This is a genomic window from Aliidongia sp. (assembly GCF_035943795.1).
Classification (GTDB): Bacteria; Pseudomonadota; Alphaproteobacteria; order ATCC43930; family CGMCC-115725; genus Aliidongia.
Genome location: NZ_DASZBY010000153.1, coordinates 1 through 56,525, shown reverse-complemented (window position 1 = coordinate 56,525; position 56,525 = coordinate 1). Strand labels below are relative to the sequence as shown.

General features: G+C 66.3%; 54 protein-coding genes (1 of these 54 running past the window's edge). 20 read left to right on the top strand and 34 right to left on the bottom strand.

Annotated features, from left to right (window positions below; genetic code table 11):
• Positions 1-332, top strand: partial view of a GNAT family N-acetyltransferase gene (locus VGV37_RS29385; protein ID WP_326883423.1) — the 3' portion only. The gene continues 196 nt to the left of window position 1, outside the view; the window shows 332 of its 528 coding nt (coding positions 197-528); its start codon lies off the left edge, out of view; its stop codon occupies positions 330-332.
• Positions 333-338: 6 nt separating this feature from the next.
• On the opposite strand, the gene VGV37_RS29380 is transcribed toward VGV37_RS29385, so the two are convergent.
• On the bottom strand, positions 339-1,280 hold the full coding sequence (locus VGV37_RS29380) for an AraC family transcriptional regulator (RefSeq protein ID WP_326883422.1): 942 nt from the start codon (positions 1,278-1,280) through the stop codon (positions 339-341).
• An 86-nt stretch (positions 1,281-1,366) separates the two neighbouring features.
• On the opposite strand from VGV37_RS29380, the gene VGV37_RS29375 reads away from it, so the two are divergent.
• Positions 1,367-2,218 carry an NAD(P)H-binding protein gene (locus VGV37_RS29375; RefSeq protein WP_326883421.1) on the top strand — a complete coding sequence of 284 codons (852 nt, stop codon included), beginning with the start codon at positions 1,367-1,369 and terminating at the stop codon, positions 2,216-2,218.
• 33 nt (positions 2,219-2,251) lie between these two features.
• Here the strand turns inward: VGV37_RS29375 and VGV37_RS29370 are convergent, their stop codons facing one another.
• Positions 2,252-4,300, bottom strand: a complete 2,049-nt coding sequence (locus tag VGV37_RS29370) for a mechanosensitive ion channel family protein (RefSeq protein ID WP_326883420.1) — start codon at positions 4,298-4,300, stop codon at positions 2,252-2,254.
• A 128-nt stretch (positions 4,301-4,428) separates the two neighbouring features.
• Here VGV37_RS29370 and VGV37_RS29365 point away from each other — a divergent pair, with 128 nt between their 5' ends.
• On the top strand, positions 4,429-5,064 hold the full coding sequence (locus VGV37_RS29365; protein WP_326883419.1) for a 2'-5' RNA ligase family protein: 636 nt from the start codon (positions 4,429-4,431) through the stop codon (positions 5,062-5,064).
• Here the strand turns inward: VGV37_RS29365 and VGV37_RS29360 are convergent.
• Complete coding sequence (locus VGV37_RS29360; protein WP_326883418.1) at positions 5,061-5,945, bottom strand: LysR family transcriptional regulator; 885 nt, start codon at positions 5,943-5,945, stop codon at positions 5,061-5,063. The two genes, VGV37_RS29365 and VGV37_RS29360, sit on opposite strands and share 4 nt — an antisense overlap.
• 97 nt (positions 5,946-6,042) lie before the next feature.
• On the opposite strand from VGV37_RS29360, the gene VGV37_RS29355 reads away from it, so the two are divergent.
• Both VGV37_RS29355 and VGV37_RS29350 read left to right on the top strand, forming a co-directional pair.
• Positions 6,043-7,041: an aldo/keto reductase gene (locus VGV37_RS29355; RefSeq protein WP_326883417.1), complete on the top strand. Its 999-nt coding sequence runs from the start codon at positions 6,043-6,045 to the stop codon at positions 7,039-7,041.
• Positions 7,042-7,180: 139 nt separating this feature from the next.
• Positions 7,181-7,537, top strand: coding sequence for an ArsC family reductase (locus VGV37_RS29350; RefSeq protein ID WP_326883416.1), 357 nt, complete (start codon positions 7,181-7,183; stop codon positions 7,535-7,537).
• Here VGV37_RS29350 and VGV37_RS29345 read toward each other — a convergent pair.
• Together VGV37_RS29345 and VGV37_RS29340 are read right to left on the bottom strand one after the other, a co-directional pair.
• Positions 7,534-8,385, bottom strand: a complete 852-nt coding sequence (locus VGV37_RS29345) for an alpha/beta hydrolase (protein ID WP_326883415.1) — start codon at positions 8,383-8,385, stop codon at positions 7,534-7,536. The two genes, VGV37_RS29350 and VGV37_RS29345, sit on opposite strands and share 4 nt — an antisense overlap.
• Positions 8,386-8,413: 28 nt before the next feature.
• Positions 8,414-8,917, bottom strand: coding sequence for a GFA family protein (locus VGV37_RS29340; RefSeq protein ID WP_326883414.1), 504 nt, complete (start codon positions 8,915-8,917; stop codon positions 8,414-8,416).
• A gap of 244 nt (positions 8,918-9,161) precedes the next feature.
• On the opposite strand from VGV37_RS29340, the gene VGV37_RS29335 reads away from it, so the two are divergent.
• The gene (locus VGV37_RS29335) at positions 9,162-10,421 is read left to right on the top strand and encodes a dicarboxylate/amino acid:cation symporter (protein WP_326883413.1); all 1,260 of its coding nucleotides are present in this window, start codon (positions 9,162-9,164) and stop codon (positions 10,419-10,421) included.
• A gap of 46 nt (positions 10,422-10,467) precedes the next feature.
• Here the strand turns inward: VGV37_RS29335 and VGV37_RS29330 are convergent, their stop codons facing one another.
• The 8 genes from VGV37_RS29330 to VGV37_RS29295 form a co-directional block, all read right to left on the bottom strand.
• On the bottom strand, positions 10,468-11,442 hold the full coding sequence (locus VGV37_RS29330) for an SDR family oxidoreductase (protein ID WP_326883412.1): 975 nt from the start codon (positions 11,440-11,442) through the stop codon (positions 10,468-10,470).
• A gap of 65 nt (positions 11,443-11,507) precedes the next feature.
• Positions 11,508-12,239 carry an amino acid ABC transporter ATP-binding protein gene (locus VGV37_RS29325; protein WP_326883483.1) on the bottom strand — a complete coding sequence of 244 codons (732 nt, stop codon included), beginning with the start codon at positions 12,237-12,239 and terminating at the stop codon, positions 11,508-11,510.
• 35 nt (positions 12,240-12,274) lie between these two features.
• On the bottom strand, positions 12,275-12,934 hold the full coding sequence (locus VGV37_RS29320) for an amino acid ABC transporter permease (protein ID WP_326883411.1): 660 nt from the start codon (positions 12,932-12,934) through the stop codon (positions 12,275-12,277).
• The gene (locus VGV37_RS29315; RefSeq protein ID WP_326883410.1) at positions 12,931-13,596 is read right to left on the bottom strand and encodes an amino acid ABC transporter permease; all 666 of its coding nucleotides are present in this window, start codon (positions 13,594-13,596) and stop codon (positions 12,931-12,933) included. Before VGV37_RS29315 ends, VGV37_RS29320 begins: the two co-directional genes overlap by 4 nt.
• Before the next feature lie 56 nt (positions 13,597-13,652).
• Positions 13,653-14,483 carry a substrate-binding periplasmic protein gene (locus tag VGV37_RS29310; protein WP_326883409.1) on the bottom strand — a complete coding sequence of 277 codons (831 nt, stop codon included), beginning with the start codon at positions 14,481-14,483 and terminating at the stop codon, positions 13,653-13,655.
• Positions 14,484-14,636: 153 nt separating this feature from the next.
• Positions 14,637-15,626, bottom strand: a complete 990-nt coding sequence (locus VGV37_RS29305; RefSeq protein ID WP_326883408.1) for a phosphoribosylaminoimidazolesuccinocarboxamide synthase — start codon at positions 15,624-15,626, stop codon at positions 14,637-14,639.
• A gap of 105 nt (positions 15,627-15,731) precedes the next feature.
• Complete coding sequence (locus tag VGV37_RS29300; RefSeq protein ID WP_326883407.1) at positions 15,732-16,190, bottom strand: response regulator; 459 nt, start codon at positions 16,188-16,190, stop codon at positions 15,732-15,734.
• Between the two features lie 105 nt (positions 16,191-16,295).
• Positions 16,296-18,623 (bottom strand): N-6 DNA methylase, encoded by a 2,328-nt coding sequence (locus VGV37_RS29295; protein ID WP_326883406.1) that lies wholly within the window; start codon positions 18,621-18,623, stop codon positions 16,296-16,298.
• Positions 18,624-19,049: 426 nt separating this feature from the next.
• Between VGV37_RS29295 and VGV37_RS29290 the strand changes: the two genes are divergently transcribed.
• The 4 genes from VGV37_RS29290 to VGV37_RS29275 all read left to right on the top strand — a co-directional run bounded on the left by VGV37_RS29290 (position 19,050) and on the right by VGV37_RS29275 (position 24,722).
• Positions 19,050-19,688 (top strand): tetratricopeptide repeat protein, encoded by a 639-nt coding sequence (locus VGV37_RS29290; protein WP_326883405.1) that lies wholly within the window; start codon positions 19,050-19,052, stop codon positions 19,686-19,688.
• A 12-nt stretch (positions 19,689-19,700) separates the two neighbouring features.
• Entirely contained in the window at positions 19,701-21,020 is a 1,320-nt protein-coding gene (locus tag VGV37_RS29285; protein ID WP_326883404.1) for a PQQ-like beta-propeller repeat protein, read from the top strand.
• Between the two features lie 58 nt (positions 21,021-21,078).
• Entirely contained in the window at positions 21,079-22,473 is a 1,395-nt protein-coding gene (der, locus tag VGV37_RS29280; RefSeq protein ID WP_326883402.1) for a ribosome biogenesis GTPase Der, read from the top strand.
• A 128-nt stretch (positions 22,474-22,601) separates the two neighbouring features.
• Positions 22,602-24,722 (top strand): sensor histidine kinase, encoded by a 2,121-nt coding sequence (locus VGV37_RS29275; RefSeq protein ID WP_326883401.1) that lies wholly within the window; start codon positions 22,602-22,604, stop codon positions 24,720-24,722.
• Here VGV37_RS29275 and VGV37_RS29270 read toward each other — a convergent pair.
• The 13 genes from VGV37_RS29270 to rpsF form a co-directional block, all read right to left on the bottom strand.
• Complete coding sequence (locus VGV37_RS29270; protein WP_326883400.1) at positions 24,719-25,405, bottom strand: SDR family NAD(P)-dependent oxidoreductase; 687 nt, start codon at positions 25,403-25,405, stop codon at positions 24,719-24,721. The two genes, VGV37_RS29275 and VGV37_RS29270, sit on opposite strands and share 4 nt — an antisense overlap.
• A 2-nt stretch (positions 25,406-25,407) precedes the next feature.
• Positions 25,408-26,865 carry an amidophosphoribosyltransferase gene (gene purF, locus VGV37_RS29265; protein WP_326883399.1) on the bottom strand — a complete coding sequence of 486 codons (1,458 nt, stop codon included), beginning with the start codon at positions 26,863-26,865 and terminating at the stop codon, positions 25,408-25,410.
• Positions 26,862-27,545 (bottom strand): CvpA family protein, encoded by a 684-nt coding sequence (locus tag VGV37_RS29260; RefSeq protein WP_326883398.1) that lies wholly within the window; start codon positions 27,543-27,545, stop codon positions 26,862-26,864. Before VGV37_RS29260 ends, purF begins: the two co-directional genes overlap by 4 nt.
• A gap of 8 nt (positions 27,546-27,553) precedes the next feature.
• On the bottom strand, positions 27,554-28,957 hold the full coding sequence (gene radA / locus VGV37_RS29255; protein ID WP_326883397.1) for a DNA repair protein RadA: 1,404 nt from the start codon (positions 28,955-28,957) through the stop codon (positions 27,554-27,556).
• Positions 28,958-28,995: 38 nt separating this feature from the next.
• The gene (locus tag VGV37_RS29250) at positions 28,996-29,766 is read right to left on the bottom strand and encodes an ABC transporter ATP-binding protein (RefSeq protein ID WP_326883396.1); all 771 of its coding nucleotides are present in this window, start codon (positions 29,764-29,766) and stop codon (positions 28,996-28,998) included.
• Positions 29,763-30,536: an ABC transporter permease gene (locus VGV37_RS29245; RefSeq protein ID WP_326883395.1), complete on the bottom strand. Its 774-nt coding sequence runs from the start codon at positions 30,534-30,536 to the stop codon at positions 29,763-29,765. The genes VGV37_RS29250 and VGV37_RS29245 overlap by 4 nt, the downstream gene beginning before the upstream one ends.
• Positions 30,537-30,812 (bottom strand): alanine racemase C-terminal domain-containing protein, encoded by a 276-nt coding sequence (locus VGV37_RS29240; RefSeq protein WP_326883394.1) that lies wholly within the window; start codon positions 30,810-30,812, stop codon positions 30,537-30,539.
• 113 nt (positions 30,813-30,925) lie between these two features.
• Positions 30,926-32,455 carry a replicative DNA helicase gene (locus tag VGV37_RS29235; protein WP_326883393.1) on the bottom strand — a complete coding sequence of 510 codons (1,530 nt, stop codon included), beginning with the start codon at positions 32,453-32,455 and terminating at the stop codon, positions 30,926-30,928.
• A 74-nt stretch (positions 32,456-32,529) separates the two neighbouring features.
• A complete protein-coding gene (locus VGV37_RS29230; protein ID WP_326883392.1) occupies positions 32,530-33,780 on the bottom strand; it encodes a cyclopropane-fatty-acyl-phospholipid synthase family protein in 1,251 nt (416 codons plus the stop codon).
• 250 nt (positions 33,781-34,030) lie between these two features.
• Positions 34,031-34,594, bottom strand: coding sequence for a 50S ribosomal protein L9 (rplI, locus tag VGV37_RS29225; RefSeq protein ID WP_326883391.1), 564 nt, complete (start codon positions 34,592-34,594; stop codon positions 34,031-34,033).
• Positions 34,587-35,528 (bottom strand): DUF2232 domain-containing protein, encoded by a 942-nt coding sequence (locus VGV37_RS29220; RefSeq protein WP_326883390.1) that lies wholly within the window; start codon positions 35,526-35,528, stop codon positions 34,587-34,589. Before VGV37_RS29220 ends, rplI begins: the two co-directional genes overlap by 8 nt.
• Before the next feature lie 29 nt (positions 35,529-35,557).
• Positions 35,558-35,845: a 30S ribosomal protein S18 gene (gene rpsR / locus VGV37_RS29215; RefSeq protein ID WP_326883389.1), complete on the bottom strand. Its 288-nt coding sequence runs from the start codon at positions 35,843-35,845 to the stop codon at positions 35,558-35,560.
• The gene (gene rpsF, locus VGV37_RS29210) at positions 35,845-36,321 is read right to left on the bottom strand and encodes a 30S ribosomal protein S6 (RefSeq protein ID WP_326883388.1); all 477 of its coding nucleotides are present in this window, start codon (positions 36,319-36,321) and stop codon (positions 35,845-35,847) included. Before rpsF ends, rpsR begins: the two co-directional genes overlap by 1 nt.
• 202 nt (positions 36,322-36,523) lie before the next feature.
• Here rpsF and fabD point away from each other — a divergent pair, with 202 nt between their 5' ends.
• The 5 genes from fabD (at position 36,524) to mltG (ending at position 41,121) form a co-directional block, all read left to right on the top strand.
• The gene (gene fabD, locus VGV37_RS29205) at positions 36,524-37,477 is read left to right on the top strand and encodes an ACP S-malonyltransferase (protein ID WP_326883387.1); all 954 of its coding nucleotides are present in this window, start codon (positions 36,524-36,526) and stop codon (positions 37,475-37,477) included.
• A gap of 16 nt (positions 37,478-37,493) precedes the next feature.
• Positions 37,494-38,231, top strand: coding sequence for a 3-oxoacyl-[acyl-carrier-protein] reductase (fabG, locus tag VGV37_RS29200; RefSeq protein ID WP_326883386.1), 738 nt, complete (start codon positions 37,494-37,496; stop codon positions 38,229-38,231).
• Positions 38,232-38,524: 293 nt separating this feature from the next.
• Positions 38,525-38,758: an acyl carrier protein gene (locus tag VGV37_RS29195; protein WP_326883385.1), complete on the top strand. Its 234-nt coding sequence runs from the start codon at positions 38,525-38,527 to the stop codon at positions 38,756-38,758.
• Between the two features lie 100 nt (positions 38,759-38,858).
• Positions 38,859-40,121 (top strand): beta-ketoacyl-ACP synthase II, encoded by a 1,263-nt coding sequence (fabF, locus tag VGV37_RS29190; protein WP_326883384.1) that lies wholly within the window; start codon positions 38,859-38,861, stop codon positions 40,119-40,121.
• A gap of 16 nt (positions 40,122-40,137) precedes the next feature.
• Positions 40,138-41,121: an endolytic transglycosylase MltG gene (mltG, locus tag VGV37_RS29185; RefSeq protein WP_326883383.1), complete on the top strand. Its 984-nt coding sequence runs from the start codon at positions 40,138-40,140 to the stop codon at positions 41,119-41,121.
• On the opposite strand, the gene VGV37_RS29180 is transcribed toward mltG, so the two are convergent.
• Positions 41,118-41,882, bottom strand: coding sequence for an SDR family NAD(P)-dependent oxidoreductase (locus VGV37_RS29180; protein WP_326883482.1), 765 nt, complete (start codon positions 41,880-41,882; stop codon positions 41,118-41,120). The two genes, mltG and VGV37_RS29180, sit on opposite strands and share 4 nt — an antisense overlap.
• A gap of 127 nt (positions 41,883-42,009) precedes the next feature.
• Here VGV37_RS29180 and VGV37_RS29175 point away from each other — a divergent pair, with 127 nt between their 5' ends.
• Entirely contained in the window at positions 42,010-42,897 is an 888-nt protein-coding gene (locus VGV37_RS29175) for a YicC/YloC family endoribonuclease (RefSeq protein ID WP_326883382.1), read from the top strand.
• 8 nt (positions 42,898-42,905) lie between these two features.
• On the top strand, positions 42,906-43,538 hold the full coding sequence (gene gmk / locus VGV37_RS29170) for a guanylate kinase (RefSeq protein ID WP_326883381.1): 633 nt from the start codon (positions 42,906-42,908) through the stop codon (positions 43,536-43,538).
• A gap of 137 nt (positions 43,539-43,675) precedes the next feature.
• Here the strand turns inward: gmk and VGV37_RS29165 are convergent, their stop codons facing one another.
• A complete protein-coding gene (locus tag VGV37_RS29165) occupies positions 43,676-44,065 on the bottom strand; it encodes a GFA family protein (protein WP_326883380.1) in 390 nt (129 codons plus the stop codon).
• Between the two features lie 389 nt (positions 44,066-44,454).
• On the opposite strand from VGV37_RS29165, the gene VGV37_RS29160 reads away from it, so the two are divergent.
• Positions 44,455-45,717: an MFS transporter gene (locus VGV37_RS29160; protein WP_326883481.1), complete on the top strand. Its 1,263-nt coding sequence runs from the start codon at positions 44,455-44,457 to the stop codon at positions 45,715-45,717.
• Between the two features lie 73 nt (positions 45,718-45,790).
• Here the strand turns inward: VGV37_RS29160 and VGV37_RS29155 are convergent, their stop codons facing one another.
• The 3 genes from VGV37_RS29155 to VGV37_RS29145 all read right to left on the bottom strand — a co-directional run bounded on the left by VGV37_RS29155 (position 45,791) and on the right by VGV37_RS29145 (position 48,684).
• The gene (locus VGV37_RS29155) at positions 45,791-46,204 is read right to left on the bottom strand and encodes a VOC family protein (RefSeq protein WP_326883379.1); all 414 of its coding nucleotides are present in this window, start codon (positions 46,202-46,204) and stop codon (positions 45,791-45,793) included.
• 28 nt (positions 46,205-46,232) lie between these two features.
• Positions 46,233-46,901, bottom strand: coding sequence for a glutathione S-transferase family protein (locus VGV37_RS29150; protein WP_326883378.1), 669 nt, complete (start codon positions 46,899-46,901; stop codon positions 46,233-46,235).
• A gap of 94 nt (positions 46,902-46,995) precedes the next feature.
• Positions 46,996-48,684 (bottom strand): methyl-accepting chemotaxis protein, encoded by a 1,689-nt coding sequence (locus VGV37_RS29145; RefSeq protein ID WP_326883480.1) that lies wholly within the window; start codon positions 48,682-48,684, stop codon positions 46,996-46,998.
• Positions 48,685-49,067: 383 nt separating this feature from the next.
• On the opposite strand from VGV37_RS29145, the gene VGV37_RS29140 reads away from it, so the two are divergent.
• Positions 49,068-49,619 (top strand): PAS domain-containing protein, encoded by a 552-nt coding sequence (locus VGV37_RS29140; RefSeq protein WP_326883377.1) that lies wholly within the window; start codon positions 49,068-49,070, stop codon positions 49,617-49,619.
• A 3-nt stretch (positions 49,620-49,622) separates the two neighbouring features.
• Positions 49,623-49,937 (top strand): hypothetical protein, encoded by a 315-nt coding sequence (locus tag VGV37_RS29135; protein WP_326883376.1) that lies wholly within the window; start codon positions 49,623-49,625, stop codon positions 49,935-49,937.
• A 48-nt stretch (positions 49,938-49,985) separates the two neighbouring features.
• Here VGV37_RS29135 and VGV37_RS29130 read toward each other — a convergent pair whose 3' ends face one another.
• The 3 genes from VGV37_RS29130 to VGV37_RS29120 all read right to left on the bottom strand — a co-directional run bounded on the left by VGV37_RS29130 (position 49,986) and on the right by VGV37_RS29120 (position 56,431).
• Positions 49,986-50,354: a hypothetical protein gene (locus VGV37_RS29130; protein WP_326883375.1), complete on the bottom strand. Its 369-nt coding sequence runs from the start codon at positions 50,352-50,354 to the stop codon at positions 49,986-49,988.
• Between the two features lie 81 nt (positions 50,355-50,435).
• Entirely contained in the window at positions 50,436-54,986 is a 4,551-nt protein-coding gene (gltB, locus tag VGV37_RS29125) for a glutamate synthase large subunit (protein WP_326883374.1), read from the bottom strand.
• 14 nt (positions 54,987-55,000) lie between these two features.
• A complete protein-coding gene (locus VGV37_RS29120) occupies positions 55,001-56,431 on the bottom strand; it encodes an NAD(P)-dependent oxidoreductase (protein ID WP_326883373.1) in 1,431 nt (476 codons plus the stop codon).
• Positions 56,432-56,525: the final 94 nt, after the last annotated feature.

Below are 56,525 nucleotides of genomic sequence, written 5' to 3'. Positions count from 1 at the left end.
TCGACGACGGACAGGTCGTCGGGACCGTCACCCTGCTGCTCGATTGCCCGCCCAACCAGCCGCATCGGGCCGAAATCGCCAAGATGATGACCCGTGTGAGCCATCGTGGGCGCGGCGTGGCGACGGCGCTGATGCAGGAGGCCGAACGGCTGGCCGTCGAGCGGACGCGCAGCCTGCTGGTACTCGACACTGCGTCCGAAGGCGGGGCCTCCACACTCTATGAGCGGCTGGGCTTCACCCTGGCCGGCGTGATTCCGGACTATGCGCTGAAGCCGCACGGTGGCTTGACCGGAACCATGGTCTATTGGAAGCGTCCAGCCGAAGCCTGCTGAACGACCTCATCCGACCTGGCGCAGGCGGTGCTGGCCAGGGGCGATGCCGCGTACACGCTTGAACGCCTTGGCGAAGGCGAACTCGTTGTCGTAGCCAACCCGAGGAGCGACGGCGGCGATGCGCTCGCCCTGTTCCAGAAGACCGGCCGCCACCGTCATGCGCCAGCGCGTCACATAGGCGAGCGGGGGCTCGCCGACGGCATGGTTGAACCGGCGGGCGAAAGCCGCGCGCGATACGCCGGCATGCCGCGCCAGGGATTCGACCGTCCAGGGGCAGGCCGGATCGTCATGGATGGCCCGAACCGCCGGGCCGACGACGGCGTCTTGCAATCCGCCGAACCAACTTCGGGCACTGCCGTCGTCCTGCCGGATGAGCCAAGTCCGCAGCGCATAGACGAACAGCAGGTCGACCAGCCGGTCCACCACCAGGGCCGAGCCGGACTGGATGCCCGCGGCTTCGGCGGCCAGCAATAGCACGGCCGCGCTCAGCGCCCCGTCGCCTGTCGGGATATGCAACAGGTCGGGCAGTCCGCGCAGCAGCGGATTGGTCCCGTCCGGCCCGAAAGAATAGGACCCGCAGAACAAGGTCGTCGGATCGCCGTCGCCCGAGGGCAGCATGACCCGCTGTCCGGGCGCCAGGTCGGCGACCCGTTCCGCAAGTTCGATGGCCGGCGTGTCCGGTCGGTCGCCCAACGTGTGTCCCGTGCCATGGGGCAGGACGATGACATCGCCGGGGCCGAGCATGATCGGCGCGTCCGTGCCGTCCAGCCTGACCCAGCACCACCCGCCGGTCACGACGTGGAAGCCGGCGCGATGACCGGTTTCCGGGCCGAAATGCAGGGCCCAGGGCGCGCGCAGTTCGGTCCGGGCCGACATGGCGCTGCCCAGATGGACGGCTTCGAGCACCTGAGTCAGGACATCGAAGCGGGAATCGAGACGTTCGAACATGGATTGTAGCTTCTCACGCATTCATCCGATCGCCAACCCGCCCTACGGTGTGGCGACATCGTCACTGCTTCAGGATGAACAACACCATGACCGAGACCGTTCTCGTACTCGGCGCCACCGGCAAGACTGGTCGCCGCCTGGTTCCCCGTTTGATCGCCGCGGGGGCTATGGTCCGCAGCGCCAGCCGTCGCCCCGGCGAGGGGCGCACGTTGTTCGACTGGGATCGGCCCGACACCCATGACGCATCGCTCACGGGTGCGGACGCCGTCTATCTGATCGGTCCCGAGCTGGTCGAGGATCCGTCTGCCGTGGTCGGCCCGTTCCTGGAGCGTGCCAGGCGGGCGGGGGTGAGGAAGCTCGTCGCGCTCTCGTCGATGGGCGTCGAGTTTCCGCGCGAGCCGTCCGGCTCCGGACGGCGCACGGTCGAGCAGCTGGTCATGGCGTCCGGACTGGCCTGGACCCTGCTGCGGCCGACCGGCTTCGCCCAGAATTTCTCCGAGGGATTCCTGCTGCCCGGCATCCTGCAGGCCGGCGCGGTGGCGACGGCGACCGGCGACGGCTCTGTCGCCTTCGTCGATGCCGACGATATCGCGGCGGTCGCGGCGGCGGTGCTGACCGAGCCCGGCCATGCCGAGGCCATCTACGCGATCACCGGGCCCGAGGCGTTGAGCTTCGCGCAGGCGACTGCGATCATCGGCGGTGCTGCTGGCCGGCCGATCGCCCACCGCAGGATTTCTTCGGACGAACTGACCCACCTCCTGCTGGGTTTTGGCCTTCCGCCCGCCTACGCGGCGATGGTGGTCGGCGACCAGGAAGCGATCCGCGACGGCGAGGGCGCGCGCGTGACGGATGTGGTCGCCCGGGTCACCGGCCGGCCGGCGACGCCGTTCGCCGAGTATGCCGCCCGGGCGGCAAATGCCTGGGTCCGTCCGCAATGACCTGAAGCCGACTGCGGCATCCGCTCGCCCGGTTCACAGTGGATTGGATGCCGTGGCCGGTGGCGTGGCAAAGGCGATGCCAGCCCCTGCGAACCGCAGGATGATCTGCCGCAGCGCCTGACGACGCAGGTAGGACGGGCGGATCGGGCGGGCGGTGAATTTGCAGCGGATCATGATCGCGCCCTGGGTCACGTCGGCCACGCCCTGCATCTTCAGCGGCTCGATGAAATCGCCACCGATCTCGGGGTCTTCGAGAAACGACAGGCCGAGCTGCTTGATGGTCTTGCGGACCAGTTCCAGATCGCTGTCCGGTGCGACATGAAGGTTGAACTTCACGATCGCCCAGTCGCGGCTGCTGTTGGTCACCGCCTGGATCTGACCGAACGGGATGGTATGGACCAGCCCGCTCTGGTGGCGCAGGCGGACCGAACGGATCGAGATCGCCTCGACTGTTCCTTTGAGGCGGCCGGTGTCGATGTATTCGCCCAGCCGGAACGCGTCGTCGATCAGGAAGAACAGGCCGGCGATGACGTCGCGTACCAGTGCCTGCGCGCCGAAGCCCAGCGCGATGCCGACGACGCCGGCGCCGGCGAGCAGCGGGCCGATGTCGACGCCCAGGTCGCCCAGCGCGATCACCGTGCCCAGGAAGAAGATGGCGATGGCGAGCGTGTTGCGGATCAGCGGCAGCAGGGTCGCGAGCCGCGTCATGCTCGTCTCGACCGCGACATCCTCGTCGCCGGCGCCACCGCTGCCATGGGGGGCGTGTGCCTTGAGAAAGCCGCCGATCGCGCTCCAGACCAGCCAGGCGATGGCCAGGGTGACGCTCGCCCGAAAGGCGGGCCGCAACACCGCGGCGGTGATGCCGCCGGTATTGGGGTCGAACACGTCGAAGCCCCACAGACGGGTCAACCAGGCGAGCCCGCCGATCAGGACGGCCAGATCGACGGCGCGATTGACGACGGGACGCCACCAGTGCGACCGGGCGTGGCGGCCATATTCATGGATGAAGCGCTGCTTCGCGGCCCAGGACAAGGACATGCCGACGATGACGACCTGGAGCGCCGACGCGGCGCCGCTCGTGTTCGCGCTGTTGCCCAGGGCATATTGCTCGAGTGCCAGCAGGAACAGCACGACCGACAGCACGATGAACAACCAGTGCCAGAGGGCGGCTGCCAGCCGGCGCCCGGCGCTCGGATGCTCGCCGCCGGCCAAGATGATCGCGGCCGAGACGGGGGCGGCGATGTGCAGGAACATCGCGGTCTTGTACAGCGTGACCACGATGCCGAGCGCCAGTGCCGCATCCAGTACCAGATCGCGATCGTTGCCGATCCGCCCGACGAGCCAGACGGCCGGAACCAACACCATGGCGTAAGCCAGGTAGACGCTGAGCCAGCGAGACACGCGGCGTGCGCCCGGGTCGTCCAGGTAGAGCGGTCGCGCCCAGCCGAGGCCGGGGGCGACGACCAGCGCCAGAAAGGCGGTGGCGATCCGCCAATTGATCGCACTGGCAACGATCTGGGCAGCCATGGCGGTCAGCAGCGCGGACCCCTGGCCCAGCAGGCCGCCGCCGAGCCGAATAGCGACGACGAATGCGGCCAAGCCGCCGGCGATGCTCACGAAATGCCGTCCGAAGGCGGCGTGGAGCGGCGTCCCGGCCGGGATGCGCAGCCGGCCGACGAGCGCGGGCAAGACGGCTCGAACCGCAAGTTCGAGGGTCAGCGCACCGATTACGGCCAGGATGATCTTCGGCCAGAAACCATGATCGTCGACCCCTTCCGCGGCGAGCTCTGCGCGCCACATCCGCGGCAGATCGAGCAGGGCCGGTGCCTTGGGTACCGCGCGTCGCAGGCTGAGCCGGATCTGCTGAACGATCGGTTCTTCCGCCGGGACGGCCTTCGCGTCGGGAACGATCGCGGCCCCTTTGTCCTGCAGGCTGCCGACGAGTTCGCGTACCTGCCCGGCGGTCATGCCGGGCGGCAGCTGCAGCACGATCGCCGGTTCGCTCGCGCTCGCGGCGACTGCCGCGGACAGGGGAAAGAACAGGAGCAGGATCGAAAAGGAAAGCCTCAGCCAACCCAGCACCGTATCGCCCCTCCTGTGCATCGCCGGTTGAGCCCGGCGCGAATTCAAAATGCCACAAGTCATCGTCGCCGCAGCATCTTGCTTTGCAGCCCTGGAGCTACATCTCTTGTGAAAGCGAGGAAACGCCGATGGCACGGAGTCGCGCGAACGATCCCAACCAGCAGCAGCTGGATCTCGGTGATCAATATCTGAACAGACCCCTGGCCGCGGAGGGGGACAATGTCTACTTCGCGATGCTGCCGGATCCCATGACGGCGGCACGGATCGGGAGGTACTTGGACGGCCTGAAGACCGAGCGGGGGTTCGTCGAATCGCCCCGTCCCGCCCGCGTGCTGCATATTTCGCTTTGCCCGCTCGGCCTTTATCAGAATCTCTCTCTCAAGCGCCTCGACGATGCGATGCAGGCAGCCTCGCTCGTCCGGCACCATCGTTTCGATATCGCGTTGGATCGCCTCATTAGCTTCGGCAGCAAGCAGAATCCGTCGCTGGTTTTCGCGGGTGACGACGGGACGGTCGGGGTCTCCGATCTTTACGAGGCTCTGCGAAAGGCACTCGCACGCCTTCGTCCGAGGCTGAGTATTCCGAAGGCGATCAAGCCGCACCTGACAGGTTTTTATCGCGGGGCAATACCCAAGGAAATCTTGCTGGAATCGCCGTTCAAATGGACGGCCCATGAATTCGTGCTCGTCCGCAGTTGCCGGGGGCAATCGCGCCTGGAGCCGCTCGGAAGCTGGCCGCTGATCGATCCGAGCCGTTCCATTTAGCGACCCTGCAGCATATCGATGAGCGCCCGCAATGCCGGCGGCATCTGGCGTCGACTGGGGTAGTACAGGAAAAGCCGTGCCGTCGATTGGCACCAATCGTCCAGCACGGTCACGAGGCGTCCTGCTGCGATCGCGTCGCGGGCATGCCCCTCGGACAGGTAGGCGAGGCCCGCCCCGTCGAGCGCCGCCCGCAACATGACCTCATCGTCGTCGAGGACGAGCGGCCCATCGACCGTCACGGTCAAAGCCTGTCCGTCCCGTTCGAATTCCCAGGCGTAGCGGCTACCGCTCGGAAAGCGCCGGCAGATGCAGGCATGTGCCATCAGGTCGCGCGGTTCGGCGGGAATGCCGCGCGCGGCGATATGGCCCGGCGCGGCGACCACGACGAAGCGTTGCGGCCGGCCGATCGGGACCGCGATCATATCGCGGGCGAGGCTTTCGCCGAAGCGCACGCCGGCGTCGAACCCTTGGCCGACGACGTCGACCAGCAGGTCATCCGTGACGATTTCCAACTGGACCCGGGGATAGGCCGCGGTGAAATCCGCAAGGATCGGGGCCAGCAGGAAACGGGCGGCGAGGCGCGGCACGTTCAGGCGCAACGTCCCGGCCGGCACATCCTGAAAGCTGTTCAGCGCCGCAAGCGCGTCGGCGATCTCGGCCAGCGCCGGATCAAGCCGGGCCAGCAACTGCCGGCCTGCCTCAGTCGGCGTGACGCTGCGCGTCGTCCGGTTGAGCAGGCGGACTCCCAGCCTGTCTTCCAGGCTGCGCAATGCGTGGCTGAGCGCCGAGGCGGAAACGCCGCGCTCGACCGCAGCCTTGCGGAAGCTGCGGTGACGGGCGACAGCCGCGAAGGCATCCAGCTCGGAGAGATCAGACGTCAACTGATGAGGCTCATTCAGTAGTTCGTTCGGAATAGCGGTGCTTATAGCATCGTATGATCATCCCGATCTTCTCCTTGGATCAACGAGGAGAAGCGATATGAAAACGCGTCGATTGGGAAACTCGGACCTGTCGGTATCCGCCGTCGGCCTGGGCTGCATGGGTATGAGCTTCGCCTATGGCGGCAGCGATGACGCGCGGTCCGTCCGCACGCTTCACCGTGCCGTGGAACTGGGCGTCACCCTGTTCGACACGGCCGAGGTCTACGGCCCCTTCATCAACGAGGAACTGGTCGGCCGGGCGCTGAAGCCGATGCGCGACAAGGTGGTCATCGCGACCAAGTTCGGCTTCAGGATCCGGGCGGAGGGCGAGGGTGTCGCCCGTATGGCCGGCGTCGACAGCCGGCCCAGCCATATCCGCGAGGCGGTCGAGGGATCGTTGCGGCGGCTCGGCGTCGAAACCATCGATCTCCTGTACCAGCATCGCCTCGATCCGGCGGTGCCGATCGAAGAAGTGGTGGGCGAGATGGCGACGCTGGTAGCAGAAGGCAAGGTCCGCGCCCTGGGCCTGTCGGAGGTGGGATCGAGCACGATCCGCCGCGCCCATGCCGTCCATCCGATCGCGGCGGTGCAGAGCGAATATTCGCTGTGGAGCCGCGAGCCGGAAGCCGACGTCCTGCCGGTGTGCCGGGAACTCGGCATCGGCTTCGTGCCCTATAGTCCACTCGGCCGCGGGGCATTGACCGGCGCGATCAGGACCCGCGACGCGCTGGCGAGCGATGATTTTCGTCGCCGGGTGCCGCGGTTCGACGAGGCCAATCTCGCCGCCAATCTGGCCCAGGTCGACGCTTTGGAGCGGATCGCGGCCACGAAGAACGCGTCGGCCGCACAGTTGGCCCTGGCGTGGCTGCTGCACCAGGGCGACGCGATCGTGCCAATACCTGGCGCCCGACAACTCGCCCATGTCGAGGCCAACGCCGCGGCCGCCGACATCGTGCTGACGGCCACCGACTTGAAGGCGATCGAGGCGGCCACACCTGCCGATGCCGTCGCCGGCGCACGCTATGGGGCCGGCGAACTGGCGCTGATCGATCGGTAGAATGTCTGGGCAGGGGAGGCCCGGCGGCATGGCCGTCTGCCTCCCCACTCTCTTGAAGCGTTGCCGGTTCGTCCGTACCGTCGGTCCATCATCCATTCCGGCATGACGCTGGGCAACCGAACGGGACGAGCACACGACCATGACCAAGCCGGTCACGATCCACGGCATCAAGAATTGCGACACGATGAAGAAGGCGCGGGCCTGGCTGGAAGCGCAGGACGTCGCCTACGCCTTTCACGACTACAAGACCCAAGGCATTGCCCGCGAGACGCTGCAGGCCTGGGCGCGCGCGGTCGGCTGGGAGGTTTTGCTCAACCGGGCGGGGACGACGTTCCGCAAACTGCCGGATGCGGACAAGGAGGATATCGGCGAGGCGAAGGCGATCTCGCTGATGCTGGCCCAGCCTTCGATGATCAAGCGCCCGGTGCTGGACGTCGGCGGCTCTTTGCTGGTGGGCTTCAAGCCGGCGGAATATGAAGCGGCGCTTGGCCGCTAGCCGTCGGCGAACCCGCGTCGCCAGGCGCCGCGTCCGACGGCCGAGAAAAAGTCACCGGTGACCTGGTTGAACGCGGCGGGCTCTTCGAGGTTGATCGCGTGGCCGGTGTTCGGCGCCATCCAGAGGCCGGCGTTCGGCAGGTGCCGCTTGAGGTAGAGGCTCGCTTCGACACAGGGCTCGTCCTCGTCGCCCACCGCGACCAGCACCGGCAGGCGAAGCCGTCGCAGTTCGGCCTCGAACGACCAGAGCGAGGGCCGGCCGGCCTGGTAGCGCGCCATGGTGTGGCTCGAGCCCTCGGCCGAATGTTCGCGCAGATGGCTCATGAATTCCGCCCACGCGCGGGGGTCCTTGCGCTTGAGCTGGATGCGGGTCGGGCTGTGGCCGATCACCTCGGCGAGGGCGGCGCTGCCCAGTTCCAGGAAGGCCTGTGCCGTGTTCTTCGCGTCCCGGATGAAATTCGCGCGCAACGATGGCGGCGAGCCCGATCCGCAGGCGGCCGCCACGATCGCGCTGACCCGGTCCGGATGGCGCATGCCGAAGGCGAGTGCGGTATAGGCGCCCATGCTGAGTCCGACCAGATGGGCCTTGTCGATCTTCAGCCCATTCAGCATCGCCAGCAGATCGTCGCGTGAGGACTCCCAACCATAGCGGACCGCATCGGCCGGCACGTCGGACGGCGGATAGCCGCGCGCGTTGAAGGCGATGCAGCGGTAGTCACGCGAGAAGGCCCTGAGTTGGTGCTCCCATTCGCGCGCATCCGCGGCGAACTCGTGCACGAAGACGATCGGATAGCCGCTTCCGGTTTCCTCGTAGTACAGCCGGGCGTCGGCCTGGTCGATGAAGGGCATGGCTCTACTTCCTCGCGATCGTCCGTGGTCAGTCGAAATCCGTCGCGCCGTCGAACGGCTTTTTCTTCTTCGGGCGCTCCCACATGACGCCGGGATAGCCTTTCAAGGGGCCCAGCGGTTCGCCGGTATAGGCCCACGTCGGCGCCTCTTCGATCGCGATGTGGTAGCGAGGCTCCCGGCCGGTGCGATTTTCGAACAGCGCGCGGGGAACGTTCACCATCTGCGGCGCTCGTGGCCGCTCGTAGAAAAGCGGCGTCCCGCATCGGGTGCAGAAGCTTCGAGCCGTTCCTGTCGCCTCGTCTTCGAAGCGGGTGATATCGGCGATGCCCATGGTGATGCGGAAACGGCTACGCCAACTGCCGACATAGGTTGCGTAGGCGGCACCGTGCGCACGTCGACTCGCCTCGGAATGATCGTGCCACGCCCAACGCGCCGGGACGTCGATCTCCAGACTTACCTTGCCGCAAACGCATTGACCCCGGGCGACCGTCCCGCCCGCCCTTCGCGGTTTTTCCGCTGTCACTTTCCCCATGCTGGTCCTCGGCCGATTGCAAATTTTCTCGCGTGTTCTCGGCAGGCTTTCACAAGTCCCTCGTCATCGCATCCTGGCTGGAAGGACATATCTGGCTTGCGGATATTAGTCTTGCTTTCAGGTCATAAGATTTTTTTGGGGGTCTGGACAGGACCGCAACATCCCTGCAACATCGGATGAAGCCTTCGCGGGTGCGGAGAGTGAAACGACCGAGCGGGGCGCTGCGACGATGAAATCAAGCCGAATGACTACTTACATTCTCGTCGCGATGGTGCTGGGCATCCTCGTGGGCGGCGCGATCCACTCCCAGGTCGCGGAGGCGGCGACCCAGAAACTCATCGCCGGTTACATCTCGTTCGGCAGCATGATCTTCCTGCGCCTGATCAAGATGATCATCGCGCCCCTGGTATTCTCGACCCTGGTCGTGGGCATCGGCCACATGTCCGATGCCGGCGCGGTCGGTCGGGTCGGCGGCAAGGCGATGCTGTGGTTCGTCAGCGCGTCGCTCGTATCGCTGACCCTGGGCCTGATCCTGGTCAACCTGTTCGAGCCGGGCGTGGGCGTGCACAAGGTGATCAGCGGTGCCGCCACCGGCATCGACGCCCATGCCATGTCCCTCGACGGCTTCGTGAAGCACGTCTTCCCGGATTCGGCATTCCGCCCGATGGTCGAGAACGAGATTCTGCAGATCGTCGTGTTCTCGATCTTCTTCGGCGTCGCCTGCGCCTCGATCGGCGCCAAAGCCAGACTGGTGCTCGAAGGCATCGAAGGCATCTCGCACATCATCCTGCGCGTGACCGGCTATGTGATGAAGCTGGCACCGCTCGCCGTGTTCTGCGCCATGGCGGCGACGATCTCGACCAACGGCCTCGGCATCCTGGTCAACTACGCCAAGTTCATGGGCGAGTTCTATTTCGGCCTGGTCTGTCTGTGGCTGATCCTGGTGATCGTGGGCTTCCTGATCCTGGGGCCGAGCGTCAAGCGGCTGGTGGCCCTGGTGCAGGAGCCGTTCCTGCTGGCCTTCTCGACCGCCAGTTCCGAAGCGGCTTACCCCAAGATGCTGGAGCAGCTGGCGAAGTTCCCGGTCAGCCGCAAAATCTCCAGCTTCGTGCTGCCGCTCGGCTATTCGTTCAATCTCGACGGCACGATGATGTACTGCACCTTCGCGAGCGTGTTCATCGCCCAGGCCTACGACATTCCCCTCAGCCTCGGCACCCAGATCGCGATGCTGCTGACCCTGATGCTGACCAGCAAGGGCGTGGCCGGCGTGCCGCGCGCCTCGCTCGTGGTGATCGCGGCGACACTCAGCCAGTTCAGCCTGCCCGAGGAAGGATTGCTGCTGATCCTCGGCATCGATACGTTCCTCGACATGGGACGGTCGGCCACCAACGTCATCGGCAACTCGCTGGCGACGGCCGTGGTCGCCAAATGGGAAGGGCAACTGGTCACTGATGCCGATACGGAATCGATGATCGAGGAGATGGAAGTCCAGGCCGCCGCCTGATACGGCAACGGGCTCATGGGATGCGTCCCGTGAGCCCGCCCGCGGTCTATCGGCTGATGTAGCCGCCGATCACCGGCAGGATCTCGCCGGTGATGTAGCTGGAGCAATGGGACGAGGCGAGGAAGACGTAGGCCGGTGCGATCTCCTCCGGCTGTGCCGGCCGGCCCATCGGCGTGTCGGCACCGAACTGCGCCACCTCGTCGCTGTTCTTGTCTGCCGGGTTGAGTGGCGTCCAGACCGGCCCCGGCGCCACCGCATTGACCCGGATGCCGCGCGGGATCAGGTGGGTCGACAGCGAGCGGGTGAAGGCATGGATGGCGCCCTTCGTCGTCGCGTAATCCAGCAGATCCTTGTTGCCCATCAGACCGGTGACCGACCCGCTGTTGACGATGGCGCTGCCGGGCGGCATGTGTTCGATCGCTGCCTGGGCCATGTGGAAATAGCCATAGAGGTTGGTCTTCATCGTCATGTCGAAATGCGCCTCGGTCAGGTCTTCGAACCGGGGGACGTGCAACTGGAAGGCCGCGTTGTTGACCAGCACGTCCAGCCGGCCGAATTCCGCGACTACCTGGGCGACGGCCCCACGGCAGAATTGCCGGTCGCGGACGTCGCCGGAGATCAGCAGGCAGCGGCGCCCCTCGCGCTCGACCGCGGCACGGGTCGATGCCGCATCTTCGTGCTCGTCCAGATACAGCACCGCCAGATCGGCGCCCTCGCGCGCGAACAGGACTGCGACCGCACGGCCGATACCGGAATCGGCTCCGGTGACGATCGCGACCTTGCCGTCGAGCTTGCCGGATCCTTTGTAGAACGGCGCGTCGTACATCGGCGCCGGGTCGAGCAGGCTTTCGATGCCCGGCTTCTGCTGATGCTGTGCCGGCAGCGGCGGTGCCGGATAGGGGCGGGCACCGGCCTGCATCGCGCCCGGCTGTGGCTTGGTGGCCCGGGCGTCGGCTTCGGCAACCTGACGCTGGATGGCGCGATGTTCGTCGCTGATCGTGGTCTTGAGGGGCTCGGTCACGGCGGCTCCGATCTTGGTTCTGAGAGATCGGACCGCAACACCCGGGGGTTTCAGGCGGTTCCGGATCAGCCGTTCCAGCCCAGGTGCCCCAGGAAATCCCGGGTCCGCTCGACGGTCGGCGCGTCGAAGATCTGCTGCGGTGGTCCCTCCTCCAGCAGGCGGCCGCGCTCGAACACCACGATCCAGTTGGCGACCCGCCGGGCGAAGCTCATTTCATGGGTCACGACGATCATCGTCATGCCCTCCTCGGCGAGCGCGCGCATGACGTTCAGCACTTCGCCCACCGTTTCCGGGTCGAGCGCCGACGTGGGCTCGTCGAACAGCATGACATGCGGCTCCATCGCGAGCGCGCGCGCGATCGCGACGCGCTGCTGCTGGCCTCCCGACAGGTTCGCCGGATAGTTCGCCGTCTTGTCGGTGAGGCCGACCTTGGCCAGCAGCGCCCGGGCGCGATCCTGCGCCTCGGACACCGGCAGTTTCTTGACCGTGACCAGCCCCATCGCGACGTTTTCCAGCGCGGTCTTGTGCGGAAACAGCTCGAAGCTTTGGAACACCATGCCCATGCGCTGGCGGACCTTGCGGATCTCGGCCTCGGCCTTGGGCACCGGCCGGCCTTCGAAGCGGATCTCGCCGCTGTCGATGGTCTCGAGCGCGTTGGTACAGCGCAGCAGGGTCGACTTGCCGGAGCCGGACGGACCGATCAGACAGACGACCTCGCCCGGGTTGACGTTCAGCGAGACACCGTCGAGTGCGGTAAAGCCGCCATATTTCTTGCGCACGTCCTCATAGACGAGCATCGGCGCCTTGTCGGCATTCTTGCGGGTGAAAGCGGTCATTCCCGCACTCCGTATTTCCGATGGATCCAGTCGACCAGCTTGGCCTGGGGATAGCCCATCAACCAGTAGATCGCGCCCATGGCGGTCAGCATCTCCAGCACGCGGAAGCTTTGCGAGCGGATCTGCATCGCGGTATGGGCCAGTTCGCCGACGGCGATGACGGAGACCAGCGAGGTGTCCTTGAACAGCGACACCCAGGTGCTGGCCAGGATCGGCAGCACACGGCGCCAGGCCTGCGGCAGGATGATCTGGCGGAGCACCTGGCCGCGGCTCATGCCGATCGCGAGGCCCGCCTCGGTCTGGCCCTTGCGGATCGAATTGATGCCGGAGCGGAAGGTTTCGGAATTATAGGCCGAGACGTTGAGGCACAGTGCCGTCAGCCCGGTGGTGAACGGCGACAGGCTGAGGTCGGTCAGCACCGGCAGGACGTAGAACGCCCAATAGACCAGCAGCAGCAGCGGCAGGTTGCGGAACAGCTCGACGAACCCGGTCGCGAACAGGGCGACTGCCTTGAACCGCGACCCGCGCATCAGCGCCAGCAGGATGCCGCCGGGCACGGCGATGACCATGGTCAAGGCGGTCAGCAGGATGGTGACGAGCGCGCCGTCGAGCAGCAGCCAGCGGCTTTGCCAGACGATCGTCCAGTCGAGCTTCATGACCGGCCCAGGTGGGCGACGCGCGTATAGAAACGGTCGATCAGGCGGGTGACCGGGAAGATGATCACGAAATACACCACCATGATGGTCGAGAAGATCTCGATCGGCCGATAGGTCTCGCCGGCGAGCGTCTCGGCCTGCCGCATCAGCTCCGGCACGGCGATGACCGCGGCGATCGCCGTGTCCTTGATCGTGACCGAGATGATCGAACCGAACGCCGGCAGCATGCGGACGATCGCCTGGGGCAGCAGGATCTCGCGCACGATCTGTGGTCGGGACATGCCGATGGCGAGGCCGGCCTGGAACTGGCCCTTGCGGATCGAGCCGATGCCGGCCCGGATCACCTCGGCCACATAGGCGGCGACGTGAAGCGTGATGCCGATTAGCGCCGCCCAGAAGGGCGCGAAGCTATGGCCCGACAGGATCGGCACCGAAAAATAGATCCAGACCAACACGACGAAGACCGGGATGGCCCGCATCGAATCGATGTAGAACACCAGGGGAATGCGCAGCCAGGCCGGTCCGTAGAGCCGACCGAGAGCGACCGCCAGGCCCAGCACGAAGCTGCAGGCGACCGCGGTGACGGACAGCAGCAGCGTCAGACCCAGCCCGGAAAGCAGGAAGCGCCAACTGTCGAGCAGGGGGGAGAAGTCGAAATCCATGGCGCGGCTATCGCGGGATCAGGATTCGGGCCGCTGCTGCCGGCGGCCCGAATGCCTCACATCTTGTCGATCATCTTGGTTTCCTCGGCGGTGAGCTGCGGCTGCATCCGCGTCTCCACGGCCTTGAGCCAGGCGAGGAATTCCGGCTGGTTCTTGTCGATGGCCGACCCGATGTCCGTGCCCATTTCCTTGCTGCCCTGGCAATTGTCGCCCTCCGGAAACGCCTTCAGGCCCCTGACCTTCTTGTTGAGGGCAACCCAGGGAATCCGGTTGATCGGTGTTACGTCGGCACGCTTCGCCATGATTTCCTCGACCGGTGCCGCGGTGCCGGCCGTCGACACGCCGCGCAGGGTCGCGTTCGGGAACCGGGTCTGCACCCAATGTTCCTCGCCGCCACCGGTGTAGTAGGCGACCACGATGCCGGCCTTGTTGAAATCGTCGATGCTCTTGGCGTTGGCGACCTTCGGATTGTCGGCGCGACCGAACACGCAGAGGCTGGTCGCGGAATAGGTGACGAAATCGATCACCTTCAGCCGCTCAGGCGTGACCGACAGCGGCGAGACGGTCATATCGACCTGGTTGGACGCCAGCACCGGCACCTTGGTCTCGTGCGATACGGCGACCGGCTCGAGCTTCACGTTCAGCAGGCGGGCGTATTCCTTGGCCAGCGTCCAGCCGGGACCGGACCATTGGTCGCCGCTGCCGCTGGTGTTCTCGACCAGCCACGGCGGGTTGGCCAGGACGGCGACCCGAAACACGCCGGCCTTCTGGATCGCCTGGATGCGAGGACTATTGGTCGGTATGGCCTCGTCGGCGCTCGCCGCGGCGGACCAGGCCACGCCGGCGGCCAGGGCAAAGGCCAGCATGCCGCTCTTCGCTGAAAGCATCGGAATTTCCCCCGTCTCGTCCGTGGCAACGGCTCTGTCGGCCGGATTGCACTCGTCGCCATCACCAGCAGGCAGTCAGCCGTCGGTTCTGGCGCGCAGTCGGTATACTTGTATACAGGGTCGATTTACTGTCAAGAGAGCGGGCGGCGGGTCCTAGAAGAATCGCTTCAGGTTTCCGCGGATCCGTTCCAGCACCGGCTGGCCTGCCGGTGGAAGCGGGAAGGTCTCGCCTGTGATCGTCTCGTAAACGCTGATATAGATTCGGGCGGCTTCGAGATTGATCTCGTCCGGAATTTCCGGAATTGCGTCGACATAGGGATCGCAGCGCGCGACGACCCAGCTGCGCACGAAATCCTTATCGAAACTCTCCGGCTTCTCGCCCGCGGCAAAGCGAACGGGGTAGCTCTCGGCGAACCAATAGCGGCTCGAATCCGGCGTATGGATCTCGTCGGCCAGCACGATGCTGCCGTCGGTGTCGAAGCCGAACTCGTACTTGGTGTCGACCAGGATCAACCCATGCAGCCGGGCGATTTCCTGTCCGCGCGCGAACAGCGCCAGCGCCAGACGGGAGACATGGGCCCACTGGTCTGAGCTCAGCAGGCCCTTGGCGACGATCTCGTCGGGGGTCAGTTCCTCGTCGTGGCCGGCATCGAACGCCTTGGTCGTCGGCGTGATGATCGGTGCGGGCAATTTTTCGTTCGGCTGCATGCCGTCCGGGAAATGGTGGCCGTACATGTCGCGGCGGCCGCCGTTGTACATGGAGAGGATCGAGGTCGAGGTCGTACCGGCCAGGTAGTCGCGAACGACGATCTCGACCGGCATGATCTTGAGGTTGCGGCAGACCAGCACGTTCGGGTCGGGATATTCGATGACGTGGTTCGGACAGATGTCGCGCGTGCGGTCGAACCAGAACCGGGCGATCTGGGTCAGGACCTGACCCTTCAGCGGCACGGCGGTCAGGATCCGGTCGAACGCGCTCAGGCGGTCGGTCGCGATGATGATGCGACGGCCGTCCGGCAGATCGTAATTCTCGCGCACCTTGCCGCGATAATGGTTCGGCAATTCCGGGATCGCGGCGTCGCGCAGCACCAGGCCGGCATAGGCCGCGAGGGCCGGAGTCTTCAGCTTTTCGTTGGTCGCCATCTTCCCAGATCCCGATTGCTCGACGCGGGCGCCACCATAGCGCAAATCATCCGGGCCGGTCCGGCAATGATTGCGCGGTTGCCGAGCAGCAAATGCTTGGGATCTCTAAGCGGGATCGGAGCCCAGGTTATCCCCACGCTCGGCCTGGCGCTGCTTCAAGGCTTTGTCGAGCGCCTTGTACATCTGGCTCGGCAGGAACGGCTTCTGCAGGAAGCCATAGGGGCTGACCCGTTTGGCGCGGGCGAGATGCTCGGGATCGCTGGTGCCGCTGAGGAAGATGGCGCCGATGCCGTAGCGACGGCGCAACTCGCCGGCGATTTCGATGCCGTCCTTCGGGCCGGGCAGGCGGATGTCGACCAGGGCCAGAATGCAGGGGCGTGCTTCGGCCAAGGTGAATGCCTCCGACGCGGTCGACGCAACGCCCGCCACCTCGAAACCCGCTTCGGCCAGGACGTCGGCGACGTAGGTCGCGACCATCGCATCATCTTCGACGATCAGAACGCACGGCTGACCCTGCACCGGCTTCTGAGCGGGGCTGGGCTCGTCGGGTGGGGCGATGCTCATGAGGTCTCGCAAAGGTCCTGCGTCGGCCGGGCCGATTCCTGCCGCAACACACGCTAATGAAAACACTTATCCACGAAGTTGGTTCCAAATTTTCTTCTGCATCGGCTATGGACGATAGGGAGCGAGGCTCGCGTCGATCACCCGTGCGAACTTCAGGCAGAGCGCCTCCGCATCGCGCCGGATCGCCTGGGAAAAATTCAGGTTCACCGGCGCGATGCGCGCCGGCGTGATCTTGCGGCCATAGCCGTAGCGCCACCGTTCCAGACGGATCGCGGAGGCGACCAGCAGCAGATCCGCAACGGCGGCCCACTCCGGCTTGCGCGGCAGCAGCACCAGGCAGTCGGAATTCGGCGCGCAGGGCTCCAGATGCACGAATGCCTCGCCGATGCTGCCGGTGCGGGCAACGGTGATGAAGGGTGGTGCCAGCACGGTCGGGAACTCCAGCCAGCCGTCGCAGCCGTTATATTGCTCGGTCGGCGAGACGATCAGGGTGCGGCCAGGGGGAATGCCTTCGCGGGACTCGATCGCGCCGAACCCGTAGAAAATGTCGAACCGGCCGCCGATCTCGTTGTCAGCCGCGGCAATGGCCTCCGCGTTCCGCAGTTTCCGATGGGAGACGATCTGGCGATAATCGACCATCGCAATCTCGCCATCGGCGATCGCGTCGCGCTGGGCCAGGATTTCCGGAGCATAGCGGGTATAGAAGGAGGCGAGCCGTCGTTGCAGGACATCGACGGCGCCGGTCATCTCGGCATCGTCCGGCGGCGCCGACCTTATATAGGCGCCGGCCGCCCATTCGTCGCCGCCGGCGATGCCGACACTGCCGGAAAAGCCCGGCCGGTCGAGCTTGTTCAGCAACGCGTCGACCGCCGCCGCCATATGGTTCGGCTCGGTCGGGCGCTCGACGCGCGCGCCTCTGCGCAGCACCAGGCCGTCGTGGTGCAGACGGACGAAAGCAGTCTTGCCCGCCGGATCGTGGGGCCGCCCCTTTTCCAGGAGCACGATCGACGTGGTCGCAGCAGCGAACGGCTGGAACAGCTCATCCGGCAGCTGGCAGACGCCCAGCAGACTGTTTTGACGCAGTACGCGCGCGCGCCAGGGTGCCTTGTCCCGCTTGACCAGCAGGCTCGTCGGCAGGATGACCGCCAGGCGCCCGCCGATCCGCAGGCCCTCGAGCGCGCGATCGACGAAGAGCTCGGACGGCGTGTCGGTCTTCTTGTGGGGGAAGGGTGGATTGGTCACGACGACGGTCGCCATCCCCGGCCGGAAGCGGGGTGAGGTCAGTACATCGGCCTGGTGGATCCCGGCCGAGCCGTCGCCGCGCAGGATCATGTTGGCGATGCACAAGGCCGCCGTGACCGGCTCGCTCTCAAATCCATGAAGGCAATCGCTGAGCGCCGTCGCCGTCCAGCCCGGGCTTTGGCGGCGAATGTGATCCATGCCGGCGATCAGAAAGCCGCCGGTGCCGCAGGTCGGGTCGAGCACGATATCGTCCGATCGAACCGCGCAGAGCTCCACCATCATCCGGGCGATATGGCGCGGCGTGAAATACTGGCCGATGGTATTGGCGCCGGTATATCGGAACAGAGTCTCGTACAGCTGGCCCAGATAATCATGTTCGGCCGTGAGCATGGTGACGTTGAGGCGTTCCAGGATGAGCGCGATCCGCAGCACCCGTCCGGCCAGCTTCCCGTTGCCGCTGTCGATACGCATGCCGTCCGCCAGCCCGGCCTTGCCGACTGCGGTGAACGCCATGCGGCACGCCGTGTTGATGTCCTCCAAAATCCAGCGTTCGTCCCGGCGCACCGCACCGCGGGACTGCCAGAGCGCCAGCATGATCGCCGCCACGACGGCCGGACGGAACTCGTCCTTGACGTTCGCTTCCCGCAGCAGCCGATTGATCTCCTCGGCGCGGGCGGCCAGCACCTCCGGGGGTGGGATGGATGGGCGCAATTCGGGCGGATGGGCCGGCAGCGCCAGTCGCCGGGCGTCCTCGCGCGTCGGAATCCAGTTGATGGGTTGCCCGGCGTGGGTGACCAGGCACCATGCCGCCCCATCCCATTTCGACACGCGCAGGCAAAAATCGTCGTCCAGGACCCCGGCCAGACCGATGGCGAGCGCGGGTTGGCCGGCCAAGACGAAGGCCGCGGCATAATGCTGCGCGTCGCGCATCGCACTCGCGATGTCCGAGGCGGCCACGCTTGCCACCACCGCCATCGCGTCTTCGGAAAGCCGGTCGACCAGAACGACGGCAGGGATGGTTGCGGCGCCGCGCTTGCGGGTATCGAGAAGCACCTCCGCCACTCTCGGCGCGACGCGCGGGTCCAGCTGAGACAGGCAATCCCCATGGGGCGGTCGCCGCAAATCCCAGCCCTGGGCGAGCAGCAGGTCGTTCAACAGGGAATGGGACTGTCGTGCCGACGCTTGCGCCACTACGAACGACCCGTTGAGATCGGCGGCTTTGTGCGAGTTTTTGCGTTTCTGGGATCCACGGGGATCTTCCATGGGCTGGTCATCGGTGCCGGCGCGGCGAGGTCGAATCGGTAGGCGCGGCGGAGGATAGCCGCGCGCGACAATACTGTCCCGCTTCGGCGTTGTTGAGACCTCCGGGCAATCCAGTCCGCGCCGCATCCTCGGGGTATCGAGATGCTAGGGGATTTTTTCTTTCGATAACGCATTCCTCTTGGTTTTCTTTTGACGGGACGTGGCTGTCACTGATGAAACGGGGAGTCACGGATTTGCGTCCGGCCGCATGACCCGCTATGGTCCGGCCCCGTTCTCGCGGTGCGATTTCGGCCGGCCCTTTGTCGTCCAAAAATCGTTCCGCGCGCTGCAATACCGCTATCCCGGAGTCTCGCATTGGCGGACATCTTTCAAGAGATCGATGAGGACCTACGGCGCGACCGCGCGGCCAAGCTTTGGGCGCGTTACGGCAAGTACGTCATCGCCGCTGCCGTGCTCGTCGTCGCCGCAACGGCAGCCGGGGTCGGGTACCAGAATTGGCGGCTGCAACAGTACCAGGCGCGCGGGCTGAAATACGCCGAGACCGCGGGTCTGGTTCGCGACGGCGACAATGCCAAGGCCATTGCCGGATTCGAAGCGATCGCCGCCGAAGACAAGGCCGGGTATGGCCTGCTGGCCCGTATCCAGGCCGCGGCGCTGAAAGCGAAGAGCGACGACAAGGAAGGCGGCCTCGCGGCGCTGAGCACGATCGCCGCCGACGGCGCGGTCGACCCGGTCTATCGCGATCTGGCGACGGCGCTCGCCGGCCTCTACAGCGTCGACGAGGCGAAGCCGGAAGAGACCATCGCGCGCATGAAGCCGCTCGTCGACGGGCCCTGGCATTTCACGGCGCTCGAAGTGACCGCGCTCGCCCAATTGAAGGCGGGCGACAAGGCGGCGGCGCTGAAGACTTACCAGGGGCTGGCGGACGATCTGGGCGCGCCAGCGTCGTTGCGCACCCGCGCGACCGAGATCGTCAACGGCTTGAAGAACTGAGGATTGCGACCAGTGCTGAGCGCGAAGAAACTGACGATTCTCCTGGTCCTGCCGTTGGCGCTGGCCGCCTGCGACAGCTTCGGCAAGAAGAAGAAGGACATTATCCCCGGTGAGCGGATCTCGGTCCTGGCGCTGGAGAAGCAGCTGGAGCCCGATCCCGATCTGGCCTCGCTGCAGATCACCTTGCCGTCGCCGGCGGTGAATGCGAACTGGCCGCAGGCGAGCGGCCAGCCCAGCCACGTGATGCAGCATCCGGCGCTGCCCGACGGGCTGAAGGAGGCCTGGCAGGTCAATGTCGGCGAAGGCGCGTCGCGCTATGCCGAGGTCCTGGCCGGCCCAGTCGTGAACGACGGCGTCGTCTATGTGAAAGATTCGAAGACCCAGGTTTCCGCCTATCGCGCGACGGACGGCAAGCAGCTCTGGCAGGTCGACGTGGCACCGGACGATGTCGACAACCAGGCTTGGGGTGGCGGCGTTTCTTTTGACGGCGGCAAGCTGTTCGTGACGATCGGCTTCGGCCAGGTCGTGGCGCTGAACGCGGCCGACGGCAAGGAAACCTGGCGCACGACCATCGGCATTCCCATGCGCGAGGCCCCGACGGTGGCCGACGGCCATGTGCTGGTGGTCGATGTCGACAACGAGATCTTCGCGCTGTCGGAAGCGACCGGCGAGAAGCAATGGACCTATGCCGGCATCCCCGAGACGGCCGAACTGGCCGGCGGGTCGAGCCCCGCCGTCGAGAACGGCACGGTGGTCGTGCCATTCAGCTCGGGCGAACTGGTGGCGCTGCGCATCGAGAACGGTCGTACGGTGTGGCAGGACAGCCTGGCCGCGACCCGCCGGTTCGACGCGATCTCGACGCTGGCCGATATTCACGGTCGTCCCGTAATCGATCGCGGCCGCGTCATCGCGGTCAGCCATTCCGGCCGTGTCGCCTCGATCGACCTGCGCACCGGCGAGCGCGCCTGGGAGCAGGAGGTCGGCGGCACCTATACGCCGTGGATCGCCGGCGACTTCGTCTATCTGCTGTCGACCGGCGGCGAGGTCATCTGCCTGACGCGGGCCGATGGGCGCGTCCGATGGCTGACCCAGCTCGACCAGTGGGCCGACATGGAAGACAAGGAAGACCCGATCCATTGGGCCGGGCCGATCCTGGCGGGGGATCGCCTGATCGTGATCGCGTCGAACGGCCAAGCCTGGTCGATCTCGCCCTATACCGGCAAGGCACTGGGCCGGATCGATCTGCCGGAGGGTAGCTTCCTGTCGCCCGTGGTCGCCGACAATACGCTTTATCTGATGACCAACGATGGACAGTTGACGGCGTTGCGCTGAAGCTGAACGAGACCGGCGCCGCGAGAGCGAGCGCGTCGGTCGGAAGGACTGTAAGGGTATGAGTTTCACGGCGGCCATCATCGGTCGACCCAACGTCGGCAAGTCGACGTTGTTCAATCGGCTCGTCGGCCAGCGTCTGGCGCTGGTCGACGACCTGCCGGGCGTCACGCGCGACCGGCGCGAGGGCAAGGCGCGCCTCGGCGATATCGAATTCCGGGTGATCGATACGGCGGGGCTCGAGGACGTGCGCGACCAGAGCCTGGCCGGCCGTATGCGCGAGCAGACCGAGCGGGCGATCGACGACGCCGACGTCGTGCTGATGGTGATCGATTCCCGGGTCGGCGTCACGCCGATGGACCGGCATTTCGCCGAACTGCTGCGCCGCCGTGCGGTGCCGGTGGTCCTGATCGCCAACAAGTCCGAGGGCAAGGCCGGCCTGGCCGGGGCATATGAGTCGTTCGAGCTCGGCCTGGGCGATCCGATCGCGATTTCGGCCGAGCATGGCGAAGGCCTGAGCGACCTGTTCGACGCGCTCATGCCGTTTGCCGACAAGGTCGAAGAGCTGGACCCCTTCGGCGTCCCTGCGCCCGTGCGCGGCGACATCGATTTCGACGAGGACGGATCGACGGACGATCCGCAAAAGCCGATCCAGTTGGCGATCGTCGGCCGGCCCAACGTCGGCAAGTCGACCTTGATCAACAAGCTGCTGGGCGAGGAACGGCTGCTGACCGGACCCGAGGCCGGCATCACCCGCGACTCGATCGCGATCGAATGGGAATGGCGCGGCCGTCCCATCAAGCTGATCGACACCGCCGGGCTGCGGCGCAAGTCGGTGATCGAGCACAAGCTGGAAAAACTGTCGGTCGCCGATACGCTGCGCGCGATTCGCTTCGCCGAACTGGTCATCATGGTGGTCGATGCCACCCAGATGCTGGAAAAGCAGGACCTGACGATCGCCCGCATGATCGAGGACGAGGGCCGCTCGATCGTCCTCGCGATCAACAAATGGGATCTGATCGAGAACAAGCCGGCCGCACTGGAAAAACTGCGGGACCGGCTGCAGATTTCGCTGGCGCAGTTGCAGGGGATCCTGTGCGTGCCTGTCTCGGGGGCGACCGGGGCCGGGCTCGACAAGCTGATGAAGGCGGGGCTCGATGCCCACGCGACCTGGAATCGCCGGATCGGCACGCCGAAGCTCAATCGCTGGTTGGCGGAAATCCAGGAACGCCATCCGCCACCGCTCGTCGACGGTCGCCGGCTGCGCCTGCGCTACATGACCCAGGCGAACACCCGCCCGCCGACCTTCGCGCTATTCTCGTCCAAGCCCGGCGACCTGCCGGATTCCTATCGGCGGTATCTGGTTAACCTTATGCGAGAGACCTTCGATCTGCCCGGCACGCCGATCCGGGTCATGTTGCGCAAGGGATCCAATCCCTATGCCGACAAGGATTAGGGCCGGATTCCTGCCGTCGCCTGTCGATGGGAACTGACGGGGCCGCCTCGGGTGTGTAACACTGACATGATGCCGTCGGTCTATCCGGCCTGCGGCGACCGCCAAGAACGTTGGTCCGAGGCGTTCCGATGCCAATCCCCGTGTTCCTCCGTCTGGTCTGGCCGGCCTCCAAGGGCGGCATCGTCGCCGCGACCGCGCTCGTCACGGCGATCGCCCTCGGCGCGGTGTGGGGCAGCACCTTCTATTGGTTGACGCTCAACCGAGGCGAGCGGATAGACGCGACCAAGGAAACCCTGTCGCACCTGTCCGAGACCATCGACGAGCACGTCGACGGGCAATTGCGCGGCGCATCGGTCATCCTGCGTACCGTCGAGACCTGGGCCAGCTTCCATCCGACGAGCGATTTGCAGCGGGACCCTGAATTCGCGGCCCTGGCGCAGAGCACCGGTGCCGGCCGTCCGGGTTTTGCCGGCATCCGGCTGGTGCTGGCCGACGGGGCCAGCGTGCGTCCCATCGACAATGTCGGCAGGCTGCCGATCGCCTATGTCGATGCTCCCTTCGTTCAGACCGCGCTCGCACTGGCACCGGGACAGATCTATCTGGGCGAGGCATTCAACCCGCCGAACACCAATCGATGGCTGCTGCCGATGGCATTGCGGCTGCCGCCGCGGTCGGACGGCGTGGCCTTGCTGGCGACGGCGATCGATCTGGACGTCCTGGCCCAGGCGTTCGACCGCGCGCGGCCGACCGCGGCCGGTGCCGTCACCATCCTGCGCTCGGACCGCAAGATGATCCTGCGCGTGCCCAACGATCCGTCGCGAAGCAGCGCGACGTTCGGCCGAGGCCATCTGTTCTCCGTCGAACTGCCCGAGGCGCCCAGCGGCGTCTATGAGAACCCGTCCAGCGCCTACGACGGTTCGACCCGCCTCGTCAGCTACCGGACGCTGCCGGATTTTCCGATCATCGTTTCCGTCTCGGCCGGCGAAACGGAGATCCTGAGCGGCTGGCGCCGAGAGCTGATCTTTTCGCTCGTCTTCTCCGGGCTCGTCTCCGTTTCGTTCATCGCCTCCGCTTGGTGGCTGATGCGGCTGCTGAACGAAGGGCAGGGGCAGGCGATCGAGCTCGCGGAATCCCGGCGCGTGCTGATCAAGGCGCAAACCCTGGCGCAACTCGGCAGCTTCCGCCGCCTCTTCGCGACCCAGGAGATGGTCTGGTCCGTCGAGGCCTGCCGAATCCTGGGATATCCACCCGGCATGGCGCCGAATTCCGTCGAACGCTTCCTGGCGCTGGTCCATCCGGACGATCTGGGCCTGATCGGCGATACGCTCCGGACGACCCAGGAAGGGCGCTCCTATGCCTTCGATTTCCGGATCGTCGATGCCCATGGCGAAGTTCGCCACCTGCATGCCATGGGCACGCCAGAGTTCGACGACGCCGGCACGCCGGTGGCGGCCGATGGCATCATCCAGGACATCACCGAACGCAAGCAGATGGAGCAGGCGCTCCGCGACGCCCGCGACGCGGCGGAGCGCGGCAGCCGGGCCAAATCGGAATTCCTGGCCAACATGAGTCACGAGTTGCGCACACCCCTGAACGCCATTATCGGCTTTTCCGAGATCATGCGGGAAGAGATCCTGGGGCCGGTCGGCGTGCCGAAATATCAGGAATATCTGGGCGACATCAACAACAGCGCCCAGCATTTGCTGCTGATCATCAACGACATCCTCGACATCGCGCGCATCGAGGCCGGCCGGATCGAACTCAAGGAAGCGCGGATCGATCTGAAACGCATGATCGAAGAGTGCGCGCGCATGCTCCGCGGACGCGTCGCCGATGCCGGCCTAAAGCTCGAGACCCGGTTCGACGACGGCGCCTCCTGGTGCATCGGCGACGAGCGGCTGCTGCGTCAGGCGCTGCTGAACCTTACGTCGAATGCGGTCAAGTTCACGCCCTCCGGCGGCCGGGTGAGCATCCTGGTCGGACGCAAGGCCGGCGGCGAACTGACCCTGGCGGTTCAGGATACCGGTATCGGCATGTCCGCAGACGAAGCTGCCGTGGCACTCCGTCCCTTTGGCCAAGTCCAGAGCGCGTTTGCGCGAACCCGCGACGGTGTCGGGCTGGGCCTGCCGCTCGCGAAGTCCTTCGTCGAACTGCACGGCGGCGAGTTGGTGATCGAGTCGGTGCCGGGCCATGGCACGACCGTCCTGGTCAAGCTGCCGTCCTGGCGCGTGGCCCAGGCGCTGGGTTAAACCAGCACTCGATCCAGGAACAGGCCGGCGACATCGTCGGGCTGCGCCATGACGGCCTGGTCCTCGCCCGGAAAGGCGGTGCGGCGCAGCTGGGTGGCGACGGGGCCGGGGTCGACGAGCGACACCTTGACGTTGGTCTTGGTCAGTTCGGCGGCCCAAGTCCGCGCCATCAGGTCGAGCCCGGCCTTGGAGACCGCATAGGCGCTCCAATAGGCGATGGCGTCATGGCCGGCGGCACAGGTGGTGAAGATGGCGCGCCCCGCCGGCGCCAGCTTCAACAACGGCTCGAGCGAGCGGATCAGGCGCCAGTTGGCCGTGAGGTTGGTGTCGATGACCCGCTGGAAGACTTTTGGATCCTGGTGGCTCAGCGGCCCGAGCGAGCCCAGATGGCCGGCATTGCCGACCAGGATGTCGAGCCGGCCGAACCGTTCGTAGAGTGCGGCGCCCATCTGGTCGATCTTGTCGAATTCCAGCAGGTCGAGCGGGACTAGGGTGGCGCTGCCGCCCTTTGACTGGATCTGGTCGTCGACCTCTTCGAGCGCGCCGACCGTGCGGGCGACCAGGATCACATGGGCGCCCTCGGCGGCGAAACGCCGGGCGATGGCCGCGCCGATGCCCCGCGAGGCACCCGTGACAAGTGCGATCCGGCCCGAAAGCCGGCCGTCCTGCTTCGCTTCGCTCATCGTCAGGCGATCTCATTCATCAGCGAGAGGTTCGTCGCGAGATTGCCCTGTTCGAAATCCGACAAGGGGATCGGATAATCGCCCGTGAAGCAGGCGTCGCAATAGTGCGGCTGCTTGGGGTCGCGCTTGGTATCGCCCAGTGCGCGGTAGAGCCCGTCGATCGAGACGAAGGCGAGGCTGTCGGCCCCGATGAATTTCGCCATGCCTTCGGTGTCGAAGCGCGAGGCGAGCAGCTTTTCCCGTTCGGGCGTCGCGATGCCATAGAAGCAGGAATTGTTCGTGGGTGGGCTGGAGATCCGCATGTGGACCTCCTTGGCGCCGGCCTGGCGGACCATCTCGACGATCTTGAGCGAGGTCGTGCCGCGCACGATCGAATCGTCGACCAGCACGACGCGCTTGCCCTCGATATGGCGGCGGTTGGCGTTGTGCTTCAGCTTGACGCCCAGATGGCGGATCTGATCGGTCGGCTCGATGAAGGTCCGGCCCACATAGTGGTTGCGGATGATGCCCAGTTCGAACGGAATGCCGCTCTCCAGCGAATAGCCCAACGCCGCGGGCACGCCCGAATCCGGCACCGGGATGATCGTATCGGCGTCGACCGGGGTCTCACGCGCCAGTTCCATGCCGATGCGCTTGCGGACTTCATAGACGCCGGTGCCCTCGACGATGCTGTCGGGCCGGGCGAAGTAGATGTATTCGAACACGCAGAAGCGGCTGGGACGGTTACCGAACGGGCGATGGCTATGCAGGCCGTCCTCGTTGACGATGACGATCTCGCCCGGCTCGATGTCGCGCACGAAATCGGCACCGATGATGTCGAGCGCTACCGTCTCCGACGCCAGCACATAGCTGTCGCCCAGCTTGCCCAGTACCAGCGGCCGCACGCCCAGCGGATCGCGCACGCCGATCATGCCCTCCTTGGACATGGCGACCAACGAATAGGCGCCTTCGACCTGGCGCAGGGAATCGACCATCCGCTCCAGCACCGAGCGGCGCAGGCTGGTGGCGATCAGGTGGATGATCACCTCGGTATCGCTGGTCGATTGGAACAGGCTGCCGCGCCGGACCAGCTGGTTGCGCAACTGGTAGGAGTTGGTCAGGTTGCCGTTGTGGCAGATGGCGAGGCCGCCGAATTCGAAATCGCCGAACAGCGGCTGGATGTTGCGGATCGCGACTTCGCCGGTCGTGGCATAGCGGTTATGGCCGATCGCAGCATTGCCGGGCAGGCGCTCCATGACGGCGGGGGAGCTGAAGTTCTCGCCGACTTGGCCCAGGCCCCGATGGGCGTGGAATTGGGCGCCGTCGTAGCTGACGATGCCTGCCGCTTCCTGACCGCGATGCTGCAGCGCATGGAGCCCTAGCGCGGTCAGCGCCGCGGCCTCGGGATGCCCGAACACGCCGAACACGCCGCATTCTTCGTGAAAATGGTCGTCGTCGAACGGAACGGTCGTATAACTCATGGCTTTGATCCGGTCTGCTGAGCTTTATCGACGAGATTGTTGAGGCCGGTCTCATCCTGCTGGGACGGGCCGTTCGGCGCGGTCTTGTCGGCGGGCTTGGTCTTGGACGCACCGTAAGGAGCGTTGAGCTTGTCGAGGTCCTGCCGGACCTGATTGGCCTGGTTGACCTTCTGTGCCGCCTCGGTCGCGGCCTGGGTGCCGCGCTCCAGCGTATTGTGCGGGATCAGGTCGTGGAGCTGCTGGGCGCCGGAGTCGAGCAGGCCGCGGGTATGGGCCTGCAGCACCCAGCCGGGCCGATCCTCGGGCTTCAGGAACAGGGTCATGACCAGGTAGGCGGCGCAAACGACGACGGCGCCACGCGCCACGCCGAAGATCATGCCGAGCGCCCGGTCGACGGCACCCAGGCTCGACTGCCGCACCTGGTTCGACAGCACGCCGGTGATGATCGAGAACACGATCAGGCAGACCACGAACACGACGATCGGGGCGACCACGTCGGCCAGCCACGGCTTCATCAGATTGCGCGCGATCGCGCGGGACGGTTCGAAGAAGAAATAGGTCACCGCGGCGGCGCCGACCCAGGCGGCGATCGACAGCAGCTCGCGCGCGAAGCCGCGTACGAAGGCGAACAGGCCGGAGATGGCGACCACGGCAACGACGATGATGTCGAGCGCATTCATGACGGACTTCAGGCCCTCGTCGTCGGGGTATTGGTGCCCTCGGTGTCGAACATGTCGACGAGCTCCTGCAAATGACCGATCTCGTTCTGGACGATGCCGGCCGATGCCGGTTTCTGCCGTCCCCGCCGCGCCGGCCCGAGCGCGCGTTCGAAGCCGAGCTTGCCCGCTTCCTTGAGCCGCGCATCCGACTGGCTGACCGGCCGTATTTCGCCGGATAGGCCTATCTCGCCGAAGACGACCATTTCGGCCGGCACGGGCTGCCCCGTCAGCGCCGAAACCAGGGCTGCCGCCACCGCGAGATCCGCCGCGGGTTCGGAAATCCGCAGACCCCCGGCGACGTTCAGGTAAACGTCGTTCGATCCGATTGCAAGGCCGCAACGTGCGTCCAGAACGGCCATCACCATTGCAAGCCGCGCGGAGTCCCACCCAACGACCGCGCGCCGGGGCGTGCCGGGCGGCGAGGGGGCGACCAGCGCCTGGATTTCGACCAGCACGGGCCGCGTGCCTTCCATGCCGGCGAACACGGCGGCACCGCTGACGGCGCCATGGCGATCGGCCAGGAACAGGGCCGACGGGTTGGCGACCTCGCTCAGGCCGGCATCCGTCATCTCGAACACGCCGATCTCGTCGGTCGGGCCGAAGCGGTTCTTGACCGCGCGCAGGATGCGGAACTGATGCCCGCGCTCGCCTTCGAAATAGAGCACGGCATCGACCATGTGCTCCAGCACGCGCGGGCCGGCGATGGCGCCATCCTTGGTGACATGGCCGACCAGGATCAGGGTGAATCCCACGCGCTTGGCCAGCCGGATCAATTCCTGGGCGGCGGCGCGCACCTGGCTGACCGTGCCGGGCGAGCTGTCCAAGGTGTCCAGGTACATGGTCTGGATCGAATCGATCACCACGATGTCGGCCGCCTGGGCATGGTCGAGCGAGGCCGCGATGTCGCGGATGCTGGTCGCGGCCGCCAGTTCGACCGGCGCGCCCGTCACGCCCAGGCGGGTCGCACGCAGGCGGATCTGGTCGATCGATTCCTCACCCGAGATATAGACGCACTTGGCCTTGCCGATGGCGAGCGAGGCCACGACCTGCAGCAGCAGGGTCGATTTGCCGATGCCCGGATCGCCGCCGACCAGCAGGGCGGAGCCCGGCACGAGGCCGCCGCCGCACACCCGGTCGAACTCGGCGATCCCGGTCAGGCGGCGCGGTGCGGCCTCGGCACTGCCTTCCAGCCCGACGAAGGCGATGCGCTTGCCCTTGGCGACGCCGGCAGCGCCCAGACCCTTGGGCGGTCCTTCCGGCTCGACTTCTTCGATCAGGCAGTTCCAGCCGCCGCAGGCATCGCAGCGGCCGCTCCATTTGGTGTGGACCGCCCCGCATTCCTGGCAGACGAACCGGCTGCGCGGGCGGGCCATCGGTCAGCGGCCCCCGGTCGGAAAGAACGGAGCGGCGGTCACGACGCACGCACTTCCATCTGGATCGGCCCGTCGGCGCGGCCGTTGATGAACTGATCGACATAGGCGTTGCCCGAGCGATCGATGTCGGCGGTCTGTCCCTGCCAGATGATCTTGCCCTGATACAGCATGGCGACCCGATCGGAGATCTTGCGGGCGCTCGCCATGTCGTGGGTGATGGATAGGGCGGTGGCGCCCAGGTCGCGCACCCGTTCGGCGATCAACTGGTTGATCACATCGCTCATGATCGGGTCGAGGCCGGTCGTCGGCTCGTCGAAGAAGATGATCTCGGGCTTCGACGCGATGGCGCGCGCCAGGCCCACGCGCTTCTGCATGCCGCCCGACAGTTCCGCCGGGGTCAGGTCGGCGACGTCGGCGCCGAGGCCGACCTTGGCGAGCGTATCGATCGCGAGACGCTTCGCCTCCGGCAGCTTCATGCCCTGGCCCTGGATCAGGCCGAACGAGACGTTCTGCCAGACCGGCAGGGAATCGAACAAGGCGGCGCCCTGGAACAGCATGCCGAACTTGGCCATCATCCGCGCACGCTCGGACCCGCTGAGGCCCACCGTCGGCTGGCCGTCGACGAAGATCTCGCCACTGTCGGGATGGACCAGCCCAAGGATGCATTTCAACAGCACCGACTTGCCGGAGCCGGAGCCGCCGATGACGACGACGCTCTCGCCCTGGGCGATCTCGAGGTTGACGCCCTGCAGCACCTTCTTGCGCCCGAACGCCTTGGTCAGGTCCTTGATGACGATCTTGGCGGTCATGAGAAGAACACCGACGTCAGGAGATAATCCATCAGCAGGATCAGGATCGAGCTGGAAACCACGGCATTGGTCGTGGCGGAGCCGACGCCCTGGGCGCCGCCGCGCGAATGATAACCGTGGTAGCAGCCCATCAGGGTGACGACGAAGCCGAACACGCCGGCCTTGATCAGGCCCGACACCACGTCCGGCGTCTTCAGTGCGACCCAGGTCTGGTGCAGGTAGCTCGACGGGTTGTAGTCGAGCAGGTAGACGCCGACGATATAGCCGCCGAGGATGCCGATGATATCGGCGACAAGCACGAGCAGCGGCATGGTGATGACGCCGGCGAGGATGCGCGGCACGACCAGGTATTTGTATGGGTTGGTCGACAGCGTCGAGAGCGCCGCGATCTGATCGGTGACGCTCATGGTCCCGAGTTCGGCGGCGATCGCCGCGCCGACCCGGCCTGCCACCATCAGGCCGGCGATGACGGGGCCCAGCTCGCGGGTCACGGACAGCACGACCAGCAAGGCCACCGCACCGTCGCCGCCCAGGCCGGCGAAGCCCGTGTGGCTCTGCAGCGCCAGCACCATGCCGGTGAACAGCGAGGTCAGGCCCACGACCGGCAGGGAATTATAGCCGATCAGCACCATCTGGCGCAGCAGCAGCTTCCAATAGAACGGCGGCCGCAGGATATGACTGAAGGCCACGCCGGCGAACAGGAACAATCGGCCGACGCTGGCGAAGAAACCGAGGGCGGATCGGCCGATGGTCGCGAGGAAATCACCCATCTAGGCGGCGACCTCGCCGTGGCGGCAGATCAAACCTTCGGTACCGCGCAGCGGTCCCGGCACATCGACAAGGCCGCCAGGGAACACCCATTGCGGTGGCACGGCGCAGACATCCACTGTGACGAGATCCATCGAAATGCGACCGACGGCGGGAATTGCCACCGGACCTGGGAAGACACGCACGGCACTGCTGCCCGCCCGGAAGGCCCCATCTGCGAGGCTCAGACCCGACGTGGCGACCCGCCGAAACCGGTCGGCAGTGGATGCCCGCACCATAGCCAACGGTCCGGCCAGCGTCAATCTCGCGGACGGGACGGGTTTTTTCTTTGATACCAAGAACTTGACGCCCGTGACGGGCAACTGGCGCCCAGCCGGCCGTGGCAACGGCGCTATTCGTGGATTTCGGGCAGATGATCGGCGCCGACATAGTCGGTGAATTTGGTCGTGGCACCGTCGAAACTGAGCGTGATCGTACCGATCGGACCATGACGCTGCTTGCCGATGATGACCTCGGCCTTGCCGCCCGCCTTGCCCATGCGGTCCCACCATTCGGCGTGGCGCTGCAGGTATTTGTCTTCACTTTCCTCCGGTCGGCGCGTGGGCTCGGCGCGGCCCAGGTAATATTCCTCGCGATAGACGAACATCACGCAGTCGGCGTCCTGCTCGATCGAGCCCGACTCGCGCAGGTCGGCCAGCTGCGGCCGCTTGTCCTCACGCTGCTCGACCGCGCGGGACAGCTGCGAAAGGGCGATGACCGGCACGCTCAGTTCCTTGGCCAAGGCCTTGAGGCCACGGGTGATTTCAGAGACTTCCTGCACGCGATTGACTTCGCCGCCGCGCGACGGCGTGCCGGTCAGGAGCTGCAGGTAATCGACGATGATCAGATCCAGGCCCTGTTGCCGCTTCAGACGGCGCGCCCGGGTGCGCACGGCGGCGATCGACAGCGCCGGCGTGTCGTCGATGAACAACGGGATGCTCTGCAGCTCGAGCGAGGCCTGGACGAACCGGTCGAACTCGTCGCGCGCGACTTCGCCTCGGCGGATCTTGTCGCCGGACACGCCCGACGCTTCCGACAGAATACGGGTCGCGAGCTGTTCGGCCGACATTTCGAGCGAATAGAAGGCGACGACGCCGCCGTCCTCCGCGATCGCCTCGCCGGTCACGCTGCGGCCTTGGCGGAACGCGCGGGCGACGTTGAAGGCGATGTTGGTCGCGAGCGTGGTCTTGCCCATGGAGGGGCGGCCGGCCAGGATCAGGAGATCCGAGGGATGCAGGCCGCCGAGCTTTTTGTCGAGATCGCGGAAACCGGACGAGACGCCGGAGGTCTTGCCGTTGCGCTTGTAGGCCGCCTCGGCGATCTCGGTCGCGTTCAGCAACGCCTGCTTGAACGGCTGGAAGCCGCCTTCGGCGGCGCCTTCGGTCGCCAGATCGAACAGCTTCTTCTCGGCGACCTCGATCTGCTTTTTGGCGTCGAGGTCCAGGTCCTGTTCGAACGCCTCGTTGACCACCTCGCCGCCGATCTCGATCAGTTGGCGGCGCAGGTGCAGGTCGTAGATCTGCCGGCCGTAGTCGGCGGCATTGATGATGGTCACGACCGAGGCCGCCAGTTGCGCCAGATAGCGCGCGCCGCCGATGTCGGCGAGCGCACCGTCCTGCTCGAAGAACGGCTTCAAGGTGACCGGACTCGCGATTTGCCCGCGCTCGATCAGTTTTTCGGCGGCGGCGTAGATGCGCTGATGGACCGGTTCGAAAAAATAATCCGGGCGCAGAAACTCCGAGACTCGGTGATAGGTCGCGTTATTGACCAGAAGGGCGCCCAGGAGCGCCTGTTCGGCCTCGAGATTCTGGGGCGGTGTGCGGTAGGTCGGCACGTCCGGCTGAGCCGGGACGGCCGCTATGATCGAGCGGGCAGGGTCCATGTCGCGCCCAACCTACTGCCGACGAGGCCGGGGCGACATGGCTATTCCATCCACAGGCCTGTGGATAACGGGGATCAGTCCCCAGCGGCGACTTTCCGCCCGGGCGACGCCGTGTGCAGCGGGTGCTCCGCCTTCCATTCCGCCATGTAGTCGCGGGTCATCGGCACGGCATCGACCCGCTTGGCGATCTGGATCTGGAACACCATCAAGTCCTGGACCCGGAACCCGGCCTCCGAAGCGGCGAGGTAGAATTCCCACATCCGGCAGAAACGCTCGTCATAGAGCGCCTTGACCTGATCCCAATGGGCCAGGAAGCGCTGGCGCCAATGGCGCAGGGTCTCGGCATAGTGCAGGCGCAGGATCTCGACGTCCATGAGTTGCAGGCCGGCGCGCTCGACCGCCGGCAGAACCTCGGACAAGGCCGGGCAATAGCCGCCGGGGAAAATGTATTTCCGGACCCATGGGTTGGTGGTGCCCGGCCCCTCCTGCCGGCCGATCGCGTGGATCAGCGCCACGCCGTCGTCGGCCAGCAGATCGGCGATCTTGTTGAAATATTCGCCGTAATGGTTGACGCCCACATGCTCGAACATCCCGACCGAAACGATCCGGTCGTAACGGCCCTGGTTCAATCGGTAGTCCTGGATCTCGAACCGCACGCGATCGTCGAGGCCGGCAGCCGCGACCCGGTCGTTCGACAGCTTGTGCTGTTCGGTCGAGAGCGTGAGGCCGGTGACGTCGGCGCCGGTCTCCTGCGCCAGATAGAGCCCGAGGCCACCCCAGCCCGACCCGATGTCGAGCACCTTCTGGCCTGGCTTCAACAGCAGCTTGGAGGCGATATGGCGCTTCTTGTTGGCTTGCGCGGTTTCGAGATCGTCGGTCGGATGCTCGAAATAGGCGCAGGAATATTGCCGGTCGGCGTCGAGGAAGAGATCGTAGAGCGTCGCCGAGAGATCGTAGTGATGGGCGACGTTCTCCTGGGCGCGGCCGACGGGATTGTACTGCTGCAGCCAGCGCCACCATCGATCAACGCCTTGATAGAGCGGCGTGAAGGTGGCAGAGCGCGGCGCCGTCGAGATGTTGCCCATGACCAGGCTGAGAAAATCGTAGATATCGCCCTGTTCGATCGTCAGCAGGCCGTCCATGTAGCCTTCGCCCACGGCCATGCGGGGGTTGAAGAACATGCGGCGCTCGAACGCCTTGGTATGAAGGCGAATGGTCGAAATCGGGCCGGGCAACTCTCCGAAATAATGCGACCGCCCGCTGGCGTCGATGACAGTCAACCGTCCACGACGGACCAGATGACGTAACAGATGGGCCAACAGCATGCGCTACCCCCGTCCTGCATGTCCAAAGATCGAAAGGCGGGGCGCGCGACAGGCCCTGCCGAAAAGGTGCGGGCAACGGATCAGAAGATATGAAACGACAAACGCCGCGCGCGATCCAGAGATCCCGTGCGGCGTCACGCATCGGGGTGAACCTCGATGCGTTCAGTCAAGCAATCTTATTGCCGACGATCAAGCTCGTGGACGGCAATGGTGACCTACCATGCCGTCCCCTTGAAAAATGACGAAGCGATTACGCTTCGACTTCTTCCTCGGCAGCCGGCCCGGCTTCGGCCTCTGCGTCGGCGGCGTCGCGCGCCGCCTCGATGTCGGCCTGCGACATGCCCTTGGCCTGCGCCGCGGCCTCGTCGGCCGACTGGGCCACGTTGACCTTCACGATCAGCGAGACTTCCGGATGCAGGGTGATCTTCACCTTATGCACGCCGAGCGTCTTGATCGGGTGATCGAGCGAGACCTGGGCGCGCTCGACCGTGAAGCCGAGTTCGCCGATGCCGTCGGCCACGTCACGGGCCGAGACCGAACCGTAGAGCTGGCCGGTTTCGCCGGCCTGGCGGATCACGACGACGGACAGGTCGCCCATCTTGGTACCCACGTCCTCGGCTTCCGCCTTCAGGCGCAGGTTGTTCGCCTCGAGCACGACGCGCTGCGTCTCGAAATAGGCGAGATTGTCCTTCGTGGCGCGCAGAGCCTTCTTCTGCGGCAGAAGGAAATTGCGGGCATAGCCCGGACGGACCTTAACGATCTGGCCCAAATGGCCCAGTTTCTCGACCCGCTCCAACAGGATGACGTCAACCATCACTCTTCTCCCGGCCCGTTGCGGCGTACCGCCGCCGCAACCCGACCCATTGCTCGATCACACCGAGGGCGACGATCAACGGGATCGGCCACCCAAATATAAGAACCGCGACATAGACCCCGGCCAACAGCCAGGCTCGCTTCGAAGACCGTGCGGCCAGGGCGTGAATGACGCCCAGACCCTGAAACAGAAACGGCATCGCCAGGATGACCGTGAGGTTCGATCCCGCGAACGCGATCTCGCCTCGACCCAGCACCGCCGCCGCGATCGCCGCGGCCAGCGGGACCAGGGCGAACCACGGCACCGCGATCGCTGCGACCTTGGGCGCCGGCCGCCGCGCCCAGCCGAATCCGGCCAAGGCGCCTTGCGCCAGCACGCCATTGGCCGCGATCAGGCCGATCCAGGCCGCCGCACCCACTCCCGGCAGCCAACGGGCCGCCGATTGCAGCATGTGCTCCGCCTGGTCGCCGATCTGCGGATCCTGGTTCCGCAGCTCTTTGCCAAGCGTGCCGATCACGGTCCTGAGGCTGCCTTCCATCCCGCCGGGCTGGCCGATCAGGCTCAGCTCGGACACGAGGAAGACAACCGCTGCCAGCACCGTCAGACCGATCACGAGCTGACTTGCGGGCCGCCATTTCGTTTCGTCCCGCCGGCGCCAGAGCGCCAGCGGCACCACGATCATGACCGGCAATGCGAAATCGGCCAGGAATACCGTGCCGTAAAGCATGTCGACGGCCAGAATGACCGCCGCGCCGACCATCGAAGCAATCGCCGCCGGCATGACACCGAGCGACAACCCGACCAGGAACAAAGGCAGCGGTGTCATTCCCATGAGAATGATCCCGCCGAGATTGCCCTTGGCCAGCGACACGAAAAGCAGGGCGGCCGCGAGGCCACCCGCGACGGCGAACGCGGTCGATCGCACGATCGACATGCGGGCGCCGTCGGGCTTTGCGCGCGGGCCTATTGAATCAGATACGGCAGCAGACCCAGGAAGCGGGCGCGCTTGATTGCCTGAGACAATTCGCGCTGCTTCTTGGCCGACACGGCCGTAATCCGGCTCGGGACGATCTTGCCGCGCTCGGAAATGAAGCGCTGCAGGAGCTTGATGTCCTTGTAATCGATCTTCGGCGCATTCGGACCCGAGAACGGGCAGGTCTTGTGGCGGCGGAAGAACGGGCGACGGGTCGCCGGGCGGGCGCCGGCAGCGGCTTCGCCGTCACGGCCGGCAGGACGCTCTACGTTACGCATTATTCCACCACTCCCGCCGGGGCGCGATCGCCACGATCGCCACCGAAACCACCGCGATCGCCGCCGAAGCCGCCGCGATCACCACCGAAGCCGCCACGATCGCCGAAGCCCGGACGATCGCCGAAGCCGCGGCGCGGACGCTCCTCGGCGCGACCCTTGTTCTGCATCGCCATCGAAGGGCCCTCTTCGAGCTCGTCGACGCGGATGGTCAGGACGCGGATGATGTCCTCGTTGATCGACATCGTGCGCTCCATCTCCTTCACGGCGGCGGAGGGCGCATCGATGTTCATCAGGGCATAGTGGCCCTTGCGGTTCTTCTTCATGCGGTACGCGAGGTTCTTCAAACCCCAGTATTCTTTCTTCGGAACCGAACCGCCCTGGTCGACGATGACCTGAGCGAAGGTCTCGATCAGTGCCTCGACCTGAGTGCCGGACACATCCTGGCGTGCAATGAACACGCACTCGTATAACGCCATCTAGCGTGAACCCCTTATGGCTATTCCTGGTCCCAGCCGGCCGAACCTTCGGCCAAGCCCAACGGACCTCAGCCGGTACATCCGGCAAGGAGTTAAGGGCGCGGACTATACACAAATCGATTTTGGCTGCAAGCGCGCTTGACACGCTGCAGGCCCTCGCTATCACTGGCCGCCATTTTTCGCCATCGAAAGGCCTGATATCGTGACGAAGCGCGCGTTGGTATTCCCCGGACAGGGGTCGCAGGCCGTCGGCATGGGGGTCGACCTCGCCGCCGCCTTTCCGGTCGCCCGGGAGGTCTTCCAGGAGACCGACGACGCGCTGGAGCAGGGCCTGTCGAAACTGATGGCCGAGGGGCCGATCGAGACCCTGACGCTGACGGAGAACGCCCAGCCGGCCCTGCTCGCCATGTCGGTCGCCGTCCTGCGCGTGCTGGAAAAGGAAGGCGGCTTCGACCTTTCGGCCAAAGCAGCCTTCGTCGCGGGCCATTCGCTCGGCGAATATTCGGCCCTGGCCGCGGCGGGTGCGTTCGCGCTGCCCGATGCGGTGCGGCTGGTGAGGCAGCGGGGACGGGCGATGCAGGCCGCAGTGCCCGTGGGCACGGGCGCCATGGTGGCGCTGCTCGGCGTCGACCTCGAGATCGGACAGACGATCGCCCGGGAAGCCTCCGAAGCGAGCGGCGAGATCTGCACCGTCGCCAACGACAACGGGGGTGGCCAGCTCGTGCTGTCCGGCCATAAGGGGGCGGTTGAGAAGGCCGTCGCGATTGCCGCTGAAAAGGGCTTCAAGAAGGCGATCATGCTGCCGGTGTCGGCGCCGTTCCATTCGCCGTTGATGGCGCCCGCCGCCGACGTCATGGCGCAAGCGCTGGGCAGCATCGCGCTCGCCGTTCCCGCCGTGCCGCTGGTGGCGAACGTGACGGCGAGCGCCGTGCGCGAGACCGGGACGATTCGCACGCTGCTGGTGAGCCAGGTGACCGGGCTGGTGCGCTGGCGCGAGACCGTGCTCTATCTCAAGGAGCAGGGCGTCTCCGAAATCGTCGAACTGGGTGCCGGCAAGGTGCTGGCCGGGCTGGTGCGCCGTATCGACAAGGAAATCGCCACACGCTCGATCAGCGCGCCGGCGGATATCGAGGCCTTCCTGGCCGCGCTCCAATAAAACAAGGATCCATACGATGTTCGATCTGACCGGCAAGGTCGCTCTCGTCACCGGTGCCACCGGCGGCATCGGAGGCGCCATCGCCAAGGCGCTCCATGGCGCCGGCGCCACCGTCGTCTGTGCCGGCACGCGCGCCCAGGTGCTGGACGAACTGGTGGCCGAACTGGGCGAGCGGGCGGCCGCAGCCCCGGCCGACCTCAAGGATCCGGCGGCGTGCGAAGCGCTGATCAAGAATGCGGAAGCCCAGTTCGGCAAGCTCGACATCCTGGTCAATAACGCCGGCTTCACACGCGACGGCCTGGCCGTCCGCATGAAGGACGACGATTGGTCGGAGGTGCTCGAGGTCAACCTGACGGCCGCGTTCCGTTTGGCGCGGGCGAGCCTCAAGGGCATGATGAAGCGACGCGACGGCCGCATCATCTCGATCTCGTCGGTCGTCGGCGTCGCCGGCAATCCGGGACAGGTCAATTACGTGGCGTCAAAGGCCGGCCTGATCGGCATGTCCAAGGCACTGGCCGCCGAGGTCGCGACGCGCGGCATCACGGTGAATTGCGTGGCGCCGGGCTTCATCGCGACGCCGATGACCGATGCGCTGAACGAACAGCAGAACGAGCGGATCCTGGCCGGCATTCCGGCGGGGCGCATGGGCAATGCCACCGAAATCGCCGCGGCGGTGTTGTACCTGGCCAGTGCCGAGGCAGCCTACGTCACGGGGCAGACGTTGCACGTCAATGGCGGTATGCTGATGGTCTGATGCCGGAGCGGCGGCTACTGGCATTGCGGAATAATCTATGTTAAGGCACGCCACCTTCGGTCGCGGGACCGAGTCCGGCGGGGCAATCGAGCGCTCCGCAGGAAGGGTCCCGGCGATCGTCCGGATCACCGGCCAGGCACATCGCCCGGGCCCTGGCGTCGTGTGTAGTTCGACCGATCAAGGAAGCCGATTGCTCTCACCAGGCCATGCCGACAGGGACGATTTACGGTTCCGACATGCGCCGAGCGGTCCTCCCGCTTAAGATCATTGCCATTACATCAAGGAACAGAGACATGAGTGACATCGCCGATCGGGTTAAGAAGATTGTGGTCGAGCATCTGGGCGTCGACGAGGCCAAGGTGACCGAGAACGCGAGCTTCATCGACGATCTCGGTGCCGACAGCCTCGACACGGTCGAGCTGGTCATGGCGTTCGAAGAAGAATTCGGCTGCGAGATTCCCGACGAAGCGGCCGAGAAGATCGTCACCGTCAAGGATGCGGTGACCTTCATCACGGCGCATAGCTGAGGCGAGGGATTGGAATTGCCCGTCCTCGGGCAATTCCAATCGTTGTTCCCGGCCACGCGCGGCCGTTCGGCCCTGATGTGAAACCAATGCGTGGATTGAGATGAGACGTGTCGTAGTTACCGGCATCGGGCTGGTCACCCCGCTCGGTATTGGTATCGAGCACAACTGGAAAGCCCTGACCGCAAGCAAGTCGGGCATCGGGCTGATCCAGTCGTTCGATGTGTCCGACATGCCGGCCAAGATCGCCGGCATGGTTCCGCGTGGCGCCACCGCAGATAATTTATTCCACGCGGACGATTGGGTCGAGCCCAAGGACCAGCGCAAGATGGACGATTTCATCGTCTTCGCGCTGGCGGCGGCGACCCAGGCCATCACGGATTCCGGCTGGCAGCCGACCGAAGATGCCGAGCGGTTCCGCACCGGCGTCATGGTCGGTTCGGGCATCGGCGGCCTGGGCGCGATCGCGGACACGGCGGTCACGCTGCACGAGCGCGGCCCGCGCCGGGTCAGCCCATTCTTCATTCCTTCGGCGCTGATCAATCTCGCCTCGGGCCATATTTCGATCCAGCACGGCTTCAAGGGCCCGAACCACGCCGTGGTGACCGCCTGCTCGACCGGCGCCCATGCCATCGGCGATGCCGCGCGGATCATCCAGTACGATGACGCCGACGTCATGGTCGCCGGTGGTGCGGAGGCGGCGATCTGCCGCCTGGGCATCGCGGGCTTCGCGGCATCGCGTGCGCTCTCGACCAACTTCAACGACGAGCCGACCCGCGGCTCCCGCCCGTTCGACCGGGATCGCGACGGCTTCGTCATGGGCGAAGGCGCCGGCATCGTCGTGCTCGAGGAATACGAGCATGCCAAGAAGCGCGGCGCCAAGATCTATGGCGAGCTGATCGGCTATGGCATGGCGGGCGACGCCTATCACCTGACGGCCCCGGCCGAGGACGGCAGCGGAGCCTTCCGCTCGATGCAGATGGCGCTGAAGCGGTCCGGCCTCGCGACCGACCAGATCGACTACGTCAATGCCCACGGCACCTCGACACCGATGGGCGACGGCATCGAGGTCGGTGCGGTGAAACGGCTGTTCGGCGACGACGCCTACAAGCTCAGCATGTCGTCGACCAAGTCGGCGATCGGCCATCTGCTGGGAGCGGCGGGCTCGGTCGAGGCGATCTACTCGCTGCTGGCCCTGCGCGACCAGCTCGTGCCGCCGACGATCAATCTCGAGAACCCGTCGGAAGGCTGCGACATCGATCTCGTTCCGCTGGTCGCGAAGGAGCGCAAGGTGCGCTACGTGCTCTCGAACTCGTTCGGGTTCGGCGGAACCAACGCCTCGCTGATCTTCGCGCCGGTTTCCTGAACCGGCGTTCCGTTCGGTGAAGCGAAGCTTACCGATCGCCGTCGCCGGGCTGTGCCTGGCGGCGGCGTTCGGCATTCTAGGGGCCTGGTCGGCGCTGCGCTGGTACGAGGCGCCGGGGCCTGCGACCGAGGCCAAGACCCTGGTGCTGGAGCGCCATGGCAACAGCGAGGCGATTGGTGCCGCCCTCGAAGGGGCCGGCATCCTCGACCACGTCCGTCCGTTCATGCTGGCGGCCCGGCTGACGGCCGGGGCGGGCGAGCTCAAGGCCGGCGAATATCTGTTCCCGGCCGCCATTTCGCCGGCCGGCATTCTCGACCTGCTGCGCTCCGGCAAGACCGTCATCCATCGGCTGGTCGTGCCGGAAGGCCTGACCAGCGCCGAGATTCTGGCCCTGGTCGCCGACGCCGACGCGCTCAGCGGCGAGATCGTCAACCGGCCGGGCGAGGGGCAGTTGCTGCCCGAGACCTATTTCTATTCATTGGGCGACCGGCGGCAGGCGCTGGTCGACCGCATGCGCCGGAGCATGACCAAGCTGGTCGCCGACCTCTGGGCGGCCCGCAAGCCCGGCCTGCCGCTCGACAGTCCGGAGGCGGCGGTGACGCTCGCCTCGATCGTGGAAAAGGAAACCGGGCTCGAGGCCGAGCGCCCGCTGATTGCCGGCGTGTTCTACAACCGGCTGAAGCTGGGCATGAGGCTGCAGTCCGATCCGACGGTCAGCTACGGCGTGACCCTGGGCGCGCAGCCGCTCGGCCGCACGCTCACCCGGGCGGACCTCGACCTGCCGTCGCCCTACAATACCTACGTCATCAAAGGCCTGCCGCCGGGGCCGATCGCCAATCCCGGCCGCGCGGCGCTGAAGGCGGTGCTGGATCCGGCCGCGACCGACGCGCTCTATTTCGTGGCCGACGGCTCAGGCGGTCATGCCTTCTCGGCGACGCTCGACGCGCACAACAAGGCGGTGCAGCGCTGGCGGCAGCTGCAGGGCGCGCCGAAGAACTAGGCGCCCTTGCGCGGCAGGCGGGCTGCGACGAGGTCGATCAAGGGCGCCGGCAGAGCCGCGATCAGGCGGGCCAGCGCATACATCGGCCAGGGAAACGCGATGCGGGCGCGGCCTCGGGCCAGCCCGCGCACCATGATTTCGGCGGCGCGCTCGGCCGTCATCAGGAACGGCATGTGGAACCGGTTGCGCGCGGTCATCGGCGTCACGACGAAGCCGGGGCAGATGACGCTGACCAGGACGCCGCTCGGCATGTAGTCGCCGCGCAGCGCCTCGCCCAGCACGCGGACCGCCGCCTTGCTGGCACCGTAGGCCGGGGCACCGGGCAGGCCGCGGAAGCTCGCGAGCGAGCTCATGAGCGCCACCGTCCCGGCGCCGCGACGACGCATGCGCGGCAGGATCGGATCGATCGTGTTCAACACGCCGTCGAGGTTGATCGCGAAGATGCGTCGGGACTGGTCGTCGCTTTCGCCCAGGCCTGACGTCCCGCCCGAGACGCCGGCATTGGCGATCACCAGGTCGAACGGCTGCGCCTCGTCGGATGCCGCGATCCAGGCGGCGAGGGCCGGCTGGTCGGTCACGTCGATCGACGCGTGCTCGACCATCGCCCCGCGCCCGACGCATTCGGCGGCGATCTGGGCCAGGCGGGACTCGTCGCGGCCGATGAGAGCCAGCCGTACCCCGGGGGCGGCATAGCGGCGGGCGAGGGCCGCACCGAGGCCGCTGCCGGCGCCGGTGAGGAGGATGCTGCGGAAATTTTTCACCATGGCCCACTATATCGCACGCGCAGACCACTTCGTCTCCCGGATGTGCCGCGCGGCGATTGTCCCGGTCGATGGGTCGGGGCTATAAGCCGGTGGGGGAACGAGATTTTCGATTGGGGGGGTGCGCGTGGCAGTTTCGAGCATGACCGGCTTCGCGCGGGTCGAAGGCCAGATCGACGGCTTCGCCTGGGTGTGGGAGTTGAAGAGCGTCAACGGCAAGGCGCTCGACCTGCGATTCCGCCTGCCCGCCGGCTATGACGCGATCGAGGCTCCGTGCAAGGTGCTGCTGGGCGACCGCATCAAGCGCGGCTCGATCAACGTCACGCTCACCATCACCGAAGCGGCGCGGGCCGCCCAGCTCAAGATCAACGAAACCGTGCTGAACCAGGTGATCGGCCTGCTGAACTCGCTCGAAGGGGTCATCGACGCGGCGCCGCCGCGGCTTGACGGCCTGCTCGCGATTCGCGGCGTGATGGAGCTGGTCGACGACCAGCCAGGTCCGGAAGCGCGCGAGGCAAGGCTCGCCGCCCTGACCGAGAGCTTCGGTCGCGCGGCCGCCGCGCTCGTCGCCTCCCGGGACGGCGAGGGCGAGCGGATCGGCCGCGTGCTCGGCACGCGACTCGACGAAATCGCGGGCTATGTTTCGGCAGCGGAACGATCCGCGGCGGCCCAGCCGGATGCGATCCGCGTTCGCTTCAAGCAGCAGATTGCCGACCTGCTCGACGGGGCGCCCCCGGTCACCGAAGATCGGCTGGCCCAGGAACTGGCCGTGATCCTGGCGCGCGCGGACGTGCGCGAAGAGCTCGACCGGCTGACCGCCCATGTCCAAGGCGCACGCGAGCTGTTGTTGGAAGGGCTGGGTGTCGGGCGGCGCTTCGATTTCCTGTGCCAGGAGTTCAATCGCGAGGCCAACACGGTCTGTTCCAAATCGGCCGACCTGGGCCTGACCCGGACCGGCCTCGACCTGAAGGCCGCGATCGAGCAGCTGCGAGAGCAAGTCCAGAACATCGAGTAGAGACGACCATGGTCGAGATCAGCCGCCGCGGCTTCATCATCGTGCTGTCCTCGCCTTCGGGCGCGGGCAAGACCACGCTCACCCGCAAACTCCTCGAATCGGATGCGAGCCTGGCCCTGTCGATCTCAGTCACGACCCGGCAGCGCCGGCCGACCGAGGTCGACGGGGTGCATTATCATTTCATTCCCCAGGCCCGGTTCGACGAGATGGTCGCGGCCGGCGAGCTGTTGGAATATGCCTCCGTATTCGGCAATTCCTACGGCACCCCGCGCGCGCCGGTGGAGCGCGAACTGGCCGCCGGCCGGGTCATCGTCAGCGATCTCGATTGGCAGGGCATGCAGCAGCTCGGCCAATCGCGGCTCGCGGCCGACCTCGTCAGCATCTTCATCCTGCCGCCGTCGATGGACGAGTTGGAGCGGCGCCTGACCGCACGCAACCAGGACAGCCCCGAGGTGGTACGCCACCGGATGGACAAGGCGATCGACGAGATGAGCCATTGGCCGGAATACGAGTATGTGCTGGTCAACAACGACCTGCCGCACAGCCTCGGCGCGCTCCAGGCGATCGTCGCCGCCGAGCGGGCCAAGCGCAAGCGCCAGACCGGGCTGGTAGATTTCGTCCGGCGTATCAGCCAGCGGTAGGGCGGGAGCTTGTGCGGCTGTTGGGGCGACTGGTTCCGACCCAAAGTCGACATTCAGGGACGCTGCTGCAGCCGCCTAGCCGATGACTGGCCCCATCGCGGCGTCACACGGGCACGCGCGGATCCACTTCCCGCCGCTCAGAACCACATATCCTTCACCCGCCGCCCATCGTTGACGCCCTCCCAAGCGTCTAAGCCATCGAAATGGTGAACCGGGATCTCAGCGACCGCCTCCGGCTCGGCCAAGCGCAGGTTGATGCCCATGCGTCGCCGACCCTCGTCGTCGGTGGTCCGCACGCGCCAGTAGACGACAATCCCACAGTTCGGACAGAAATGGGTGTCGAGGCTGGCGTCGCCCCAGACGTAGACTGCCGTCTCACCGTCGACATGCACATCGATGCCCTCGTGGCCGTAGCCCCAAAGTGCACCGCGGCGGCGGCACATCGAGCAATTGCAGGCGGTTGCGTGGTCGGGCACGCCATCGAACCGCCAACTCACCCGGCCGCAGTGACATCGTCCTTCCAGCATACTTACCTCCGCTACCCGGGTGACATTGCGCGGGTTTTAATATCAGGCCAGTCGGGATGTGTCATGAGCCAAGCCCGCTGCGGCGCTGGCGTCGCCATGTTTGGTTGGAGCGCCAATGTCCGCAACCCACCCAATCTCGCCCAAAATCCTGATTGGAATTGGCCTCAGAACGCTCAATTCTGGACCGCATTCATCCGGAGACTTTCAAGGATGAGACCGTAGGTCGGGCGTATCAACGAGCCCGGTGCGAGCTTCCCGCCAGCGAGTGCCGCTCTCACCCTTCGCCCATCCCCGCATTGCTGCCGCGCAGGCGCCTCGCTTGACCGGCAGGGCCGCCACCGCGAAGCTTTCCTCGCGCACCGCCGCTCCCGACCTGACGGAGCCTTCCCCTGTCCGCTGAACCCACCGATCTTCCCGTTCCCGAGCTGGCCGCCCCGGCCTCGGTCCTGCGCCATCGTGCCTTCGCGCTGTTCTGGGCCAGCCGCGTGTTCTCGACCATCGCATTCCAGATGCAGGCGGTCGCGATCGGCTGGCAGGTCTATGGCCTGACCGGCAGCGCGTTCGCGCTGGGGCTGGTCGGGCTCGCGCAATTCGTGCCGGCGCTGGCGCTTGCCTTCGTGGTGGGGCCGGTCGCCGACCGGTTCGACCGGCGGCTGATCGTGCGCCTGTGCCAGGCGGTCGAGGGGCTGGCCATCGCCGGCCTCGCCGTCGCCTGGTTCACCGGGGGGCTCGGCATCGCGCCGATCTTCGGGGCGATCTTCGTCATCGGCTGCGCCCGCGCGTTCGAGGCGCCGACCCTGCAGGCGCTGCTGCCGGGCCTGGTGCCGGCCAGCCTGCTGCCGCGCGCGCTCGCCTGGTCGTCGACCGCCAGCCAGAGCGCCATCATCTGCGGTCCGGCCGTGGGCGGGCTGCTGTATGCCATCAGCCCCGGCACGGTCTATGCCGTCTCGGCCGGGCTGTTCCTGGTGTCCTGCACCCTGATCGGCCTCATCCGGCTGGAGCGCGTGCCGCCGCGGCGGGAGCCGGTGACGCTCGCCTCGGTCTTCGCCGGAGTCGCCTTCATCCGCAGCCGGCCGGCCGTGCTGGGCGCGATCTCGCTCGACCTGTTCGCGGTGCTGCTGGGCGGGGCCACGGCCCTGCTGCCCATCTTCGCGCGCGACATCCTGCAGATCGGGCCGTGGGGGCTGGGCATCCTGCGCTCCGCCCCGGCGCTGGGCGCACTCTCCATGTCGCTGCTGCTGGCCCAGATGCCGCTCAACCGCAAGGTCGGGCGCATCATGTTCACCGCGGTGGCGCTGTTCGGCGCCGCCACCATCGTGTTCGCGCTGTCGACCTCGTTCTGGCTGTCGCTCGCGGCGCTGGTCGTGCTGGGCGCCGCGGATTCGATCAGCGTGGTCATCCGCCTGTCCCTGGTCCAGCTCGAGACGCCGGACGAGATGCGCGGCCGGGTCAGTGCGGTCAATTTCATCTTCATCGGCACGTCGAACCAGCTGGGCGAGTTCGAGTCCGGCCTGACCGCCGCCTGGTTCGGCGCGGTGCCGGCGGCGCTGATCGGCGGCATCGGCACCTTGCTGGTCGTGCTGCTGTGGATGCGCGCGTTTCCGTCGCTGGCGCAGCGCGACCGGCTGCTGTCGGAGCCGGCGCCGGTATAAGGGCACGACCCTCTGTCGTCACCCCGGGTCAAGCCCGGCCATGACGGTGAGGGAAGAGGCGCAGGGACTGCCTTCAGTAATTCGGCCACAGGCCCGGCGTCGCCAGTTCGATCAGGTGGCCGTCCGGGTCGTCGAAATACAGGCTGCGCCCGCCGCGCGGCCAGGCGACTTCGCTGCGCAGCGTCACCTCGTGGCGGGCGAGGCGCTCCTTCCATTTGCCGTAATCCTCGGCCGCGATCGCGAAGGCCATGTGCACCGGGCCGCCGCCGTCATGGCCGGGCACGGTGCCATTAGGTCCCGGCATGTCGGCGTCCGAGGCGCCTTCGAGGAACAGCAGCAGCACGCCCTGGCGCCCGGCATCGAACGCGGTCAGCCGCTCGGTCGACAGCATCGGCTTCAGGCCCAGCACCTCGGCGAAGAACGCCTTGGCCGGCGCCATCTCGGCGACATAGAGCGCGGTTTCGAGCAGGCCGGCGATGCGGGGCATGGGCGTTCACTCCCGTGCGGGGAAGTTCCTAGAAATCCAGGTCGGTATAATGCTCCGGCGGCGGGTTGCCGGGGATATGGTCGGCCAGCAGCGGGCGAAAGCTCGGACGCGACTTGATGCGGGCGTACCAGTCCTTGGCCAGCTCGTGGGTGCCCCAGGGCACGTCGCCGACATAGTCCAGCACCGACAGGTGGGCGGCGGCCGCGATGTCGGCCAGCGAGAAATGGTCGCCGGCCAGCCAGCGCCGCCGTTCGACCAGGAAGGCGATATAGTCCAGGTGGTAATGGATGTTGGCATGGCCGGCGCGGATCGCCGACGAGCTGGGCGTGCCATAGCCCATCTGGCGCTTCAGCATCTTCTCGCCGACTAGGTTCTGCGTCACTTCGCGGTTCATCTTGAGGTCGAACCAGGCGATCAGGCGGCGCACCTCGGCCCGGTCGATCGCGTCGATGCCCAGCAGCAGCCGGTCGCGGTAGACCTCCTCCAGGTATTCGCAGATCACGCCGCTGTCGGCGATCGGCGAGCCGTCGGCCTCGACCAGCACCGGCACTTCGGCCGCCGGGTTCATCTGCAGATATTCCGGCCGCCGGTCCCAGACGCGCTCCTGCTGGAGCTCGAACTCGAGGTTCTTCTCCTTGAGGACGACGCGGACCTTCCGCGAAAACGGGCAGAGCGGAATATGGTAGAGGATACGCATGGCGACTGGGCGGCTTCCGGGGCTGGGGCTTTGACCAAACTAGCGCCGGAAGCCGCCCGAGGGCTAGCGGAGACTGCGTTTTGCCGGCCTCCGGTCAGGCTTCGCGGATGTCGGCCAGGAAGGTGCCGACGCGGGCCCGCAGCTGCTCGGCCTGCTGGCCCAGTTCGTCGGACGCGCCCAGCACCTCGACCGAGGCGGCGCCGGTCTCTTCCACGATCTGGTTGAGGCCGGTGATGTTGCTCGACACCTCGGTCGTGCCGCGCGCCGCCTCCTGGACATTGCGCGCGATTTCCTGGGTCGCCGCCCCCTGCTGCTCCATGGCGGCGGCGATCGAGGTCGAGATCTCGTTCATCCGGCCGATGGTGGCGTCGATCCGCTCGATCGCGGCCACGGCGGCCCCGGTCGAGTTCTGCATGGCGGCGACCTGGGCCGAGATATCCTCGGTCGCGCGGGCGGTCTGGGTCGCGAGGTTCTTCACCTCCGACGCCACGACGGCGAAGCCCTTGCCGGCCTCGCCGGCGCGTGCCGCCTCGATCGTGGCGTTCAGCGCCAGCAGGTTGGTCTGGCCGGCGATGTCGTTGATCAGGCGTACGACCTCGCCGATCTTCTGCGCCGCCTCCGACAGGGTGCGCATGGTGCCGCCGGTCTGGGCCGCTTCCTCGACCGCCTGGCCGGCGATAGTCGAGGATTGCACGACCTGGCGCGAGATCTCCTGGATCGAGGACGACAGCTCCTCGGTCGCCGCCGCCACGGTCTGCACGTTGGTCGACGCCTCCTCGGATGCGGCCGCCACCGCGCCGGCCTGCTTGGAGGCGAGGTCGGCATTGTTCGACATGCCGCCGGCCGTGGTCCTGAGCTCGGTCGCGGCGGAAGCCAGGTAGTTGAGCGCCTCGCTCGCCGACCTGTCGAACTCGGCATTGATCGCCTCGATGCGTGCCGCCCGGCTCTCCTTCGCCGCCTGCTCGTGGCGCTGCTCCTCGGCCAGCCGGTCGGCGGTGGCCATGCTGTCCTTGAAGACCTGCACGGCCGCCGCCATCGCGCCGATCTCGTCCTGGCGGCCGAGGCCCGCGATCTCGGTCGAGAGATCATGGCCGGCCAGGCGCTTCATCGCCTCGGTGATGCGCTGGATCGGCGTCGAGACGCTGGAGACCAGCCACCAGCCCAGGATCGCGCACAGCAGGGCGGCGAAGATCATGGCCAGGATCACGATCCATCGCGTCGAATCATAGATCGCACTGCCGCGGTCGCCCGCCTTTCGCCCCTCCTGGACGTTGAAGTCGGCGTCGTCGTTCAGCGCCTTGATCGCCCGGTCGAAGCTCTCGCGGGACTCCGCATTGAAGAAGGCGGTGGCGCCCTTGGCGTCGTGGCTCTTCGCCAGCGTCAGCATCTTGGCGGTCAGCGGCGTATAGATCGCCCATTCCTGATCGAACTGCTTGATGAGCCGCTCGTCTTCGGTGCCAGGCACCACGAGCGGCGCGTAGCCCGCGCGTGCCTTCACGATCCGGTCCGCACCGGCCGTGACGTCGGCGCCGGCCTTGTCCAGATCGCCCCCGTCGGCCGCGACCAGCAGGTAGCGCGCCTCGCGCAGGCGATAGCTGTAGATCGAGGTCAGCAGCTTGCTCATCTGTCCGGTGCTGGGCAGCCAATTGTCGCGCACATCGGCGGCATTGTCGTTGACGGCGCTGAGGCGGCTGATCGAGACCAGGCCGAGGATGAGCACGATCGCGAGGACGGCGGCAAAACCCAAGGGGATCTTCGTGCGTATCGCGAGGTTGTCGAGCATGGTCACGACGGGGTCCCCTTCTCCGCGCGGGCGTGGGCGCAGCCGATCCTGGTGATCGTCAATCAGGTTAATATTCGATATGGGTCAGACGCTTGGCCCGCGCTAAGTATAGCCCCCGGGAGATCGTCGATGCGCAAGGAGAAAATTTTCGGGCGCGCTCCGATCGTCGATTGGGGGCTAGCTCGGCGGCGGGAGGGCAGCGAGCCCGAATGGGGCCCGACGATCCATCTCTTCCTGCCGCGCAGCGACCACGATGCTGCCCAAGGCGCGCTAATCTTAACGTTTCTGTCGGTTCGATGCGGCATTAGTGGTACCGCGTGGGGCATGCGCCTTTCGCCAAGTTCATTCGGTACGGCCGGTAACCCAGAATGTCGAACTCATCGATGATCGAGGCAGGCGAATTTCGCGCGACGCTGCGGACGCCTGAGCTGATTCAGCTGTTCGACTATTGGCAGACCATTCGCGGCGGGCGCCTCATGCCGCGATGGTCCGACATCAGGCCGGAGGAGATCGCACCGGTGCTGCCGCGCGTCTGGGCGTGGCGCGTGACCGTGGACGGCGATCTGCAACTTCGGCTGGTCGGCGAAAAGATTCTCGAGGTCCTGCGACGGAACGTGCGCGGCCAGGCGCCGGAGGATCTGTATCCGGCCGACGAGGCTGCGGACATCCGGCATCGCCTGCTGAAGGTGGCCCAGCTGCCGACTTGCAGTGTCACCAGCGGCGACATCTTCGATGCCGGCGAGAAGGTCGGCACGGGCGAACGGCTGGCGCTGCCCTACGCGGATGTCCATGGCGGCCTGGGCATCATCGGCGCTTCGAAGGCGAAGCTGAACCCGGACCCGGCGACTGGCATCGAGATGCCATTCAAACCGAAGGCCCTCTACACGCTCGTCGGCACCGAATATTACATGAAGATCGACGGCGAGGCGGGTTGAGCCGTGGGCGTCGCCGTACGCCACAGGATCGCCGATGCCGGAGCCCTCGCCGTGCTACTCTGCATGGTTGCAGCCTCGGCGCGCGCCGACGAATCGCGCGTGCCGGCGGGGATGATGCTGTGCCATACCATCGAGGCCGCAGTGTCCAAGGCACATGCCGGTTGCTGGCTGGCCCGAGGCGGCCAAAGGGTGGAAATCCTCGCCGCGACGGCGACTTACGTGCAGTTGCGCATCTGGTCGACCGACGGCAGCGAGACCAGCTTCGTCTACGCGACGCCGGCGGATGCCGATCGCCTTAGGGTTGAGATTGTGCGATAAATCCCGTTGGTCGCAAGGGAACCGCCGAGGGGCGTGGCGCTTGTTTCATCATGGACCAATATGGGAGGACCTGATGAAGACCACAGTTTTGGCGGCCGCTGCTTTCATGATGGTGACGGGCGCCGCGTTCGCGCAATCCTCGTCGGGGGCGGGCGCCGCCGCCTCGTCGCCGACCGCCTCGTCCAGCACGAGCAATTCCGGCTCCGGCATGAACGGCTCGTCCGGTACGAACAGCGCGCCGGGGCAGGGCGTCAATTCCGGTGGTACGAACGGACGGTCGTCCAACGAGAATTCCGTCGGCCCGACCGGCGCCGTGACACCGAACACGCCCAACGGATCGAGCAATCCCATGGGAACCAGCTCGACCGGCACGTCCGGTAGCGCTGGTGCCGGCACCAGCGGCAGTTCGAGCAGCAAGCAGTAAAGTTTTGAATCGAGACTGACGCCCAGACCCGGCTATCGGATGCTCCGATGGCCGGGTTTCTGTTCGTGCTTCGCTTACTCCGCCGCGACCGCTGTGATTGGCTTCTCCAGCCGATGCAGCATTTCCTTGGGCACGACATGCCAGAAATGGCCGAGTTCGCGCGACCAGTCGTTGAGGATCTGTTCGGCGAAGCGCGACTGGGTCTCGGTCACGTGGTCGCGCACCAGGTTTTCCAGCACGTCGGACCAATGGCTGGTCTCGATCCGATGCAGCCCTATGGTCTCAGGATTGATGAGGTGCTGCAGCCGGTTGGCCGGGTCATAGACGAAGGCCATGCCGCCGGTCATGCCGGCGCCGAAATTCTCGCCGACATTGCCCAGGATCACGGCGACGCCGCCGGTCATGTATTCGCAGCCGTTCGACCCGCAGCCCTCGACCACCACCTCGGCGCCCGAGTTGCGTACGGCGAAGCGTTCGCCGGCCTGTCCCGCCGCGAACAGGCGACCGGAGGTGGCGCCATACAGCACGGTGTTGCCGATGATCGTGTTCTCGTTGGTCGCCAGCAGGCTCGAGGTCATGGGGCGGACGACGATGGTGCCGCCCGACAGTCCTTTGCCGACATAGTCGTTGGCGTCGCCGACCACTTCCAGCTTCAGGCCCTGGACCGCGAAGGCGCCGAGGGACTGACCGGCAGAGCCGCGCAGGCGGACCGTGATATGGCCGGGCTGCAGGCCGGTCTGGCCGAATTTGCGCGTGATCATCGACGACAGCCGCGTGCCGACGGCGCGCTGGGTGTTCCGCGTGTTGTAGGTCAGCTGCATCTTTTCGCCGAGGTCGAACAGGGCCTTGGCGTCCTGCAGCATCTGCGCGTCGAGCGTATCCGGCACCTCGTTGCGGCCTTCGAGCGTGCAATAGCGCGGGTATTCGCCCGGATCGGCCTGGGCCAGGATCGGGTTCAGGTCCAGATCGTCGAGATGCGCCCAGCCGCGGTTGACCTGGGTCAACAGGTCGGTGCGGCCGATGATCTCGTTCAGCGAGCGGGCGCCGAGCGAGGCCAGGATCTCCCGGACCTCTTCGGCGATGAAGCTGAACAGGTTCACGACCTTTTCCGGGCTGCCCTCGAACTTCTGGCGCAGCTCCGGGTCCTGGGTGCAGATGCCGACGGGACACGTGTTGGAATGGCACTGCCGCACCAGGATACAGCCCATCGCGACGAGCGAGGCGGTGCCGAGACCGAATTCCTCCGCACCCAGGATCGCGGCGATGACCACGTCGCGCCCGGTCTTGAGGCCGCCGTCGGTGCGCAGCCGGACGCGATGGCGCAGCCGGTTCAGCACCAGCACCTGATGCGCCTCGGCCAGGCCCATCTCCCAGGGAATACCGGCATGCTTGATCGAGGATTGCGGGCTGGCGCCGGTGCCCCCGGTGTGACCCGAGATCAGGATCACGTCCGCTTTGGCTTTTGCGACGCCGGCCGCGATCGTGCCGATGCCGGAGCGGGCGACCAGCTTGACCGTGACTTTGGCATCCGGGTTGATCTGCTTCAGGTCGTAGATCAGCTGGGCCAGATCCTCGATCGAATAGATGTCGTGGTGCGGTGGCGGCGAGATGAGGGCGACGCCCTCGGTCGAATGGCGCAGGCGCGCGATCAGGGCATCGACCTTGAAGCCGGGCAATTGCCCGCCTTCGCCGGGCTTGGCGCCCTGGGCGACCTTGATCTCGAGCTCGCGGCAGTTGTTGAGATATTCCGCCGTGACGCCGAAGCGGCTCGACGCCACCTGCTTGATCGCCGAGGACGCATTGTCGCCGTTGCGCCGCGGCTTGTAACGTGCCGGATCCTCGCCGCCCTCGCCGCTGTCCGACTTGGCGCCGATCCGGTTCATGGCGATCGACAGGGTCTCGTGCGCTTCGGGCCCGAGCGCGCCCAGCGAAATGCCGGGCGAGATCAACCTTTTCCGGATCTCAGTGATCGATTCGACCTCGTCCAGCGAGACGGCGGGCTGCTTATAGTTGAAATCGAGCAGGTCGCGCAGGTTGATCGGCGGCTGCTTGCGGATCGCCTCACTGTATTTCTTGAAAGTTGCGTAGGAATCCTTCGCGACCGCGCTCTGCAGCAGATGGATCATGTTGCCTTCGAAGGCATGCTTCTCGCCGCCGCGCCGATAGCGGTAGAAGCCGCCGACCGGCAGTGCGATGAAATCCTCGGCATGGCCGCGCAGGTGCGCTTCCAGCGCCTTCAGCTGGATGCCCTGCAGGCCGATGCCCGAGATCTTCGATGTCATACCCGGGAAGAATTCGGCGACGAGCGAGCGCGACAGGCCGACCGCCTCGAAATTATAGGCGCCGCGATAGGATGAGATGACCGCGATGCCCATCTTGGCCATGATCTTCAGCAGGCCGTCGTCGACCGCCTTCTTGTAGCGGGCGATCGCGTCTTCCAGCCGGACGCCCGGCAGCAGCCCGCGGCGATGCCGGTCGGCGATCGTTTCCTGCGCCAGATAGGCATTGACCGTCGTGGCGCCGACACCGATCAGGACGGCGAAATAATGCACGTCCAGGCATTCGGCCGAGCGCACGGTCAGGGACGTGAAGGTCCGCAGCTGCTGGCGGACCAGGTGGCTGTGCACCGCGCCGGTCGCCAGGATCATCGGGATGGCGGCCCGGCTGGCGCTGGTCGCCTTATCGGACAGGATGACGTGGTTGCAGCCGCCGCGCACCGCATCCTCGGCCTCGCGCTCGATCCGGTCGAGCGCGTCGCGCAGCACCTTTTCCTGGCTCTGCGCGCCGTCGGCGGGCACGTCGAACGTGCAGTCGATCTCGGTCGCCGACGCGCCCATGTAGTCGCGCATCGCCTGGAACTCGGCGTTGCTCAGCACCGGCGAGGCCAATTGCAGCAGCCGGCATTGGGTCGCATCCTCGTCGAGAATGTTGCCGAGGTTGCCGAGCCGGGTGATCAGGGTCATGACCCGCCGTTCGCGGAGGGAGTCGATCGGCGGATTGGTGACCTGGCTGAAATTCTGCCGGAAGAAGTGATGCAGACCGCGATAGACGTCGGACAGCACGGCGAGCGGCGTGTCGTCGCCCATGGAGCCGATCGCTTCCTTGCCCTCTTCGGTCATGGGCTGCAGGATCAGCTCCAGATCCTCCATCGACCAGCCCATGGCAACCTGGCGGCGGCGCAGCTCGTCGCGATCGAACTCGGCCGCTTCCGGGCCGCCTTGCTTGATCAGGCTGTCGAGCACGGTGATGTTCTTGACCCATTCCGAGAACGGCCGCTCGGCGCACATCAGGTCCTTGAGCTCGTCGTCGCGATAGAGTTGGCCCTGGCGCAGGTCGACGCCCAGCATCTGGCCGGGCCCGAGCCGGCCCTTCTCGATGATGTTGCTCTCTTCGACCCGGACCATGCCGGTCTCAGAGCCGGTGATCAGCAACCCGTCCTTGGTGATGCAGTAGCGCATGGGGCGCAGGCCGTTGCGGTCCGTGGCACCCAGCACCCAGCGCCCGTCGGTCATGGCGAGTGCCGCCGGACCGTCCCAGGGCTCCATCACCGAATTGCAGTAGGAATAAAGGTCCCGATGGGCCTTCGGCATCTGCTCGCGCGACGACCAGGCTTCGGGCACCATCAGCGCCTTGACCATCGGCAGCGGGCGGCCGGAGCGCGACAGCAGCTCGAACACGTTGTCGAGGGCGGCGGAATCGGAACCGGAGGCCTGGACGACCGGCTTCAGGTCTTCGATATAGCCCTCGAACCCGGGGCTCGCCATCCGGGTCTCGTGGCTCTTCATCCAGTTGACGTTGCCGCGCAGCGTGTTGATCTCGCCGTTGTGCGCCAGCATGCGGAACGGCTGGGCCAGCGGCCAGGTCGGGAACGTGTTGGTCGAATAGCGCTGATGGTAGATCGCGAAGGCGGATTCGAAACGCGGGTCCAGCAGGTCGGGATAGAAAGCGGTGACCTGCTCCGCCAGGAACATGCCTTTGTAGATGATCGAATTGGAACTCAGCGAGCAGATGTAGAAGTCGCGCAGCTGGTCGGCGATCACCCGCTTTTCGATACGCCGACGCAGGATGTAGAGATCGCGCTCGAACTCCTCGCGGCCGTTGCCCTTGGGGTTAGCGATGATGATCTGTTCGATCTCGGGCCGGGTCGCGTTGGCCTTCTCGCCGATGATATCGATGTTCACCGGCACCTGACGCCAGCCGTAGATCGCATAGCCGAACGACAGGATCTCGGTCTCGACGATCGAGCGCGCGCGCTCCTGGCCATCGAGGTCGGTGCGCGGCAGGAACACCATGCCGACGGCGAGCGGCAGGTCGCGCGCCTCGGTCGAGCCGGAGCGGGCGACATGGGCGCGGAAGAACGCGTCTGGGATCTGGATATGGATGCCGGCGCCGTCGCCGGTCTTGCCGTCGGCATCGACGGCGCCGCGGTGCCAGATCGCCTTCAGCGCCTGGATCGCGGCCTCGACCACGGCACGCCGGGGCTTGCCGTCGATCGAGGCGACCAATCCGACGCCGCAGGCGTCATGCTCGTCGGCCGGGTCATAGAGCCCATCGGCCGCCAGCTTCGCCGCGTTGATCTTGTAGTTGAGCGCGAAGGCTTCGCCGTTTTCGATTTCCTGGGACATGGGGCTGGCTCCCTTCACTCGGCGGCGGCGGCGGCCGCGCCCTGGCGTTCGACGACATAGCGGGCGATCGCTTCGGCGGCGTCGCGGCCGTCGCGGATCGCCCAGACGACGAGCGAGGCGCCGCGAACGATGTCGCCGGCGGCAAAAACGCCATCGATGCTGGTCATCAGGCTGCGGTGATCGACCTTGATCGTGCCCCACCTGCTGACGGCCAGTTCAGGCGCCTTGAACAGGGTCGGCACGTCTTCCGGATCGAAGCCCAGCGCCTTGATCACCAGGTCGGCCTGGATCGTTGCGGCACTGTCATCGACCATCTGCGGGATCTGCCGGCCGGAGCTGTCGGCGACGCCCAGATGGATCGAATGGGCGCGCACGCCGCTGACCGCGCCGTCGCCCAGGAAAGCTTCGGGGGCCGACAGCCACAGGAATTCGACGCCTTCCTCCTCGGCGTGGCTGACCTCGCGTTGCGAGCCCGGCATGTTCCGGCGATCACGGCGATAAAGACATTTCACCGACTTGGCGCCCTGGCGGACGGCGGTGCGGACGCAGTCCATCGCCGTGTCGCCGCCGCCGATGACGACGACATGCTTGCCGGTGGCGTCCAGGGCCGCGTCCTCGACCGTGTCGCCCAGGCCGCGCCGGTTGCTGGCGGTCAGGAAATCGAGTGCCGCGATGATGCCGTCCTGACCGGCGCCGGGCGCCTTCAGGTCGCGCGCCTTGTAGACGCCGGTCGCGATCAGGATGGCGCTGTGCTCGGCGCGCAATTCGGCCAGGCTCTTGTCGCGGCCGACCTCGAAAATCAGATGGAAGGTGATGCCGGCGGCCTCGAGCAGCTGATGGCGGCGGCCGACCACGGCCTTGTCGAGCTTGAAGTTGGGGATGCCATAGACCATCAGGCCGCCGACCCGGTCGTAGCGGTCGTAGACATGGACCGTGAAGCCCTTGCGGCGCAGCTCCATTGCGGCGGCGAGGCCGCCCGGGCCGGCGCCGATGATGCCGACGGACAGGCCAAGCTCCCGCTTCGGCAGCGGCGGCTTGACCCAGCCGCGCTCCCACGCCGTGTCGGTGATGAATTTCTCGACCGAGCCGATGGTGACGGAGTCGAAGCCCTTCTCGATGACGCAATTGCCTTCGCACAGGCGATCCTGCGGGCAGATGCGGCCGCAGATCTCCGGGAAGTTGTTCGTCGCCGATGAGATCTCGTAGGCCTCTTCAAGCCGCCCCTCGGCGGTCAGCATCAGCCAGTCCGGGATGTTGTTATGGAGCGGGCAATGGACCTGGCAGAACGGCACGCCGCATTGCGAGCAACGCGATGCCTGGGTCCGGGCCGCATCCGGCGCGAAGGCGGCATAGATCTCGTCGAAGTCGTGACGGCGTTCCTCGGCCGTCCGCTTGTCCGGATTGGCCTGATCGATCTTGGTGAACTGCAACAGCTTCTGCGCCATGAGGCCGCTCCGATACGCGGTCGAGGAACGCCCGGATGAACCAGGCTCGATCGGATATACGGGAGCAAACCGGCGGTTTCCAAGGAGAAAGGAA

Bases quoted from the DNA above. Each gene is read 5' to 3' on its own strand.
- VGV37_RS29380 (WP_326883422.1), bottom strand. From the start codon at position 1,280: ATGTTCGAACGTCTCGATTCCCGCTTCGATGTCCTGACTCAGGTGCTC.
- VGV37_RS29375 (WP_326883421.1), top strand. From the start codon at position 1,367: ATGACCGAGACCGTTCTCGTACTCGGCGCCACCGGCAAGACTGGTCGC.
- VGV37_RS29365 (WP_326883419.1), top strand. From the start codon at position 4,429: ATGGCACGGAGTCGCGCGAACGATCCCAACCAGCAGCAGCTGGATCTC.
- VGV37_RS29355 (WP_326883417.1), top strand. From the start codon at position 6,043: ATGAAAACGCGTCGATTGGGAAACTCGGACCTGTCGGTATCCGCCGTC.
- VGV37_RS29350 (WP_326883416.1), top strand. From the start codon at position 7,181: ATGACCAAGCCGGTCACGATCCACGGCATCAAGAATTGCGACACGATG.
- VGV37_RS29345 (WP_326883415.1), bottom strand. From the start codon at position 8,385: ATGCCCTTCATCGACCAGGCCGACGCCCGGCTGTACTACGAGGAAACC.
- VGV37_RS29340 (WP_326883414.1), bottom strand. From the start codon at position 8,917: ATGGGGAAAGTGACAGCGGAAAAACCGCGAAGGGCGGGCGGGACGGTC.
- VGV37_RS29335 (WP_326883413.1), top strand. From the start codon at position 9,162: ATGACTACTTACATTCTCGTCGCGATGGTGCTGGGCATCCTCGTGGGC.
- VGV37_RS29325 (WP_326883483.1), bottom strand. From the start codon at position 12,239: ATGCTCGTCTATGAGGACGTGCGCAAGAAATATGGCGGCTTTACCGCA.
- VGV37_RS29320 (WP_326883411.1), bottom strand. From the start codon at position 12,934: ATGAAGCTCGACTGGACGATCGTCTGGCAAAGCCGCTGGCTGCTGCTC.
- VGV37_RS29315 (WP_326883410.1), bottom strand. From the start codon at position 13,596: ATGGATTTCGACTTCTCCCCCCTGCTCGACAGTTGGCGCTTCCTGCTT.
- VGV37_RS29310 (WP_326883409.1), bottom strand. From the start codon at position 14,483: ATGCTTTCAGCGAAGAGCGGCATGCTGGCCTTTGCCCTGGCCGCCGGC.
- VGV37_RS29305 (WP_326883408.1), bottom strand. From the start codon at position 15,626: ATGGCGACCAACGAAAAGCTGAAGACTCCGGCCCTCGCGGCCTATGCC.
- VGV37_RS29300 (WP_326883407.1), bottom strand. From the start codon at position 16,190: ATGAGCATCGCCCCACCCGACGAGCCCAGCCCCGCTCAGAAGCCGGTG.
- der (WP_326883402.1), top strand. From the start codon at position 21,079: ATGAGTTTCACGGCGGCCATCATCGGTCGACCCAACGTCGGCAAGTCG.
- VGV37_RS29275 (WP_326883401.1), top strand. From the start codon at position 22,602: ATGCCAATCCCCGTGTTCCTCCGTCTGGTCTGGCCGGCCTCCAAGGGC.
- VGV37_RS29270 (WP_326883400.1), bottom strand. From the start codon at position 25,405: ATGAGCGAAGCGAAGCAGGACGGCCGGCTTTCGGGCCGGATCGCACTT.
- purF (WP_326883399.1), bottom strand. From the start codon at position 26,865: ATGAGTTATACGACCGTTCCGTTCGACGACGACCATTTTCACGAAGAA.
- VGV37_RS29260 (WP_326883398.1), bottom strand. From the start codon at position 27,545: ATGAATGCGCTCGACATCATCGTCGTTGCCGTGGTCGCCATCTCCGGC.
- radA (WP_326883397.1), bottom strand. From the start codon at position 28,957: ATGGCCCGCCCGCGCAGCCGGTTCGTCTGCCAGGAATGCGGGGCGGTC.
- VGV37_RS29250 (WP_326883396.1), bottom strand. From the start codon at position 29,766: ATGACCGCCAAGATCGTCATCAAGGACCTGACCAAGGCGTTCGGGCGC.
- VGV37_RS29245 (WP_326883395.1), bottom strand. From the start codon at position 30,536: ATGGGTGATTTCCTCGCGACCATCGGCCGATCCGCCCTCGGTTTCTTC.
- VGV37_RS29240 (WP_326883394.1), bottom strand. From the start codon at position 30,812: ATGGTGCGGGCATCCACTGCCGACCGGTTTCGGCGGGTCGCCACGTCG.
- VGV37_RS29235 (WP_326883393.1), bottom strand. From the start codon at position 32,455: ATGGACCCTGCCCGCTCGATCATAGCGGCCGTCCCGGCTCAGCCGGAC.
- VGV37_RS29230 (WP_326883392.1), bottom strand. From the start codon at position 33,780: ATGCTGTTGGCCCATCTGTTACGTCATCTGGTCCGTCGTGGACGGTTG.
- rplI (WP_326883391.1), bottom strand. From the start codon at position 34,594: ATGGTTGACGTCATCCTGTTGGAGCGGGTCGAGAAACTGGGCCATTTG.
- VGV37_RS29220 (WP_326883390.1), bottom strand. From the start codon at position 35,528: ATGTCGATCGTGCGATCGACCGCGTTCGCCGTCGCGGGTGGCCTCGCG.
- rpsR (WP_326883389.1), bottom strand. From the start codon at position 35,845: ATGCGTAACGTAGAGCGTCCTGCCGGCCGTGACGGCGAAGCCGCTGCC.
- rpsF (WP_326883388.1), bottom strand. From the start codon at position 36,321: ATGGCGTTATACGAGTGCGTGTTCATTGCACGCCAGGATGTGTCCGGC.
- fabG (WP_326883386.1), top strand. From the start codon at position 37,494: ATGTTCGATCTGACCGGCAAGGTCGCTCTCGTCACCGGTGCCACCGGC.
- VGV37_RS29195 (WP_326883385.1), top strand. From the start codon at position 38,525: ATGAGTGACATCGCCGATCGGGTTAAGAAGATTGTGGTCGAGCATCTG.
- fabF (WP_326883384.1), top strand. From the start codon at position 38,859: ATGAGACGTGTCGTAGTTACCGGCATCGGGCTGGTCACCCCGCTCGGT.
- gmk (WP_326883381.1), top strand. From the start codon at position 42,906: ATGGTCGAGATCAGCCGCCGCGGCTTCATCATCGTGCTGTCCTCGCCT.
- VGV37_RS29165 (WP_326883380.1), bottom strand. From the start codon at position 44,065: ATGCTGGAAGGACGATGTCACTGCGGCCGGGTGAGTTGGCGGTTCGAT.
- VGV37_RS29155 (WP_326883379.1), bottom strand. From the start codon at position 46,204: ATGCCCCGCATCGCCGGCCTGCTCGAAACCGCGCTCTATGTCGCCGAG.
- VGV37_RS29150 (WP_326883378.1), bottom strand. From the start codon at position 46,901: ATGCGTATCCTCTACCATATTCCGCTCTGCCCGTTTTCGCGGAAGGTC.
- VGV37_RS29145 (WP_326883480.1), bottom strand. From the start codon at position 48,684: ATGCTCGACAACCTCGCGATACGCACGAAGATCCCCTTGGGTTTTGCC.
- VGV37_RS29140 (WP_326883377.1), top strand. From the start codon at position 49,068: ATGATCGAGGCAGGCGAATTTCGCGCGACGCTGCGGACGCCTGAGCTG.
- gltB (WP_326883374.1), bottom strand. From the start codon at position 54,986: ATGTCCCAGGAAATCGAAAACGGCGAAGCCTTCGCGCTCAACTACAAG.
- VGV37_RS29120 (WP_326883373.1), bottom strand. From the start codon at position 56,431: ATGGCGCAGAAGCTGTTGCAGTTCACCAAGATCGATCAGGCCAATCCG.